The sequence below is a fragment of the Tumebacillus flagellatus genome (assembly GCF_000714935.1).
Lineage (GTDB): Bacteria > Bacillota > Bacilli > Tumebacillales > Tumebacillaceae > Tumebacillus > Tumebacillus flagellatus.
Window position 1 is genome coordinate 1 of record NZ_JMIR01000005.1, and the last position, 57,671, is coordinate 57,671.

53 protein-coding genes and 1 pseudogene (1 of these 54 running past the window's edge) are annotated in these 57,671 nt (G+C 57.6%); 45 read left to right on the forward strand and 9 right to left on the reverse strand.

The genetic code is table 11. The features are described 5' to 3' along the window. Positions 1 to 177 precede the first annotated feature (177 nt). A complete protein-coding gene (locus EL26_RS04945; RefSeq protein WP_038085220.1) occupies positions 178 to 969 on the reverse strand; it encodes a hypothetical protein in 792 nt (263 codons plus the stop codon). Positions 970 to 1,070: 101 nt separating this feature from the next. Then, positions 1,071 to 1,307, reverse strand: a complete 237-nt coding sequence (locus tag EL26_RS04950) for a hypothetical protein (protein ID WP_038085222.1) — start codon at positions 1,305 to 1,307, stop codon at positions 1,071 to 1,073. 112 nt (positions 1,308 to 1,419) lie between these two features. Here EL26_RS04950 and EL26_RS23465 point away from each other — a divergent pair, with 112 nt between their 5' ends. The 18 genes from EL26_RS23465 (at position 1,420) to EL26_RS05040 (ending at position 23,230) form a co-directional block, all read left to right on the forward strand. Continuing rightward, positions 1,420 to 3,549: a YceI family protein gene (locus tag EL26_RS23465; RefSeq protein ID WP_052036011.1), complete on the forward strand. Its 2,130-nt coding sequence runs from the start codon at positions 1,420 to 1,422 to the stop codon at positions 3,547 to 3,549. After that, on the forward strand, positions 3,546 to 4,472 hold the full coding sequence (locus tag EL26_RS04960) for an ABC transporter permease subunit (protein ID WP_038085223.1): 927 nt from the start codon (positions 3,546 to 3,548) through the stop codon (positions 4,470 to 4,472). The genes EL26_RS23465 and EL26_RS04960 overlap by 4 nt, the downstream gene beginning before the upstream one ends. Before the next feature lie 19 nt (positions 4,473 to 4,491). Further along, positions 4,492 to 5,544 (forward strand): NAD(P)H-dependent flavin oxidoreductase, encoded by a 1,053-nt coding sequence (locus tag EL26_RS04965; RefSeq protein WP_038085224.1) that lies wholly within the window; start codon positions 4,492 to 4,494, stop codon positions 5,542 to 5,544. Positions 5,545 to 5,716: 172 nt separating this feature from the next. Beyond that, positions 5,717 to 8,131 (forward strand): M4 family metallopeptidase, encoded by a 2,415-nt coding sequence (locus EL26_RS04970; RefSeq protein WP_052036012.1) that lies wholly within the window; start codon positions 5,717 to 5,719, stop codon positions 8,129 to 8,131. Positions 8,132 to 8,271: 140 nt separating this feature from the next. Further along, positions 8,272 to 9,678 carry an amino acid permease gene (locus EL26_RS04975; protein ID WP_081856984.1) on the forward strand — a complete coding sequence of 469 codons (1,407 nt, stop codon included), beginning with the start codon at positions 8,272 to 8,274 and terminating at the stop codon, positions 9,676 to 9,678. 129 nt (positions 9,679 to 9,807) lie between these two features. Then, a complete protein-coding gene (locus tag EL26_RS04980) occupies positions 9,808 to 11,475 on the forward strand; it encodes a ribonuclease J (RefSeq protein WP_038085225.1) in 1,668 nt (555 codons plus the stop codon). A 148-nt stretch (positions 11,476 to 11,623) separates the two neighbouring features. Beyond that, positions 11,624 to 12,388: a ClpP family protease gene (locus EL26_RS04985; protein ID WP_420802054.1), complete on the forward strand. Its 765-nt coding sequence runs from the start codon at positions 11,624 to 11,626 to the stop codon at positions 12,386 to 12,388. Beyond that, a complete protein-coding gene (locus EL26_RS04990) occupies positions 12,388 to 12,606 on the forward strand; it encodes a YlzJ-like family protein (RefSeq protein ID WP_038085234.1) in 219 nt (72 codons plus the stop codon). The genes EL26_RS04985 and EL26_RS04990 overlap by 1 nt, the downstream gene beginning before the upstream one ends. 45 nt (positions 12,607 to 12,651) lie before the next feature. Beyond that, a complete protein-coding gene (locus EL26_RS04995) occupies positions 12,652 to 12,867 on the forward strand; it encodes a hypothetical protein (protein WP_038085236.1) in 216 nt (71 codons plus the stop codon). Between the two features lie 180 nt (positions 12,868 to 13,047). Further along, entirely contained in the window at positions 13,048 to 15,690 is a 2,643-nt protein-coding gene (locus tag EL26_RS05000; protein WP_081856985.1) for an FtsK/SpoIIIE family DNA translocase, read from the forward strand. Between the two features lie 155 nt (positions 15,691 to 15,845). Beyond that, the gene (locus tag EL26_RS05005; RefSeq protein WP_038085238.1) at positions 15,846 to 16,568 is read left to right on the forward strand and encodes a GntR family transcriptional regulator; all 723 of its coding nucleotides are present in this window, start codon (positions 15,846 to 15,848) and stop codon (positions 16,566 to 16,568) included. A gap of 140 nt (positions 16,569 to 16,708) precedes the next feature. Further along, the gene (locus EL26_RS05010; protein ID WP_038085240.1) at positions 16,709 to 17,767 is read left to right on the forward strand and encodes a BMP family lipoprotein; all 1,059 of its coding nucleotides are present in this window, start codon (positions 16,709 to 16,711) and stop codon (positions 17,765 to 17,767) included. A gap of 82 nt (positions 17,768 to 17,849) precedes the next feature. Continuing rightward, the gene (locus EL26_RS05015) at positions 17,850 to 19,373 is read left to right on the forward strand and encodes an ABC transporter ATP-binding protein (protein WP_173424606.1); all 1,524 of its coding nucleotides are present in this window, start codon (positions 17,850 to 17,852) and stop codon (positions 19,371 to 19,373) included. A 14-nt stretch (positions 19,374 to 19,387) separates the two neighbouring features. Beyond that, the gene (locus EL26_RS05020) at positions 19,388 to 20,446 is read left to right on the forward strand and encodes an ABC transporter permease (RefSeq protein WP_038085483.1); all 1,059 of its coding nucleotides are present in this window, start codon (positions 19,388 to 19,390) and stop codon (positions 20,444 to 20,446) included. After that, entirely contained in the window at positions 20,443 to 21,411 is a 969-nt protein-coding gene (locus EL26_RS05025) for an ABC transporter permease (RefSeq protein WP_038085241.1), read from the forward strand. The genes EL26_RS05020 and EL26_RS05025 overlap by 4 nt, the downstream gene beginning before the upstream one ends. A 160-nt stretch (positions 21,412 to 21,571) precedes the next feature. Beyond that, the gene (locus EL26_RS05030) at positions 21,572 to 22,660 is read left to right on the forward strand and encodes an HD-GYP domain-containing protein (RefSeq protein WP_038085243.1); all 1,089 of its coding nucleotides are present in this window, start codon (positions 21,572 to 21,574) and stop codon (positions 22,658 to 22,660) included. A gap of 72 nt (positions 22,661 to 22,732) precedes the next feature. After that, positions 22,733 to 22,936: a helix-turn-helix domain-containing protein gene (locus tag EL26_RS05035; protein ID WP_038085245.1), complete on the forward strand. Its 204-nt coding sequence runs from the start codon at positions 22,733 to 22,735 to the stop codon at positions 22,934 to 22,936. Between the two features lie 108 nt (positions 22,937 to 23,044). Beyond that, entirely contained in the window at positions 23,045 to 23,230 is a 186-nt protein-coding gene (locus EL26_RS05040; RefSeq protein WP_038085248.1) for a hypothetical protein, read from the forward strand. 179 nt (positions 23,231 to 23,409) lie between these two features. On the opposite strand, the gene EL26_RS05045 is transcribed toward EL26_RS05040, so the two are convergent. Next, positions 23,410 to 23,760: a hypothetical protein gene (locus EL26_RS05045; RefSeq protein ID WP_052036013.1), complete on the reverse strand. Its 351-nt coding sequence runs from the start codon at positions 23,758 to 23,760 to the stop codon at positions 23,410 to 23,412. A 397-nt stretch (positions 23,761 to 24,157) separates the two neighbouring features. On the opposite strand from EL26_RS05045, the gene EL26_RS05050 reads away from it, so the two are divergent. Then, the gene (locus tag EL26_RS05050; protein WP_052036014.1) at positions 24,158 to 26,338 is read left to right on the forward strand and encodes a S53 family peptidase; all 2,181 of its coding nucleotides are present in this window, start codon (positions 24,158 to 24,160) and stop codon (positions 26,336 to 26,338) included. Between the two features lie 58 nt (positions 26,339 to 26,396). Here EL26_RS05050 and EL26_RS26575 read toward each other — a convergent pair whose 3' ends face one another. After that, entirely contained in the window at positions 26,397 to 27,374 is a 978-nt protein-coding gene (locus EL26_RS26575) for a peptidylprolyl isomerase (RefSeq protein WP_081856986.1), read from the reverse strand. Positions 27,375 to 27,628: 254 nt separating this feature from the next. Further along, positions 27,629 to 28,864, reverse strand: coding sequence for an MFS transporter (locus EL26_RS05060; RefSeq protein ID WP_052036015.1), 1,236 nt, complete (start codon positions 28,862 to 28,864; stop codon positions 27,629 to 27,631). Positions 28,865 to 29,029: 165 nt separating this feature from the next. Here EL26_RS05060 and EL26_RS05065 point away from each other — a divergent pair, with 165 nt between their 5' ends. The 3 genes from EL26_RS05065 to EL26_RS05075 are packed head-to-tail and all read left to right on the forward strand — an operon-like array spanning position 29,030 to position 31,708. Then, the gene (locus EL26_RS05065; RefSeq protein WP_038085251.1) at positions 29,030 to 30,043 is read left to right on the forward strand and encodes a type 1 periplasmic-binding domain-containing protein; all 1,014 of its coding nucleotides are present in this window, start codon (positions 29,030 to 29,032) and stop codon (positions 30,041 to 30,043) included. Positions 30,044 to 30,066: 23 nt separating this feature from the next. After that, positions 30,067 to 30,843, forward strand: a complete 777-nt coding sequence (locus EL26_RS05070) for a DUF3388 domain-containing protein (RefSeq protein WP_238546055.1) — start codon at positions 30,067 to 30,069, stop codon at positions 30,841 to 30,843. A gap of 37 nt (positions 30,844 to 30,880) precedes the next feature. Further along, complete coding sequence (locus tag EL26_RS05075; RefSeq protein ID WP_038085256.1) at positions 30,881 to 31,708, forward strand: helix-turn-helix domain-containing protein; 828 nt, start codon at positions 30,881 to 30,883, stop codon at positions 31,706 to 31,708. A 15-nt stretch (positions 31,709 to 31,723) separates the two neighbouring features. On the opposite strand, the gene EL26_RS05080 is transcribed toward EL26_RS05075, so the two are convergent. Together EL26_RS05080 and EL26_RS05085 are read right to left on the reverse strand one after the other, a co-directional pair. Further along, positions 31,724 to 32,101, reverse strand: a complete 378-nt coding sequence (locus tag EL26_RS05080; protein WP_038085258.1) for a hypothetical protein — start codon at positions 32,099 to 32,101, stop codon at positions 31,724 to 31,726. Beyond that, a complete protein-coding gene (locus EL26_RS05085; protein ID WP_038085259.1) occupies positions 32,098 to 32,454 on the reverse strand; it encodes a YhjD family protein in 357 nt (118 codons plus the stop codon). Before EL26_RS05085 ends, EL26_RS05080 begins: the two co-directional genes overlap by 4 nt. A 189-nt stretch (positions 32,455 to 32,643) precedes the next feature. Here EL26_RS05085 and EL26_RS05090 point away from each other — a divergent pair, with 189 nt between their 5' ends. The 18 genes and pseudogenes from EL26_RS05090 to EL26_RS05175 all read left to right on the forward strand — a co-directional run bounded on the left by EL26_RS05090 (position 32,644) and on the right by EL26_RS05175 (position 50,308). Beyond that, positions 32,644 to 33,135, forward strand: coding sequence for a YajQ family cyclic di-GMP-binding protein (locus tag EL26_RS05090; RefSeq protein ID WP_038085261.1), 492 nt, complete (start codon positions 32,644 to 32,646; stop codon positions 33,133 to 33,135). A gap of 136 nt (positions 33,136 to 33,271) precedes the next feature. Then, positions 33,272 to 34,618 carry a 30S ribosomal protein S12 methylthiotransferase RimO gene (gene rimO, locus EL26_RS05095; RefSeq protein ID WP_038085262.1) on the forward strand — a complete coding sequence of 449 codons (1,347 nt, stop codon included), beginning with the start codon at positions 33,272 to 33,274 and terminating at the stop codon, positions 34,616 to 34,618. Between the two features lies 1 nt (position 34,619). Continuing rightward, complete coding sequence (gene pgsA / locus EL26_RS05100) at positions 34,620 to 35,201, forward strand: CDP-diacylglycerol--glycerol-3-phosphate 3-phosphatidyltransferase (RefSeq protein ID WP_038085264.1); 582 nt, start codon at positions 34,620 to 34,622, stop codon at positions 35,199 to 35,201. Between the two features lie 66 nt (positions 35,202 to 35,267). Next, positions 35,268 to 36,521: a competence/damage-inducible protein A gene (locus EL26_RS05105; protein WP_238546056.1), complete on the forward strand. Its 1,254-nt coding sequence runs from the start codon at positions 35,268 to 35,270 to the stop codon at positions 36,519 to 36,521. A gap of 10 nt (positions 36,522 to 36,531) precedes the next feature. Beyond that, entirely contained in the window at positions 36,532 to 38,115 is a 1,584-nt protein-coding gene (locus EL26_RS05110) for a DEAD/DEAH box helicase (protein WP_038085265.1), read from the forward strand. 99 nt (positions 38,116 to 38,214) lie between these two features. Then, on the forward strand, positions 38,215 to 38,937 hold the full coding sequence (locus tag EL26_RS05115) for a metallophosphoesterase family protein (protein WP_038085267.1): 723 nt from the start codon (positions 38,215 to 38,217) through the stop codon (positions 38,935 to 38,937). Positions 38,938 to 38,991: 54 nt separating this feature from the next. Beyond that, on the forward strand, positions 38,992 to 40,005 hold the full coding sequence (locus EL26_RS05120) for a hypothetical protein (protein ID WP_038085269.1): 1,014 nt from the start codon (positions 38,992 to 38,994) through the stop codon (positions 40,003 to 40,005). Positions 40,006 to 40,192: 187 nt separating this feature from the next. Then, the gene (recA, locus tag EL26_RS05125; protein ID WP_038085494.1) at positions 40,193 to 41,233 is read left to right on the forward strand and encodes a recombinase RecA; all 1,041 of its coding nucleotides are present in this window, start codon (positions 40,193 to 40,195) and stop codon (positions 41,231 to 41,233) included. A 30-nt stretch (positions 41,234 to 41,263) separates the two neighbouring features. Beyond that, entirely contained in the window at positions 41,264 to 42,205 is a 942-nt protein-coding gene (locus EL26_RS05130; protein ID WP_038085270.1) for a regulatory protein RecX, read from the forward strand. 130 nt (positions 42,206 to 42,335) lie between these two features. Next, positions 42,336 to 43,877 carry a ribonuclease Y gene (rny, locus tag EL26_RS05135; RefSeq protein WP_038085273.1) on the forward strand — a complete coding sequence of 514 codons (1,542 nt, stop codon included), beginning with the start codon at positions 42,336 to 42,338 and terminating at the stop codon, positions 43,875 to 43,877. A gap of 120 nt (positions 43,878 to 43,997) precedes the next feature. Continuing rightward, on the forward strand, positions 43,998 to 44,504 hold the full coding sequence (locus tag EL26_RS05140; RefSeq protein WP_038085274.1) for a hypothetical protein: 507 nt from the start codon (positions 43,998 to 44,000) through the stop codon (positions 44,502 to 44,504). 18 nt (positions 44,505 to 44,522) lie between these two features. Further along, positions 44,523 to 45,317: a TIGR00282 family metallophosphoesterase gene (locus EL26_RS05145; protein ID WP_038085275.1), complete on the forward strand. Its 795-nt coding sequence runs from the start codon at positions 44,523 to 44,525 to the stop codon at positions 45,315 to 45,317. A 171-nt stretch (positions 45,318 to 45,488) separates the two neighbouring features. Next, positions 45,489 to 45,749 carry a stage V sporulation protein SpoVS gene (gene spoVS / locus EL26_RS05150; protein WP_015758542.1) on the forward strand — a complete coding sequence of 87 codons (261 nt, stop codon included), beginning with the start codon at positions 45,489 to 45,491 and terminating at the stop codon, positions 45,747 to 45,749. A gap of 124 nt (positions 45,750 to 45,873) precedes the next feature. Beyond that, a complete protein-coding gene (locus EL26_RS05155; protein ID WP_038085280.1) occupies positions 45,874 to 46,815 on the forward strand; it encodes a dipeptidase in 942 nt (313 codons plus the stop codon). A gap of 6 nt (positions 46,816 to 46,821) precedes the next feature. Beyond that, positions 46,822 to 47,658 carry a PHP domain-containing protein gene (locus tag EL26_RS05160; protein WP_038085282.1) on the forward strand — a complete coding sequence of 279 codons (837 nt, stop codon included), beginning with the start codon at positions 46,822 to 46,824 and terminating at the stop codon, positions 47,656 to 47,658. Between the two features lie 104 nt (positions 47,659 to 47,762). Beyond that, positions 47,763 to 48,323: pseudogene (pduL, locus tag EL26_RS05165) on the forward strand (phosphate propanoyltransferase); the annotation flags it as partial. Positions 48,324 to 48,446: 123 nt separating this feature from the next. Beyond that, complete coding sequence (gene mnmH, locus EL26_RS05170; RefSeq protein ID WP_052036016.1) at positions 48,447 to 49,568, forward strand: tRNA 2-selenouridine(34) synthase MnmH; 1,122 nt, start codon at positions 48,447 to 48,449, stop codon at positions 49,566 to 49,568. Further along, on the forward strand, positions 49,565 to 50,308 hold the full coding sequence (locus tag EL26_RS05175) for an MBL fold metallo-hydrolase (RefSeq protein WP_038085284.1): 744 nt from the start codon (positions 49,565 to 49,567) through the stop codon (positions 50,306 to 50,308). Before mnmH ends, EL26_RS05175 begins: the two co-directional genes overlap by 4 nt. A gap of 84 nt (positions 50,309 to 50,392) precedes the next feature. On the opposite strand, the gene EL26_RS05180 is transcribed toward EL26_RS05175, so the two are convergent. Further along, positions 50,393 to 50,581 (reverse strand): hypothetical protein, encoded by a 189-nt coding sequence (locus tag EL26_RS05180; RefSeq protein ID WP_038085286.1) that lies wholly within the window; start codon positions 50,579 to 50,581, stop codon positions 50,393 to 50,395. A gap of 142 nt (positions 50,582 to 50,723) precedes the next feature. Between EL26_RS05180 and EL26_RS05185 the strand changes: the two genes are divergently transcribed. The 5 genes from EL26_RS05185 (at position 50,724) to EL26_RS05205 (ending at position 57,539) form a co-directional block, all read left to right on the forward strand. Continuing rightward, complete coding sequence (locus EL26_RS05185) at positions 50,724 to 51,596, forward strand: GNAT family N-acetyltransferase (protein WP_038085289.1); 873 nt, start codon at positions 50,724 to 50,726, stop codon at positions 51,594 to 51,596. Between the two features lie 62 nt (positions 51,597 to 51,658). Further along, entirely contained in the window at positions 51,659 to 52,627 is a 969-nt protein-coding gene (locus EL26_RS05190) for an ABC transporter substrate-binding protein (RefSeq protein ID WP_161780659.1), read from the forward strand. Between the two features lie 198 nt (positions 52,628 to 52,825). Beyond that, entirely contained in the window at positions 52,826 to 54,772 is a 1,947-nt protein-coding gene (locus tag EL26_RS05195; protein WP_152559177.1) for an IucA/IucC family protein, read from the forward strand. A gap of 31 nt (positions 54,773 to 54,803) precedes the next feature. Further along, positions 54,804 to 56,819, forward strand: coding sequence for an IucA/IucC family protein (locus EL26_RS05200; RefSeq protein ID WP_052036017.1), 2,016 nt, complete (start codon positions 54,804 to 54,806; stop codon positions 56,817 to 56,819). Positions 56,820 to 56,915: 96 nt separating this feature from the next. Further along, positions 56,916 to 57,539 carry an NUDIX hydrolase gene (locus EL26_RS05205; protein ID WP_038085296.1) on the forward strand — a complete coding sequence of 208 codons (624 nt, stop codon included), beginning with the start codon at positions 56,916 to 56,918 and terminating at the stop codon, positions 57,537 to 57,539. Between the two features lie 97 nt (positions 57,540 to 57,636). On the opposite strand, the gene EL26_RS05210 is transcribed toward EL26_RS05205, so the two are convergent. Next, positions 57,637 to 57,671 carry the 3' portion of a CobW family GTP-binding protein gene (locus EL26_RS05210; RefSeq protein WP_038085299.1) on the reverse strand. The gene runs 1,015 nt beyond the window's last position, so only the last 35 of its 1,050 coding nucleotides appear in the window; its start codon lies beyond the right edge, outside the window; it ends in the stop codon at positions 57,637 to 57,639.

The following is a 57,671-nucleotide window of genomic DNA, read 5'->3' on the forward strand; positions in this document are numbered from 1 at the left end:
CTTGGTAGCGCGCACGCTTCGGGAGCGTGAGGTCCAGGGTTCGAATCCCTGCATTCCGACCAACTGAAACAGCATCACACAGCGAAAGCCTGATCTCTTCGGAGATCAGGCTTTTTTCGTTTTTCCATATCGAACTGAAAAGCAACCGATCAGACAACTTTCAAAAAAACGCCTCTGTCAGCGAACGGGCTGCAAGACGCCGCCGGTCTGGTAGGAATAACGAAGGGGAGCGGTTTGGCCCGCGAACACCGCTTCGAAGTTCTTGGTTTTCGGGTCGAAGGAAACGGAGGCCGCTTGCAGCTGCTGGTTGAGGTTGGCTTCTTGGAAGCCCCCGCCTGCGTACTTGTAGACGAAGGTGACTTGCGGAATGTCGGAGGAGGCGATCAACTCCGGCACCCCGTCGTTGTCGAGGTCGGCAGTCACGACGTGTCCTTGTGCCACCAGCAATGCCACGGGCTTTTGGTCGACCCGATAGAAATAATGCGTCTCCTGCGGGTTCGCCCCGCACACGCCCTTGATTCGCAAGAGCGGGCTGTGGTCCTTGAAGAGCGACTCCACTTTGACTTCCTCCAAGTTCGAAGACGCGAGGCTGCCGCTGGGACCGAGGGAGTAGAGGCTGTTTTTATCCTTGGAGATGAAAGCGGCGTAGAGGGTTTCGGAGTCCTTCCTTGTGCTGTACAGGAAAACCGTTCCGAGCGAGGTCGGAGTGGCTTTGATCAACTTTTTGGAGGCGGGGAGCAAGCGCATCGCTTTCTCCGGCGTCAAGGGAACGGCGGTGGAAGCAACGGCGATCTGTTGGATGTCGCGACCCACTACCGCCGGAGAGAAAGTCAACGCCACAGGCTTTGCTACCGCTTCTTGGGGCGGCGGTGTCGCCGAAGGGGAAGACCAAGCGGCGGCGGTGTATGCAGGGCCTCCCAAGAGACCCAGGCAGAGAACCGAGTGCAGGAGCAGGGTTGTTTTTTTCATTAGCAGGGCACCTCCTAGGGATGACAACAGGAGTATCCCACAGCGCTTCCCGCTTATGCGCGCCAAAAACAGGGTTCGACTCCCGAAGGAATCGAACCCCGTTACATAGAACGAAATTGTTTGACGGTCGTCCAGAGGATCGAGCCGACGAAGACCAGCAAGGAAAACCACGCATACAGGCGGTACCACTTCTTCACCTGTCCGCCGTGTTTGGCGGTGCGAAATCCGGCGACGGCGTCGGCGTGCGCCAACACGCTGTTGAACGGACTGCGGCTCTCTTCTTCCGGCAAGGGCTCCACGTACAGCTCCGACTCGTGCAATTTGCCGCGAGGGTGCATAAAAGGGCACCTCCTTTTACTTGTAGTATACCAAAAATTCTGTCTACAGTGAAACCTTGACTGTCAAATTGTGTCTAATCAAAAGCAAGGGGAAAGGGGGCGTTCTACCGATATGATCTTGTTCAAACGAATCTTTGGCATCTTCGCGCGCAACCTCTTCGGGTTGGCGGTGATGCTTGCGTTTATCATTCTGATTGCGTTTTTGCCGACGGCGTTCTCCGTGCGCGTGCCGGAACCGGCAAACGCGTCCGGCGGGTTGCGCGTGCAAGCGGTGCAACTCGACAAGCACTGGACGATCAGCGAAGGATCGGCGGCGTACATGACGATCAAAAGCGGAGGCGAGTCGGTCAACTTCAAATTCCCGGACGTCAGTGGATTTTGGGACGTTGATGTGGCCAAGCCTGCCAATATGAAGGGGGCGGCGGCCGTCGCGGTCGCGGGCGTCGACTCCGGCAACGCCCTGCGCGATCATCGGCTGCAAAGCGCCGAAGTGCTCGACGCCGCGCAATTTCCGCAAGCCAAATTCGAACTGCTTTCCGCGGGCTCTTGGCCGACACAGTGGGAAGCGAAAAAACTGCAACGCTTCCTCCTCAAGGGCAATCTCACGCTGCACGGCATCACCAAGCCGGTCGAACTCGACACGGAAGCCAAGTTTGTCGACGGCAAGATTCTGATGCAAGCGAAAGCGCCGCTGCACCTGCCGGACTTCGGGGTGCAGGACGTGGGCAGCGGATGGTTCAGCGCCGAAGCGGACGGACAAGTACAACTCCAGTTGATCTTGGAAGATCGGGGCGACAGCGCCCGGCCGGACGCGGCGCCGAACCCGCGTGCCGACATGACCACGATGTACAAAGCCAACGTCAGCATCGATCCCGGCTTGCAGACGGTCAGCGGCACCGTGGAGATTCAGACCCGAAACGACACGGGCACCCCGCAAGACGCGCTCTACTTTCATCTCTACCCCAATCAATTCGAACATACCGAAGACCTCAAAACTCCCGCGTGGAGTCGAATGCTGGGCGACCAATACAATCTGCCCGGCTGGATCGACATCTCCCGCGTGGAGGTCAACGGGCAGGAAGTTCCCGTCCACGTCCAGAAGACGTTGTTGGAAGTTCCGCTGTCGCACTGGCAACCGAACGCCGAAGCGGACATCAAACTGAACTTCCACTTGATCGTTCCGCGCAACTCCGGGCGCTTGGCGTACAACGAACACGAAATCTGGCTTGGCAACTGGCTGCCGATTCGCGCCGTGTATGAACAATCGGCGTGGCGGCTCGACCCGTACTACCCGATCGGCGACCCGTTTTACAGCGAGGCCGCCAACTATGAAGTCAACGTGACCGTCCCGAACTCCTACCGCATCGCCAGCACCGGGTCGGACACCGAGATCAGCGACGACGGCAAGTTGCGCCGCTATCGGATCACCGCACCGCAAGTCCGCGACTTTGCGCTGGTCGCGCTCGATGACACCTACACGTCGACCCAGCAGCAGATCGGCAACGTCCTCGTCAAAACGTGGTCGCGCAAAATGGACAACGCGTATGACGTGCAGCTCTTGCACGACACGGGTACGAAAGCGATCGAGTATTTCAGCAAGCACTACGGCACCTATCCGTTCCCGGAGTACGACATCGTGCCGGTCGGATTTTTCAGCGGCATGGAGTACCCGGGGTTGGTGTTCATCAACGGAGACTATTTCAACACGCCAGACCCCAAAGGCATGTTCACCGTCCTCCATGAAACGGGGCACCAATGGTGGTACAGCGCGGTCGGCTCCGATCAAATTCGCGAGTCGTGGCTGGATGAAGGATTGAACGACTACACCAACATCCGCTACCTGTTGGAAAACGACCCGATGAGAGCGAAGGGCATGATCGACGCGCGCGAACAGAACTTGAAAACCATTCAAGAATACGAAAAAAACGGCGAGCTCATGACCAACTCGCTCAACATGTTCTCCGGATGGGATACCTACGGCGGGCTGGCGTATCAAAAAGGCTCGCTGATGTTCTACCATCTCGACCAAGCGGTGGGGCAGGAGACGATGGACCGCGTGCTGCAGAAATACTACGCGACGTACCGTTACAAAAACGCGCACGGCGAAGACTTGATCTCGCTGTTTGAGCAAGAGCTCGGCCCGGACGTGCGCGCGTACTTTACCACCTGGCTGCACGGCGGCGTCGCCGAATTCACTCCGCGGGCGCAGCAGACCTCAACGGAAGGAGCGAAGCATCCATGACCAAGAGACGAATCACGGCGGCGGCCCTCGCGTTTGCCCTGTTGCTGCTCGGTTTTTTGTTCCTCGATTGGTACCGGGGCAACCACGTGGACGTGCAGACGGTTTACAACCTCGTCGAACCGGATCACATTCAGTTTTCCACGGACTCCTACACCACAAACGTGAAGAGCTTCCTCCACGACCTCGGGCAAGGAAATCTCGGATCTCTGAGCACGAGGGTACGCGGGGCGTACACCTCCACCGACATTCTGAAACTGCTCGCCCAGATGACGTGGCGCTCCGCCAAAGTGCTCGTGCCGGGCTTGCTGATCGGAACGGCGCTCGGGATGCTGTTCGGGTGTTTGACGTTTTTCTTGCCGGAGCGGTTGCGCAAACTGATCATCGGGTGGCATAATGTCCTGACGTCGATCCCGGATCTGCTCTTGATCCTCTTGCTGCAGATGCTGGCGATCAAGATCGACCAATGGACGGGCACGTACTTGATCGGCGTCGTGGAAGTCTACAACAAGCCGGTCAACTTCCTGCCGATCACGACGATCGTGCTGCCGATCTCTGCGTACCTGTTCCTCTACACGGTCAACGCGTGCCGGGAAGCGTTGCACCAAGACTACATCCGCACGTTGCGCGGCAAGGGCTTGCCGTTTGGGTACGTGTTTGTCAAACATGTGCTGCGACCGGCGGCCGACTCCGTGCTGACGGTGCTGCCCAAGATGGCGGCGTTTGCCGCTTCCGGGCTGGTCGTCGTCGAAAAACTGTTTAACTTGCCCGGCGTGACGTGGTTTTTTCAAGGCATCGCCGCGTTCTCCCCGATCATGGCGAAGTTGCTGGCGGTGATGCTGATGGTGTTGGCCATTTACTTTTTTGCGATCAAGATTGTGACGCAGTTGCTTCGCCTGTGGGTGAATCCGCTGCTCAGACGTTGACCGAGGAGGATGTTGGCGCATGACGAGAATCACAGAGCGACTGGGCATCGAACTTCCGCTGATCCAAGCGGGCATGGCGGGCGGTTCCACCACCCCGCAATTGGTGGCGGCGGTGTCCAATGCAGGCGGACTCGGAACTCTGGGGGCTGGATACATGACAGCCGACCAGATCCGCAGCGCGATCCGCGAAATTCGCGCGCTCACCCCGCATCCGTTTGCCGTCAACCTGCTGTTGACCGAACCGGTCGTGCCCGACCCGGAGCAGATCTCCGCAATGCAGGAAAAAATGAAACCGTTCCGCACGGAACTCGGCCTCCCGGACCCCGCGCCCGTTACAAAATTCGCAGAGCCGTTCGACGAGCAGATGGCGGTCGTGCTGGAAGAGCGCGTTCCGGTGTTCTCGTTTGCGTTCGGGCTTTTGCCCGCCCGCTGGGTGGAAGCCTGCAAACAGGCGGGCATCCTGATCTGCGGCACCGCCACGACCGTTCGTGAAGCGCTGTTGCTGGAAGCAAGCGGCGTCGACCTGATCGTGGGGCAGGGGATGGAAGCGGGCGGACATCGCGGGACGTTTGCCGGGCCGTGGCAGCAGGGCATGATCGGCACGATGGCGCTGATTCCGCAAATCGTCGACGCCGTCCGAATTCCGGTGATCGCAGCGGGCGGCATCATGGACGCGCGCGGGGTGGCGGCCGCGCTGGTGCTGGGAGCGGAGGCCGCTCAATTGGGCACGGCGTTTCTCACCTGCGTGGAGAGCGGCGCACATCCGCACTACCAGCAAGCGATCCTCGAAAGCACGGAGGAGCAGATCACGACGATCCGCGAATTCTCCGGCAAACCGGCGCGCGGGTTGACCAACGCCTTTCATGAACAGCTGGAACGGCACGCCGGCGACCTTCCGCCGTATCCGATCCAAAACGCGCTCACCCGCGACATCCGCCAAGCGGCGGCGAGGCAGAACCGCACCGAATTCATGTCCATGTGGGCCGGACAGGGGACGCGTCTCTCCCGCCGCGAATCCGCAGGAGAACTCGTGAAACGCATCGCCGAAGACTTGGCAAAATTTCATTTTTAAAAAACAGTCCCGTTCACGTAAATTGGTGAACGGGTTGTTTTTTTTGAGAAATTCCCAAGTTGTAATAAAAATTTTCGAAAAATACTTTACAACTCATTTGGGTTGTCATATATTTATAACCAATCGAAACAATTTTTTAAAACGTTTTCTAAAAAACAAGGGAGGAACATTCATGAACAACAAACGTTGGACTGCGTTGGCGGTTGTTTCGGCACTGGTATTTGCAGTGGCGACCACCGGTGCCGGCTCCACTTCGGCTTCGGCTGCCGGTGTGGGCAAAGACAAAGCGATCGACATGAAATTCAAACAAGGGAGCGCGGTGGCGAAAGTCGCGGCCGACTCCAAAGGCAAAGAGAAAGTGCTTTGGAACGACAAGAAAGGCGTGCCGAACTTCGTCTCCGGCAAAGTCTCGGCCAAGAAACTGAACAACGCGAGCGACGCTTCGCAAATCATGGAAGAGAACAAAGACCTGTTTGACATGTCTTCCGTTGCCGACGAGTTGAAACTCGACGTGCAATCGACCGACAACTTGAACACCAAGATGTTCAAGTACCAACAAGTCTACAAAGGCATTCCGGTCTTCGGCAACCAACTGATCCTGCACGCCGACAAAAACGGCGACGCAACCACGATCAACGGGTACTACGACCCGGAAGTGAAAGTCAAAGGCTTGAACACCAAAGCCAAACTTTCTTCCACCCAAGCGCTCCAAGCAGCGAAAAAAGACACCGGCCTGACCGATGTGCAACACTTCGACATCGAGAAAGCCGATCTCAACATCTACCAAGCGCAAGACAACTCGTACCACCTCGTCTACCTCGTCGAACTCTCGACGCTGGAAAACGACTCCCCGGCGTACTGGGACGTGTTTGTCGACGCGCATGACGGCTCCATCGTAAACAAAATCGACAAAGTCGAATTTGCGGCGGCCGTGGGTTCCGGCAAAGGCGTTCTCGGCGACACCAAGTCCTTGAACACCGAATCGACCGGCACCACCTACAACATGCGCGACATCACCAAGCCGATGTACTCAACCGGCGGCAAAATCGAAACCTACACCGCGAAAAACGGCACGACCTTGCCGGGCACGCTGTTGACCAGCAACGACAACACCTGGAACGACCCGGCTGCGGTTGACGCGCACTACTACGCGGGCGTCGTCTACGATTACTACTACAACAAACTCGGCCGCAACTCGTTTGACAACGCGGGCGGCACGATGAAACAAACGGTTCATTACAGCACCAAGTACAACAACGCGTTCTGGAACGGCACGCAAATGGTCTACGGCGACGGCGACGGCACCACGTTCATCGCTTTCTCCGGCGGCCTCGACGTTGTCGGTCACGAAATTTCGCACGGCGTCACCGAGCGCACGGCGAACTTGACCTATTCGTACCAATCCGGCGCGCTCAACGAGTCCTGGTCGGACGTCATGGGCAACCTGATCGAGAACAAGCCGGACGATCTCTGGTTGGTCGGTGAAGACATCTACACCCCGAACACCCCGGGCGACGCGTTGCGTTCGATGTCCAACCCGACCGCGTACGGCGATCCGGACAACATGGCGAACTATGTGAACACTTCGTCCGACAACGGCGGCGTGCACACCAACTCCGGCATCCCGAACAAAGCGTTCTACAACTTCGTCACCACGCCGGGCGTCACCCGTGACAACGCGGGGAAAGTCTGGTACCGCGCGCTGACCCAATATATGACCGCATCCTCGCAATTCTCCGATGCTCGTCAAGCGACGATTCAAGCGGCGACCGACCTGTTTGGCGCGAACTCCACCGAAGTGACCGCAGTTACCAACGCGTGGAACAACGTCGGCGTCGGGGCTCCGGTTCCGCCTCCGAACGACCCTTACGAGCCGAACGACACCCAAGCGACGGCATACGGTCCGATCACGTCCGGCACCGCTTATAACGGGTACATCTCTTCGAGCTCCGACGTCGACTGGTTCAAATTCACGACGGCTGATTCCGGCACCATCAACGCCTCGCTGACCAACTTGCCGAAAGACTACGACTTGTATCTGTACGATGCGGCGGGCACGCAGCTTTCGAAGTCGATCAACGGCGGCACGACCTCCGAGTCGATCGCCTACAGCGCATCGGCACCCGGCACGTACTACGTGAAAGTCATCGGCTACAGCGGCGCAAACAGCACCTCGGCGTACTCGCTGACCGTGAACTATCCGACCGTGGCTCCTGTTGGCACGTGGTACTACGAGACCAAAGCGTTCGACACTCCGCACCCGTACACCAACTCGTACACCGGTCCGGTGCACTCTTACACCAAAACCGGCGCAACCAAAGTCGGCCTGCACTTCTCGCGCTTTGAAACCGAATCCGGCTACGACTTTGTCAAAATCAAAGACAAAGCAGGCACTGTGAAATACTCCTACAGCGGCACGCAAGCTGCGTTCTGGGTCTATGTCGACGGCGACACGATCTCGTCGCAACTCACGTCCGACGCCTCCGTCACCGCATGGGGCTACTCGATCGACCAGGTGGCGTACTTCTCGGCGACTCCGCTGGTGACCGGCACCGTCTCCCCGGTCTACCCGATCCAAGGTCTGTAAGTTCAAAATCGATCAATCGAAAAGCCGCTCCCGCTTCCGTTTGGAAGTCGAGAGCGGCTTTTTTGATTGCGTTTTTTCTATATAAAGATACTTTGTCGGACATAGTAAATCAAACAACATCTTGCGTGAGGAGGGATGGCATGGAGAAAACTCGAAAGCCGCCCGTCAAATCCCCGCTTGACGGCAGCGGTGCCAATGTCCGCGGGTCGGCGGACGTCAAGGGATTGAACGCGGTTTCTCTTGCCGGAATCGGGATTGGCGGCATCATCGGAGCGGGGTTTTTTCTCGGTTCCGGACTCGCCGTTCACGAAGCGGGCCCGTCGGTGACGCTCGCGTTTGTGCTGGGCGGCCTGATCATGATGCAAGTGCTCGGCGCGATGACGACCATCAACGTCAACCGTTTGGCGCACGGTTCGTTTCGCGTCTATGCGGAACAGCTGCTCGGTCCGTTTTTCGGCTATCTGATCGGCTGGGTCGTTTTTGCATCGGGGGTATTGGGCTTGGGCTCGGAAGCGCTGGCGATGGGCGTGTTTGCACACTTGTGGTTGCCGCACGTTCCCACGCCGCTGCTCTCCTTGCTCTTCACGCTGGCGGTGGTGGGCTTGAATGCGCTCGGCGTGCAGAATTTCGGGCGCATCGAGACGGTGCTCGGCGCGGTCAAAGTGTTGGCGTTGTTGGGGTTTATCGCGCTGGGAACGTACGCGATCGTCCGCCAAGGGGCGTTGGTGTCGCCGACGCCGTTCTCCGGGACGGGGGCGTTTTTTCCAACCGGGGTTTCCGGGTTGCTGCAGTCGATGCTGGTCGTCTTGTTTTGCTTCTCCGGCATCGGAGCGGTCGCGATGGCGTCCTCCGAAGCGCAGCACCCCAAGCGGGACATTCCCCGCGCCGCCGTCTATTTGACGGTTGGCATCATCGCGCTGTACGCCGTCTCGATGCTGGTGCTGGTGTCGTTGACGCATTGGAGCTCCGTCTACACGGACAAATCTCCATTTGTGCAAGCGTTGACGGCAGGAGGGCACGGAGTGGCGGCAAGCGTGATGAACGCCGTCATCCTCGTCGCCGCGTTTTCGGTGATGGCGGCGACGTTTTACTCCACCATGCAGATGCTCGTGTCCCTTGCCGAAGGACAGAAAGCGCCTCATGCGTTCCAAAACCGCACAGGCGGCGGGCTGTACCGCAACGCGTGGCTGGTGGTCGGGGGAGCGGCGCTCGTTGTGGTCGGCAGTTCGTACGTGATGCCGTCGAGTCTGTTCAACTATCTCGTGTCGGCTTCGTCGTACTTCACGTTCCTCAATTGGAGTTTGAACTTGACCACTTATCTCGCCTGGCGGAAAAAGAAGCGCGCCGACGAAACGTTCCACTCCAACTTGATCTGGGGGAAGGCCGGGGCGTTTGTGACGATGTTCGCCATCGTCGTGCTGGCGGCGATGTCGCTTTGGGTGCCGGACTTCCGGATGGGCGCGTACTTTGCCGCCGGAATCATCGCCGTCGTTTGTTTGTCGTACTTGGGGTGGAGTAGTAAGGGGCGCACGGCGCGGAAATACTAGCGGTAAGGTTCTCTTGTAACGACAAGGGTGTTCATGTATAATATTTACCAAGTGACTGGTACGGGTTTCTGGTGACACGAACTAGGACAAGGTTTGGAATACGGCTTTTTTTATAATGGAGGTGTAGATTTGAGCAAGACGAACAACAAATTGTCGATCATCCCGTTGGGCGGCGTTGGGGAAATCGGCAAGAATATGACGGCTTACGTATTTGGCAATGACATCATCGTGGTGGACACGGGTCTCAAGTTTCCGGAAGAGGAGATGCTCGGCATTGACATCGTCATCCCGGACATCACCTACTTGATCGAGAACAAGAACAAAATCCGCGGTGTCTTCCTCACGCACGGTCACGAAGACCATATCGGGGGACTCCCGTACTTTCTGAAGCACATCAACGTTCCTGTGTACGCCACCCGACTGACTCTGGGGTTGGTTGAGGGCAAGCTGCGGGAGCACAATCTCCTCGATGTCACCAAGCTCATCACCATCTCCCCGCGCGTGGGCATCAAAGCGGGCGTCTTCACCGTCACTCCGTTCCTGAACAACCACTCCATCCCGGACACGGTCGGGTTTGCGATCGACACGCCGGAAGGGATCATCGTGCACACCGGCGACTTCAAATTCGACTTCACGCCGGTTGACGGGCAGCATGCCGACATGTACATGCTGGCGGCTCTCGGGGAGAAGGGCGTCCTCGCGATGCTGTCCGACTCCACCAACGCAGAGCGCCCGGGCTTCACGATGTCCGAGCGAGTGGTCGGTCAAACGATCGACGACGCGTTCCGCCAAGCGGACCGCCGCATCATCCTCGCGACGTTCGCGTCCAACTTGCACCGGATTCAACAAGTTTTCGAATCCGCTGAGAAGTTCGGCCGCAAAGTGGCTGTCGTCGGCCGCTCGATGGTCAACAACATCAACGTGGCGATTGAACTGGGCTACTTGAACGTTGCCAAGGGCACGCTGATCGACGCAGACGACATCAACAAACTCCCGGCTGACAAAGTCGTCATCCTCTCGACCGGTTCGCAAGGCGAAGCGATGTCCGCGCTGACCCGCATGGCGCGCGCGACGCACCGCAAAGTCGAGATCATGCCGGGTGACACCGTCATCATCGCGTCTTCCCCGATCCCTGGCAACGAAAAATACGTCTCGCGCACGATCGACCAACTGTTCCGCATCGGCGCGAAAGTCATCTACCAATCGGTTTCCGGCGTTCACGTCTCCGGTCACGCTTCCCAAGAAGAGCTGAAGTTGATGCTCTCGCTGGTGCGTCCGAAGTACTTCATCCCGGTCCACGGCGAGTACCGCATGCTCAAGAAGCACATCGAACTCGCAGTCGGCACCGGCGTCGACCCGGACAACTGCTTCATCGTGGACATCGGCGACCAGATCGAACTGCAAAACGGCAAAGCCCGCATCGGCGCGAAAGTTCCGTCCGGCACCGTTTTGATCGACGGTCTCGGCGTCGGCGACGTCGGCAACATCGTCCTGCGCGACCGCAAACTGCTCTCGCAAGACGGCATCCTCGTCGTCGTGGTCACGCTCTCCAAAACGGACGGCACGATTCTTTCCGGTCCGGACATCATCTCGCGCGGCTTCGTCTACGTCCGCGAGTCCGAGCAACTGCTGGAAGAAGCGAACAAGATCGTCACGAACACCTTGCAGCGCATGGTGTCCGAAAACGTCAGCGAATGGTCTTCGCTCAAGACCGGCGTGCGCGACGCGCTCAGCCGTTTCCTCTACGAGCAGACCCGCCGCCGTCCGATGATCCTGCCGATCATCATGGAAGTCTAATCAAACAATTGCGTAAAGTCCTGATCCTCTCCGGAGGGTCGGGACTTTTTTGCAGGGTACGATTTCGCATAGACAGGGGGGAGGTGGTCATACTACGGAGGAGAACGATGAGGAGAGTGGTCACATGCAAGAATGGTTGAATGGGAAGATGGACATGCCGCCGGGCATTCCTCCGGTTGCGCCGCAATCCCCGCCGCCGGGCATGCCGCCGATGGACCTTCCGATCGGCAAAGGACCGGCTGACAACATTGAAGCGCTCGGCACCCCGTCCGTTCCGGACACAGGGGCTTCGAACATCTATTGCATCTCGGTGATCGGGCAAGTGGAGGGGCACGTCGTGCTTCCGCCGCAGAACAAAACCACCAAGTACGAACACATCATTCCGCAACTGGTCGCTGCGGAACAAGATAAAAAAATCGAAGGCGTTCTGATCATCTTGAACACCGTCGGCGGCGATGTCGAGGCCGGGCTGGCGTTGGCGGAGATGATCTCGTCGTTGAGCAAACCGACCGTCACGTTGGTGCTGGGCGGCGGGCACTCCATCGGGGTGCCGATCGCCACCGCGTCGGACTACTCGTTTATCGCCGATACCGCGACGATGACGATTCACCCGATTCGCTTGACCGGACTCGTGATCGGCGTTCCGCAATCGTTTGAGTACATGGAAAAAATGCAAGAGCGCGTGATTCGCTTCGTCACCACTCATTCGAACGTGACGGAAGACCAGTTCCGTGAACTGATGCTCAAAACCGGCGAGTTGGCGCGTGACATCGGCACGACGGTCGTAGGGCGAGATGCCGTCAAGTACGGGCTGATCAACGAAATCGGCGGCATCGGGCAAGCACTCAAGAAGCTCAACGAAATGATCGGGAATTACCGTGAAGGCATCTACAAAAAAGAGGTGATCCAGTGATGTTGATCTGGTCCATCGTGCCGGAGGAATTCGTTTTTGAAGGCATGGATACGGTTCAATACAACTGGGTGGAACGAGACGTGCAAGGCGTGAAGATGGTGGTCGAGCCGCTCGCCGACAAACCGGGCCAAGGCAGGATCGTCCGCTTGCTGTGCCCGAAACCGGATTCGTACTTGAACCCGGCGTTTCAACCGGGGCAGATTGTCAACCTGATCTAGTCAACTTGATCCAGTCAACCTGATCCAGCGAAGGGAGGGACAGAGATGTCGACAGAATCGAAACTGCGGGAAGTGCTGGACAGCGGGCAAACGGTGAACATCACGCTCTCCAACAACAAACCGCACCTCGCGGAATCGGAAGGTCTGCAAACGGTCACGGGGCGCATCGTCTCCACGAACACGCCGGACGTGGTGCAAGTGCAGCCTCTTGACGGAGCACCCGTGCCGGTGCCGGTTTCCCGAATTTTGGTCATCGAATAATACTGAATCGAACTTTCTGCGAAGAACCCTTGTCGATGCGGACAAGGGTTTTTTACTGTATCACTTCCTTAATTAATAGAGTTCAGTTTGGGAGGGGTGTTTTTTTCATACGAAGGGAAGGAAATCGGAGGAAATCGGAGAAACTTTTAGATGGTAAGTTTCTAAGAACGGAGCGAAACTATGGCAAGAGCAAAACCGAAACCCAAACCGAAAGACCAAGGCGCGAGCAAGATCGACCAGGCCAAAAACTTCCTCAAGTACGAAATCATCGGCCTCTCCCTGATCGCGGCGGCGATCTTAGGGTTGGCGGCATCCGGCTGGGTGGGACGCACGATCGACTATGTGTTCATCTTGCTGGGCGGCAATTTCGACTGGTTGCTGGAGTGGTACATGATCTACTCGGCGCTCTATCTGATGATCTACCGCAAGCGGTTGAAGATGAACGCGCGGCAATGGGGGATCGCGCTGTTTTTGGTCGTGATCTTGACGTGGTCGCATCTGAATCTGTATGACGATTTGAACAAAGCGCATTTTAAGGAACCGCCGAACATGTGGAGCGTCACGCTGGACCGCATCAACAAACAGGCGGAGTTTAACACTTCTGTGCCGGTCGGACAGACGGGGAAAGTCATGCCCAAACCTTCCGCCGGCGGCGGTCTGACCGGCTACGTCGTGTTCATGTCCACGCATTGGCTGTTCGACACGGCGGGCACTCTGTTCGTGTTGCTCGTCGGCGGTTTGATCTCGATCTTGCTGTTCACCAAGCGCTCGCTCGTCGTGACGCTTGGAAACGGCAAAAACAAAGCGGCGAAGCGCATGGCGGGAACGTGGGAAGCTCTGCGCGAGTGGCCGAGCCTGTTGCGGGAGAAGAAAGAAGCCCGCCGCGAGGAGAAAGCGGAGCGCGCCGCGGAGCAAGCCCGTTCCGACAAGTCCGATCCAAAAGCGAAAGCAAAAGCGCCGGGCAACGTCGTCTCGCTGTTTGACACCCCGCCTTGGGACGAGCACGAAGACGAACACGCTGTCGAGGCACAAACCGGTGCGAAGGAAGCGGTGTTTGCATCGGCAACGCCTGCCGAGCCGCAAGCGGGAAGCGACGACCTCGGCTTCACCGTGCGCAGCTTTGCCGACCAACTGATCCGCGAGCAAGAGTGGGAGACAAGCGAACCGGCAGGCGCAGAAGGCTCGCCGTCGATCGAACTGCCGCGCTTCGTCCAAGTGCCGGACTCGCCGCAGATCAAAGTGCAGTTCCCAAGCGAGCCGTTCGCCAAGCCGAAGGAAGCGCCCGCATCGACTCCCTCCATGCCGTCCGTCAAGCCGGTGCGCGGAGTGCCGGGCGAAGCACAGCCGGAGGACGTGAAGATCGACTTCACCCCGGCGGTGGAAGATCACTACGAGATCCCGCCGCTCTCTCTGCTCGATTTGCCCAAAAACGGGCCTGCCCGCGTCGGGATCAAAGCCGTGAAGTCGAACGCCCTCAAACTGGAGCAGACGTTTGAGAGCTTCGGCGTGCAAGTCAAAGTCGTCAATGCGCAGATCGGCCCGACCGTCACGCAGTACGAAGTGCAACCGGCGACCGGCGTTAAAGTGTCCAAGATCGTCAACCTCGCGGACGACATCGCGCTGGCGCTCGCCGCCAAGGACATTCGGATTGAAGCGCCGATCCCCGGCAAGTCGGCAGTCGGCATCGAAGTGCCGAACTCGGAAGTCGCCGTCGTCACCCTGCGCGAAGTGTTGGAGACGCCGGAGTTTTTGCAAAGCGACAACAAACTGAGCGTCGTGCTCGGCCGCGACATCTCCGGGCAGCCGATCGTCGGCAACCTCGCCAAGATGCCGCACGTGTTGGTCGCGGGGGCGACCGGCTCCGGGAAATCGGTTTGCGTCAACGGGATCATCACGTCGATTCTGTACAAAGCCAAGCCCTCGGAAGTCAAATTCATCATGGTCGATCCGAAGATGGTCGAGTTGAACGTCTACAACGGCATTCCGCACCTGATGGCTCCGGTCGTCACCGACCCGCGCCGGGCGGCGTACGCGCTCAAAAAAGTCGTCGCGGAGATGGAACACCGCTACGAGCTGTTCTCCAAGACCGGCATGCGCAACATGGACGGCTACAACGCGATGATGATCGAGAAGGGCGCCCAACCGCTCCCGTACATCGTCGTCATCGTCGACGAGTTGGCCGACCTGATGATGGTCGCGCCGGGGGACGTGGAAGACGCGATTTGCCGCTTGGCGCAGATGGCGCGCGCCGCCGGCATCCATATGATCATCGCGACACAGCGCCCGTCGGTCGACGTCATCACCGGCGTCATCAAAGCGAACATCCCGTCGCGTATCGCGTTCGCCGTTTCCTCGCAAGTGGACTCGCGCACGATTCTCGACGGCTCCGGAGCCGAAAAACTGCTCGGGCGCGGCGACATGCTTTATCTGCCGGTCGGTGCGTCCAAACCGGTTCGCGTGCAAGGGGCGTTCCTCTCCGACGCGGAAGTCGAACGGGTCGTCTCCTACGCCAAAGCACAGGGCGAAGCGAACTACACCGTTGACCTCAGCGGGCCGAGCAACGACGACGAGAAGGGCGGGGGCGACGAAGATCTGGACGATCTGTTCTACGACGCGGTCACGCTGATCGTCGAGACGCAGCAAGCGTCCGTTTCCTTGCTCCAACGCAAGCTCAAAGTCGGCTATGCCCGCGCCGCGCGGCTGGTCGACCAAATGGAAGACCGCGGGTTTGTCGGGCCGTTTGAAGGCAGCAAACCGCGCGAAGTGCGCGTCACCCGCGACCAATGGGCGATGATGCAACAACATGGTGCGACTTCCGAATGAATCGGAAGTCGCTTTTTTTGCGAGAATATCACTCAGGTGGTAAAGATTGTGTTTTCAGCATTGAGATTTTGTAAATGTGCCAAAAAGTTCTGGCGTGAACGGGTCGAAACTTGTAGAATAGGTATGGTGTCAGACATCTGACCAAGGAGGTTCATGTGAATATTCGTCAGGACACTCGTCCTCTGTACATGCTGGTTATCGATCGCGTGAAGGAACTGATGAGCAACGGGGAATGGACACCCGGCACCCGATTGCCCTCCGAATTTGAACTCGCCAAGCAATTCGGCGTCTCGCGGGCCACGCTTCGCGAAGCCCTGCGCGTGTTGGAGGAAGAAGGCGTGGTCGTGCGCCGTCACGGCGTCGGCACGTTCCTGGCAGACCGTTCTGTCGTGCGGGCGGGCATCGAGCAACTGTTCAGTGTGACCGAGTGGATCGAACGGGCCAACCGAGTGCCGGGAACCATCGAGAAGCAGGTCCGGGAGATGCTGCCCTCGGAGGAGGATCGCGACCGGCTCAGCCTCAGCGAACGCGAACAGATTTACTTCATGACGCGCATCCGCACCGCTGACGGTGATCCTGTCGTCTATTGCGAAGACCGCATCCCAACCCGGATGCTTCGTCAGGGGTGGAAGGGATTCAGCGGTTCCCTGTTCGAGTTGTTGGAAGCATCGGGTCATCCGATCGCGTATGCGCAGACGGAAATCAAACCTGTCGCGCATCATGACAGCGTTTTCGCGTTACTCGGCGTGCGTCCGGGAGAAGCGCTGCTCTTGCTGGAGCAGTTGCACTTTGACGTTCACGATCAACCTGTGCTGCTGTCATCCAACTACTTCCGTACGGATACGTTCCATTTCCATGTGTTGCGCCGTCGTCCGTAGCGCGGACTCATCGAACTCATGCAAGAAACTTTACGCAAGAAATCGGCAAGCAATGGGAAACCTACTTTCAGTACATACCTTGCATCGGGAATCCGATGAGATGTTCTGACCAAAAACACCCAAAGTGAGGGACAAATAGGATGAATGCGAAAAAAGTAATGGGTCTCGCTGTAACTTCCGTGATGGCTGCTTCTTTGGTGGCCGGCTGCGGCACTTCCAACAACAAGGCTGACAACAACACGCAAGGTGGCACCACCGGCGGCAAGAAGATGACCATCGCGATGGTTACCGACGTTGGCGGCATCCACGACAACTCTTTCAACCAATCGGCCAACGAAGGTCTCGACCGTGCGTCCAAAGACCTCGGGATTGAAAAGAAAGTCGCAGAATCCAAGCGTGCGGAAGACTACACGCCGAACCTGAACTCGTTCGTCAAGGGCGGCAACACCGACCTGACCTGGGGCATCGGCTTCCTGATGGCGGACGACATCAAGAAAGTTGCACTTGCCAACCCGAACTCCAAACTGGCGATCATCGACTCCGACCTCAGCGGCGACATCCCGAAAAACGTCGAAGCTGTCACCTTCAACGAAAACGAAGGTTCCTTCCTGATGGGCGTACTCGCGGCGAAGATGTCCAAAACCCACAAAGTCGGCTTCGTCGGCGGCGTGAAGTTCGCGCTGATCGAGAAGTTCGAATACGGTTTCAAAGCGGGCGTCAAAGCGGTTGACCCGACCGCACAAGTCACCGCGGTCTACGCAGACGCGTTCGACAAGCCGGACAAAGGGAAGCTCCTCGCGTCCCAGCTCTACCAACAAGGCGATGACATCATCTTCCACGCAGCGGGCGCAACCGGCGACGGCGTCTTCGCAGAAGCGAAAGAACGCGGCGCAGGCTACTGGGTCATCGGGGTTGACCGCGACCAATACGACCTCGCTCCGAAAAACACCCTGTCTTCGATGGTTAAGCGCGTTGACAACGCGGTATACGATGTAGCGAAAGACCTGCAAGCCGGCAAGTTCGAAGGCGGCACCGTCCGCACCTTCTCGCTGAAGGACGGCGGCGTCGACTACGCTCCGACCACCAAAAACAACACGCCGCAAGACGTGATCACGTTGATGGACGACTACAAGAAGAAAATCATCGACGGCTCGATCAAAGTCCCGGCAACCGCAGACGAGTTCAACAACTTCAAGTAAGTTCGTAACCCAAACAAGGCTGGTGAGCAACCACTAGCCTTGTTTTTGGGTAGTAGACCCGGAATTGCAGGGAGGGAATGCTGTGCCGGCTGTCGTTGAAATGCTGGGGATCACCAAGCGATTTAATGGTTTTACAGCAAATGACAACATCAACTTAATCGTACAAAAAGGTGAAATTCACGCCCTGCTTGGGGAAAACGGAGCAGGGAAGTCCACGCTCATGAATACGTTGTTCGGGCTCTACCAACCGGATGAAGGCGAGATTCGCATCCGGGGAGAACGGGTGAACATCACCGACCCGAACATGGCGAACCGCTTGGGCATCGGCATGGTGCATCAGCACTTCATGCTGGTCGAGCCTTTTACCGTCACCGAGAACATCATCCTCGGCATGGAACCCAAATTGGGTGCCAAGATTGACATTCGCAAGGCGGAGCGCCAAGTCCAGGAACTCTCCGACCGCTACGGGTTGCGCGTCGATCCGAAAGCGAAAATCCGCGACATCTCCGTCGGGATGCAGCAGCGCGTGGAAATTCTCAAAACGCTGTATCGCGGAGCCGAGATTCTGATCTTCGACGAGCCGACGGCGGTGTTGACCCCGCAAGAGATCGGCGAGTTGATGCAGATTATGAAAAACCTCGTCTCCGAGGGCAAGACGATCATCTTCATCACGCACAAACTCAAGGAAATCATGGCGGTTTGCGACACTTGCACGATCATACGCAAGGGCCAGTACATCGGTTCGGTCGCGATCCAGGACACCAACGTCGACGACCTCGCGTCGAAGATGGTCGGCCGCCACGTCACGTTTGAAGTGGACAAAACCCCCGCTCAACCGAAAGGCCCGGTGCTGCAAGTCCAAAACCTCGTCGTCGAAGGCAACCGGGGAGCGGACGCACTGCGCGGTTTAAGCTTGGAAGTTCGGGCGGGTGAAATCCTCGGCATCGCCGGGATTGAAGGCAACGGCCAGTCGGAGTTGATCGAAGCGATCACCGGTCTGCGCAAGATCAAGTCCGGGTCGGTCCTCTTGAACAACAAGCCGATCGAGAACAAAAAAACGCGCCAGATCGTGGAAGCGGGCGTCGGGCACATCCCGGAAGACCGGCACAAGCACGGTCTCGTCCTCGACTATACCATCGGTGAGAACATGGTGCTCCAAACCTATTACCAATCTCCGTTTGCCAAGCGCGGCGTCCTGCGCTACAACGCGATCTACGAGTACGCCCGCAAACTGATCAAGCAGTTTGACGTGCGCACGCCGAGCGAATTCACTCCGGCCCGCGCGCTCTCCGGCGGGAACCAGCAGAAGGGGATCATCGCCCGCGAAGTGGACCGCAACCCGGACCTCTTGATCGCGGCGCAACCGACGCGCGGTCTGGACGTCGGGGCGATCGAGTTCATTCACAAAAAACTCGTCGAGCAGCGCGACGCAGGCAAAGCGGTTCTGTTGATCTCGCTGGAACTCGACGAGATTCTGAACGTGAGCGACCGCATCGCCGTCATCTACGAAGGCCAAATCGTCGGCATCGTCCAACCGGAAGAAACCGACCATGATCAACTGGGTCTGATGATGGCCGGCGGCGGCAAAGGCAAAGGGGGGAAATAGCCATGATCAGTTCGATGCAAACCTCGCGTTGGAACGCGATTCTCATCCCGGTGTTGGCGGTCATTTTGGGCCTCATCGTCGGCGGGTTGCTGATGCTGCTCATGGGTTATAACCCGATTGTCGGCTACAGCTCCGTTTTCCAAGGGATTTTTGGCAACATGTACTTCATGGGCGAGACGTTGCGCGCTGTGACGCCGCTGATTTTTGCGGGTCTCGCGGTCGCTTTCGCGTTTCGCACCGGCTTGTTCAACATCGGTGTCGAAGGCCAGTTTATCATCGGCCAGTTGGCTGCCGCTTGGGTCGGCGCGTTTTGGACACTTCCGACCGGGCTGCACGCGGCGGTCGCCATCCTCGTGGCGATGATCGCCAGCGGCCTGTACGGCGGATTCGCCGGTTGGCTGAAAGCGCGCCTCGGCGTGCACGAAGTCATCACGACGATCATGTTGAACTACGTCGCGCTGTTTGCGGCAAACTGGACGATCCGCACGTACCTGATCGGTGCGTCGGAACGCTCCAAAGACATTCTTCCTTCGGCTTCGTTGCAAGCGCAGTGGCTGTCCGACCTGTTTGAAGGGGCGCGGATCAACTGGGGCCTGCTCTTGGCGCTCATCTTCGCGCTGGTGTGTTACTGGTTGCTCATGAAGACGACAACCGGCTATGAACTTCGCGCCGTCGGTTTCAACCCGCACGCGGCGGAGTACGCCGGCATGAACGTCTCCAAGAACATTTTCCTCTCGATGCTGATCTCCGGCGCACTGGCCGGCATCGGCGGCGCGACCGACGTTTTGGGCGTCAACGGCAACATGGCGATCTCGGCCGGATTTACCGGGATCGGGTTTGACGGCATCGCCGTCGCGCTGATCGGCAACAACAACCCGTTTGGCGTTATTTTCGGCGCTTTGCTGTTCGGCGGCCTGTCGTTCGGGGCTGACAACATGCAACGGGTGGAAGGCATTCCGACCGAATCGATTCAAATCGTCATCTCGATGGTCATCTACTTCGTCGCAGCAGCGTCAGTCGTCAACTGGCTGCTCGGGAAGTTCCGTCGTCGTCAGGGGGTTTCGCAAAAATGAATTTCGCAGATATGCTGATTACCATCCTCAACGGCACGATCATTTTCTCGACGCCGTTGATCCTGGCGGCGCTCGGCGGTGTCATCAACGAACGATCCGGCGTCGTCAACATCGGTTTGGAGGGTTTGATGACCGTCGGGGCGTTTGCCGCTGCCGTCATCACGATCTGGACAGGCGAAACGCTGGGCCTGCCGGGGTGGCTGGCTCCGTATCTCGGCATCATCGCCGCGATGATCGTCGGGATGATCTTCGCCGTTCCTCATGCCGTCGCTTCGATCGACCTCAAAGCCGATCAAGTGGTCTCGGGTGTCGCGTTGAACATCTTCGCTGCCGGCGTGGCGATGTTTTTGGTCAAGAAGCTGTTCGAAGGCGCAGGTCAAACCACGACCGTGCAAAACGTATTCACCAAAGTCAACATCCCGTTCTTGAGCGACATCCCGATCATCGGGCCGGGTCTGCTCAAGATCTACCCGACCTCGTACTTGGCGTTTATCTTGGTTGCGGTGATTTACTGGATGCTCTTCAAAACTCCGTTCGGCCTGCGTCTGCGCGCCGTCGGGGAACATCCGCGAGCAGCCGACACCCTCGGAGTTTCGGTGCGCAAAGTCCGCTACATCGCCGTGATCCTCTCCGGCGGCTTGGCGGGCATCGGCGGCGGTACGCTGTCGATTGCCATCTCGTCGAACTTCCAGCACTCGACCGTCTCCGGTCACGGCTTCATGGCGTTGGCGGCGATGATCTTCGGCAAATGGCATCCGGTCGGCGCGATGGGCGCTGCGCTGTTCTTCGGCCTCGCGACCGCTCTCGCCGTCTCCGGGCAAGTGCTCGGTCTGACGCAATACGTGCCGAGTGAGTTCTTAAACGCACTCCCGTACCTGCTGACCATCCTTGCGCTCGCCGGCGTTGTCGGCCGCGCCGAGGCGCCGGCTGCTTCGGGCAAGCCGTATGAAAAAGGCAGCCGCTAGTTCGTAATCCAATCTTTCAACAACGTAAGGAGCCCCTTAACGGGGCTCCTTTTCGTTAATTCGCATTAAGTATCTGACTATACACTTTTTAGGGGCGATGGTATAATTTTCAGTGACAGCGTGTCAATCGGAGAATTTCGGGGTTGGGGAGAGGAGAACCATGATGATTCAAGAGAGAAAAGTCTATGTCACCCGCCTGCAAGAAGGGGCGGTCCTGTCGCGGGACGTGCTCAATGATCGGGGACAGCTGGTGTTGCCAAACGCAACGCATTTGACCCCTTCCCTGATCGTGCGGTTGAAGCAGATGGGAATCATTGAAGTTTGGGTCGCCGAAGCGATGATCGGCCCGGCCGCTCCGTTGCAAGAGGAGAGCCCGGCGGAACCGACACACGTCAGCTCCCAGCCCAAACCTACGATCTTTGACCATAACAGCTCTATGATCGAGTGCATGGAAGACTTGTTCCGGGAAGCACAGGCGAACGGGCGTGTGGAATTGGGGACCACGAAACGCCTGCTGCGCGATTTTGCCGAGAGCTGTTCGCAAGAGCGGAACTTCTTGCATTTGGTGATCAACTTGCGCACGTTTGACGAGTACACGTTCCAACATTCTGTAGGAGTCGGGATGTTGAGCCGGCAAATCGGTGAGTGGATGGGACTCGATGAGAAGGAATGTGAGGAATTGCTGTTGGCGGGCACCCTGCACGACATCGGGAAGTGTCGGATTGACCCCGCGATTTTGCAAAAACCCTCCCGTTTGACGGAAGAGGAGTATGAGATCGTCAAGCATCACGCCCACTACGGCTACGAGATTTTGCGCAATTCAGGCGTCAATCCCCGCGTTGCAGCCGCCGCGCACGAGCACCACGAACGCTGCGACGGGAGCGGATACCCCCGCGGGTTGCAACACGAACAAATCGCGCCGATCGCCCGTATCGTGGCGGTGGCGGACGTGTTTAACGCCATGACGTCCCGCCGGGTGTACAAGGACGCCCTGAGCTATTACAGCGTCCTCGACGAATTGCAACAGGACGCGTTCGGCGCGCTCGACCCGGAGGTGGTGCAGAAGTTTGTGCGCAAGATGACCTCGTTCTTCGTCGGCAACGAAGTCGTGCTTAACGACGGCACCGTGGGAACCGTCGTGCTCGTCCCGCCGGACCGCCCCACGCGCCCGCTGTTGCGCACAGATGGCGGATTTGTGGATCTGTTGCAACGATCGGACTTATACATTGAAATCGTGAGAGCGATCTAGGGTCGCTCTCTTTTTTCTGGAATTTTTATGGTATACTGTGAGGAAGGCAACGAAGAGGAGGACCTCATCTAGATGGCATCCCAGAACGCGCTGGAGCGCTTGTTCAAAGAGCAGCGGTTGACTGTGCAGAAAGTTTCCGAACTGACCGGTGTTTCGCCGCTTGCGCTCGAATACATGATCGAGCAAAATTCGCAACCGAAGCCGCACATCGCCCAGAAAGTGGCGAAAGTGCTGAACGTTCCGGTTGATCAAATCTGGCCGAAAATCGGCAAGTAAGAACGGATCAAGCACGCTACTGCGTGTTTGGTCTTTTTTTGCGCGTAAAAACCGCACGGCACGCTCATGCTAATCAGGAAGCCACCATCCATCAAGGGAGGTGTTCCGGTGCGGTCGGAAAGTCAGAAGATGATCAACCTGTACGAGATACCTCTCTCGGAAGTCAAACAGCTCGTGGATGTGCTGAGCAACGACTTGAAAGAATATGAGCAACTCGACGCCGATTTCGGTCCCGGCACAGAAGCGGCGATCAAGAGGTTTGTTGAAGAGTTGTCCCGACATCTGGATTCCTAGGAAAGGGGGGGTCCGCGGTGCCGCCTTCCCTGTGGTTTACGGCGCACTGGATCTGGATAGCCACCATCGTGGTTGCTGTCGGGATGCTCGCTTATTTGGCGACGTACCGCCGGCAAAAGCGGAAGTAAAAAAAGCCACCGAGGCCGACTCGGTGGCTTTTTTCACATGAAGGCGCGAAGTTACGGCTTGCGCTTGTTGATCCGACCAATCATCGCTTGATAGTACCCGATGCCATACTCGCGGGTTTCGCGGAGCAGGGCACGCACGATCGGCTCGTGACCGCCGCGCATCAACGTTTCGATCACCGACTGGGTGGTGAACGGCTCGTTCATGCTCTCTTGCACATCGGGGTCATGTTCCAGATCTTCCAGCCATTCGTCACTGTAGTGCGGGCCGAGTCGCTCTTGGTATGCTTTGCGGTACAGGTCTTTGACCGTGAAGGGGACCTCCAAAGCTTTCAAGTAGAAGTCCAACTGATACAGGGCTTGATCCGGCGTGTATTCGTAACGTTTTCGATGGTTCTGAGCCATTCGACTACACTCCCTTCATGGCCAGCGTCTATGGATATACATATTCAAAGGTGGCGGCACACTTGCGTCTAATTCCATCTTCGCCTCGCTTCTGAAAATCTCCTGCCGGTTTAGAGCGGCGTTTAGAACTCTGAAATCTGCTTGTATCGAAAAGAGAGCCGATTTTTACGTACATACAGCCGCTGGAACGAGGAAACGCACTTGGATGGGAATCTATGTAAAAAGATAAACTGCTAGTTCAAAAAAATCGCATTGTGAGAGAATTCATTCCTATATACAATAAATCCAACGAGTTCTTGTTAAAGCTGATTACCACGAAAATTCGTTTGTTCATGGTAAGGAAGTCACAGGGACTTAAGACTTAGAACTCCACACAGAGAAAGGGAGGACACACAGCATGGCAAAGCGTTTTAAGAAAGCAATGATCCCGACCGCACTGGCTGTGCTGAGTCTCGCGCTGCTGCCTGTACAAGGCACGATGGCACAAGGTCTTGACAAAGTCAAGATGAAAGGCCAAGAAGCGAACTCGGCGAAACACGGCACACTGCTCGGTCACAAAGCAGGGAACGAGAAGGTTCAACTCACCCTGTCGCTCAAGTTGCAACATGCAGACCAAATCGACAGCTTCATCGCGGATCTCTACGATCCGGCATCTCCGAACTACAAAAAGTTCCTGACTACGGATCAATGGGCAAGCAAATTCGGCCCGGCGCAATCCGACGTCGACAGTGTGCTTTCCTACGTGAAAAGCAACGGTCTGACCGTCACGGAAATCTCGAAAGACCAACAATTTGTCACCGTTGAAGGCAAGGCTTCACAAATCGAATCCGCTTTCGGCGTGACCCTGAACAACTACAAAAACGCGAAGGGCGAATCCTACTTCGCGAACAGCGATGCTCCGGTGGTTCCATCGGCGATTGCCAACGTGGTGACCGGCGTATACGGTCTGTCCAGCGAAGCGGTTGCACACCGCAACGCAAAACCGGCTTCTCCGTATGTGGCAGGCAAACCGAACAACCTGCAACCGAATGTAGGCTCCGGTCCGACCGGCGGTTACACCCCGACCGAACTGCGCAACGCGTATGACATCGCCCCGGCGATCTCCGCAGGCTACAACGGCACCGGTCAAACGGTCGCTCTGTTCGAATTGGACGGCTACGTGCAATCGAACATCACCACCTACGTAAACAACTACAGCCTCGGCTCTCCGACCCCGACCAAAGTGCTCGTTGACGGGTACAGCGGCGCAGCGGGCTCCGGTCAAGGCGAAGTTGAGCTCGACATCGAAGTCGTGAACGCGATCGCTCCGAAAGCGAACACCATCGTCTACGAAGGTCCGAACACCGACGCGGGCGTGCTCGACACCTACAAGAAGATCGCAAACGACAACAAAGCGCAAGTCGTCTCCATCTCTTGGGGTCTGTGCGAACCGAACAACTCCGCGTCTTCGATGAGCTCCCTGCACACCGTGTTCCAACAAATGGCGACCCAAGGTCAATCCGTATTCGCAGCAGCAGGCGACGACGGCGCATACGATTGCGGCGATACCAAGCTGTCTGTTGACAACCCGGCGGACGATACGTACGTAACCGGCGTAGGCGGCACCAACCTGACCCTGTCCGGCTCCTCCTACGGTTCCGAAAAAGTTTGGGGCACCTCCTCGAACAAATCGGGCGGCGGCGGCGGTCTTTCCACCGTCTACTCCAAACCGTCTTGGCAAACCGGCCCGGGCGTAACCAACTCCTACTCCAACGGCATGCGCCAAGTTCCGGACGTATCGGCAGTTGCTGACCCGGCAACCGGCTACTCCATCTACTCGGCAGGCTCTTGGGTGGTCTACGGCGGTACCTCTTGCGCGGCTCCGCTGTGGGCTGGGATTGCAGCGCTGAACAACAACTACGCAGCATCGAACGGCAAGTCCAATCTGGGCCAAGCCAACCCGACGCTGTACGCAATGTTCAACACCACGCAAACCTACAACGCGTACCATGACGTAACGTCCGGCACCAACTTGTACTACCCGGCAACTTCCGGTTACGACCTCGCAACCGGCATCGGCACCCCGGATGCATGGAACTTGATCCGTGACATCAACAGCGGCACCACCCCGCCGCCGCCGAGCAGCGAACTGATCACCAACGGCGGTTTCGAATCCGGCTCCACCGGCTGGACCGAATCTTCCTCCGGAGCTTATGAACTCGTCGACACGTCCAAACCGCATGCAGGCACCCACAGCGCGTATCTCTGCGGCTACAACAACTGCACCGACTCGATCTACCAAACGGTAACCATCCCGGCGACCGCTGCCAGCGCGACGCTGTCGATGTACACCTACGTTTCCACCACGGAAACTTCGCACGCGTACGACTACCTGAAAATCCAACTGCGCAACACCAGCAACACCGTATTGTCGACGCTGCAAACGCTGTCCGACGCAACAGCATCCGGTTGGGTAAAACAAACGTTTGACGTTTCCAGCTACAAAGGTCAAACCATCCGTGTGTACCTGCTGGGCACCAACGACTCTTCCAACGCGACTTCCTTCTACGTGGACGACGTCTCCCTGCAGTACAACTAATAGGTAAACAGAGACAAGAAAGGAACCGGGCGAATTCGCCCGGTTTTTTCTGTGTAACTTATTTCTCCTCGATGGTGATCGTGTTGATCACGACGTCCTCTGTTGGAGAGGAGAGTTCACCGTAGGGGGATTCCGCCACCGGAGTTGCGGCGATCGCTTCCACGACATCCATCCCGTCCGACACTTCGCCAAACACTGTGTAGTACGGGGCTTGGTCCAAATTTTCCACCGCATCGCCTGTGCCGATGAAAAACTGGCTGCCGTTGGTGTTCGGGCCTGCGTTGGCCATGGCGACAACACCCGGCGCGTAGTGGGTCTTCGGCCGCAGTTCGTCTTGGAATCGATAGCCGGGGCCGCCGCTTCCAGTGCCCGTCGGGTCGCCGGTTTGGATCATGAAGCTCTGGATGATCCGGTGGAACTTGACATGATCGTAGTAATGATCACGGGCGAGAAAAACAAAATTGTTCACCGTCAGCGGCGCGTCTTGCAGATCGAGATGAATCTTGAACGTGCCTTTGTTGGTGTCGACGACAGCCGTGTAGTCCTTGGACGTGTCCAGCTTCATCGCGGGCGGGGCGTCATAGTGTTTGGCGACGCCCGGCGTGCGCACATCGACAGTTTGCGTGTCTTCGTGCCAGTAGACGCGGGCGCCGAGCGCTTCGCTTACAAACCGAACCGGAATCAACGAGCGGTCGTTTTGTACTTGCGCCGGGACGTCTAGCGGCAGCGCTTCGCCGTTTCGATAGGCGGTCGCAGCGCCGATTTGGAGCTTGATCGTGGCAGTGCCCTTGACGGCGGTCACCGTCTGCGTGCTCTCGTCCCAAGAGACGCGGGCGCCCAACGCTTCAAAAATCGCGCGCAACGGCACCAGCGCGCGGTCATGGACGATGATCGGCGGTTGGTCGAACGTTTGGGCGAATCCGTCGATCTCGACAGTGATCGGTGAAGCAGTTTGAGCCGAAGCGGGGTTCGGAGCAAGCAACGCGCAGGAAAGCAAGATCCCGGACAGGAATCTGGAAGCAGTTTTGGTGAACATCGGATTTCCTCCCTTCTTCTACTAATAAATAATAGACCGTTTCCGGAGGAAGGAAAAGTGGTACAATAGGAGCAATTCAGTTTCATTTGTATAAAGGAGGTACAGCTCGCGTGGGAATGGACTTTTTTATGGCTCTCATGTTCATCACGGTGATGGTGATCGCGTTCGTGGTGGCTGTGGTCATGTCGAATAGAAAGAAGAAAAAAGAGAAGATGCAAGAGGAGTAAGGAACTTCGAGAATCGAAGTTCCTTTTTTAACACTTGGTTTTCAAGAACGTGGAGATAAATTCGCGGGAGGAGCGGCGGAAGAGGATCAGGCCGAAGAGCGGGGAGAGCCCGACGATCAAAAAAGCGATGCGGTTGGACAGGGCATCCGGCAACCAGAGTTCGCACGCGATCAAAGCGCCCAGCGATAGGCAACGTCCGGAGTTGATCGCCACTTCGCGCACGACGAGGTACTCGACTTTGCGATGCACCGCGTCCGGCAGCCGACCCATGACGTCATAGGAGTGACAGGAGTAGGGGATCAGCAACAACGGGCTGAACAGGGAATTAAGCAACCCGAAGACGAACAGCGAGAACGTGTTCACCTGAAACAACAACAGGAGAACGGACGCCGCCAGCATCAGTCCGGACACCGTCACGAAAAGCAGCCGCCGATCAAACGTCAGGAAGCGTTTGACGATGTAATACGCGACCAGAGAAGCGATCGAAGTCATCAACAGGTAGCGCGAAGCGGTGAGTTCGTTGCCGGTCACCAAGAACACGAGCAAGAACGGGAGGAAGATCAGCACGCCCTCGCGGAATCCGAGGAAGAACGAAACCAAGAGTTTGCGCCGCCACAGCGGACCGTGTGACGCTGGGCTGAACCCCAAGCGCAAGTTGTAGTCCGGCGGGGAAGTGCGGTGTTCCAGCCGCCACGTGCAGAGGACGGAAGCGGTGAACATGGCAAACGAGAGCATGAACAACATGCGGTATCCGCTTTCCGGAAGCGCCGTCAGCAATTTTCCGGCGAGCAGGGGAGCCGCACCGCTGGCGACGGCGACGAGAAACCCGTTCACACCGTTGAAAGAATCGCGCGTTTCCGGCTCTGTGACCTCGAAGACCAGTACCTGCATCGACAGCCAATAGAAGCCGGCTCCGGCTCCTTGCAAGCAGCCCAGCCACGGATACGTCTCGGCGACGCGAGGACCGAGCACGAGAATCAGCACGTAGAAGACCGCCAGAAACGAGACGCCCAAACGTAACGTATAGAGACGGTCTGTCCGTTTGGCCAGCCATCCGGCACCCACGTACCCAAGAGCTGTGAAGAGAAAGATCAAGAAGTTGTACAGCGCAATCTGTTCCAGACCCCGAACCAGTTTCCAGAGGTAGATGTTCAAAAATGTGTTTGAAAGGGCGCTCGCACCCGCAAAAAGCGCGTTGACCGCGAGCAACCACCTCCCGCTGGGCGGCAGGGTTTCATGCGGTGTCTCTGCGTTGCGATTCATGGACTCCTCCTCATGCAGGGGTAGATGATACAAGCGTTCCCGGTTTGAGAGACGGTTAGGAATGGAAAATTTCTCATCCCGAACTGTTGAGGGCTGTGTTATACTAATTTTGAATGTGTTTTTGCAATTAACGCATTATACAGGCAGGAGTGTACGTAATTTGTTATGAAATTCAATCGACGTTTCGCGGCTTTCGCAGCCGCAGTCGCTGCATCGGCTGTCCTGATCTCCGGTTGTCATCAGCCGGAATTTGAACAACTCAAACCTACGAAAGTCAAGTGGGCCCTCTCCGTGATCGCCGTATCACCCGGCGATGCGCAGAAAACTGCCATCCAAGGCATGGTGAGCCAACTTGCCGCCACCCAAGCGATGGCCACCAACGTCACGTGGCTGGAGAAGCCGGCAGATGCCGCCGCCGCGTTGGACAAAGCGGCCGCTTCGCCGGGCGTGGATCTCATCTTGCTGGGGAATGCGTCGGACAACCTGCAAGCAGTGGCGCAGAAACACCCGGAGAAGCGCTTTGCCGTGCTGGGAGATGAGAACGTTCCTCATCTGTCGAACGTTCGCTCCTTGACCGCCGTTCACAAAAACGTGCTGTTTCTCGCTGGATTTCTGGCCGCAGAAGCGAACAAGGAATCAAGCGCTCCGTTTAGCGTATATGTAGACAAGACCCGTCCTTCCAGCGACCCGGATTGGCAAACGGTGCTCGCGGGCGTGCGCTTCGCAGGGCGCAAGGACGCTCCGATCCAAGTATCGAAGGACGCCATTCTTCCGCCGCCGCCGTCGAATACCGGAAAAGCAGCATCGAACGTTACCAATCAGAAAGCGACGCTCAGCGGACGCTCGCTTTTGCTTCTCGACGAGATGCCGGACGATGTCTGGGCGAAGATCCGCGATCGGGGTATGAAATGCATTCGTACGGATCAAAGTACGAAGGGGCTGGCATATCAATCCAATTGTGTGGCGCAACCCGCGACGTTGTTGCAGGAAGCGGTGGGTGAAGAAAGCCAATTGCTGCAAGCCGGTAAGTGGGCGGCGGGGCAAAGCGTGGAATTGCAGGCGAAACAGGTCTTCAATTTGACGCAGCCGGAGCTGTTCCTCGACAAAGACTTGGCCACGCGCTTGGATTTGATTCAAGAGCAGCTCGCGTCCGGTGCGCTCAAACCGGAAACCTGGTAGAGAGAGAAAAGGGGTTGTATACGTTGGAAGAACAATGGTATCTGGAATATCACATTCACAAGGACCGTCCGGGTTTGCTCGGCGACATCGCATCGTTGCTCGGGATGCTCTCCATCAACATCCACACCGTCAGCGGCGTCGATGAATTCAACCGGGGGTTCCTGTTGACCACCAACGACCGGCAGAAGATCTCCGCGCTTCGATCCATGCTGCGGAAAGTCGAGAACATCACGGTCACAGCCTTGCGTCAACCGACGTTGCTCGACCGCTTGGCTCTGCGTCACGGCGTGTTCATCCAACGGGAATCTTCGGAGAACACCAAGACGTATAAATTTACGAGGAACCAACTTGGAATTCTTGTCGATTTTTTGGGGGAATTACTAAAAAAGGAAGGAAATCAGGTTATTGGAATCCGAGGGATGCCGCGCGTCGGGAAGACGGAGTCGATTGTCGCCGCGTCTGTGTACGCGAACAAGCGGTGGTCGTTCGTCTCGTCAACACTGTTGCGTCAAACGGTCCGAACGCGTCTGGACGAAGACGAAATGTTTGCTGAAAACATGGTGTTCATCTTGGATGGTATCGTGTCCACGCACAGAGCCAACGATCAGCACCGTTCCCTCGTTCGCGAGATCATGCGACTGGAAGCACCGAAAGTGATTGAGCATCCGGATATCTTCGTCCGCGAGACGGAATTTGGATGGGAGCACTTCGACCGCATCATCGAGTTGCGCAACGAACCCGATGAAGAGATCTCGTACCAGATGATTCAAACCGGATTCTCATCCTTCGATATCAGTTAAGATCGACAGCAGAGACTCTCGAAGGAGGTATTGCAACGTGCAGGAACTCGGAACAGAAATCAAACAAGCGCGTGAGCAGAAAGGCTTGACGCTCGAACAAGTGCAGGCGGACACCAAGATTCGCACCCGTTATCTGGAAGCGATCGAACAGGGTGATCTGTCCGCGCTGCCGGGTCTCGTGTATGCGCGCGGCTTTATCAAGAGCTATGCCGAATACCTCGGGATGAACGGACACGAACTGCTGGAGCGTCACGATCTGATTCAGCCGGCGGCTGAGACCGCTCCGGTGGAGTCGTTGCGCCGTTCCATCAAAAAACCGTCCAGTGTCGATGTGTCGAAGTCGTCCATCGGCAATTCGCGCCTGTTGCCGCAGATCGTCGCGGGCGTCGGGGTGTTGGCCGTGCTGGTGGCGGCGTATGTGCTGCTGGTGAGAAGCGAAGACTCGAAAGACAAGGGTCCGGCTCAAACGCAAGCGACGGCAAACGCGCAAGACATGACGCCGTCCGTGCAGACTGCTCCGGCCCCGACCCCGGCTCCTCAGCCGCAACCGGAACCGCCGAAACCGGCAGTTACCGTCACGCAATCGGCGAAGGAAGCCAACCGCACGCTGTACTCGGTCGCAAACGCCGACAACTTGTCGCTGGTGCTCACCGCACAAGACAATTGCTGGGTGCAAGTGACGGCAGACGGCAAAGTTGTCGAGACAGGCATTGTGAAAAACGGCGAATCCCGCACGTGGACGGCAACGAAAGACATTGCCGTGCTGACCGGCAAATCAAAATTCATCACCCTCAAGATGAACGATCTCCCGGTGTCGTTTGAACCGCAATTGCGCGGTTATACCTACGCGTTTCAAAAGCAATAGAGCCGAAGCGGCAGGTCAGGACTCAGGCTCGTCCGGGTCGCGGGGCCGGCTGCGGTGACGGTAGTAATTGGCGTAGAAACCTGGCGAGGGCACGAAGACGTGGACACCGAGCCGCGCGGTCTCTTCTTCAAGGGTTGAGAGGAGCAGACCGAGTCCAGCCTCGTCCATCGTCTGCAAGATGGTCTTCAGCGTGTGGAACTCCTCCAGACCGGCGGTCACGTACGCGTCTTGGTCGAGATGGTTCAGCCAAAGCGCGCCGGGCATCTCTTGCCACTGCTCACCGTACGTCAATTGATACAGCTCTTGCAGCGTCAGAGGGATTTGGATCGATTCAAAGTAGATTCTCAGTTGATACAGGGCTCGTGCGAGCCTCAGTTCTTCTTTGCCGTTCATGCTGTGCCTCCTTCGAGCAGGGTGTTGAAGAGAATTTCAGCTTCTGCTTGCAACGTTGCCATCAAGAAACAGTGCTGGACCCGATAGCCGCGCTCCACGTAGGCGATCGTGAAGTCCAGGCTGTTTTTTTGTTGTTCGGTGACGCGGACGCTGTGGCGCCGCAACAGCCGTTTCTGTTCGGCGATGCGGGTTAAGAGCAAACCGTGCAGATCCTGAAGCCGTCGGATCAGACAGTCGGACAAATTCAGAGAAGCGGCCGTCAGCAACGTGAGATCCTCTTCGATCTGTTGGCGCAGCAGGTGCATGACCAGCACGCTCTTGATTGAAACGAGCGATTGAAAGGATTCCGCCATCCTGCTTTCCTCCCGAAAAAAAACTCCGCCCGCAAAGGAACGAACGTTCTTGCGAACAATTGTTCCCTAGTACGTATGTTCGTATTCTAAACCCGAACGCAGATTCGTGTAAAGGGCGTTTTTTGCAGGAAAGAGATGGCACTGGTATAATGAAATCGATACATACGCAAGAGACAGGAGGCGATAGCGATGGCGAAGGACCCGTCTTTTGACATCGTCAGCGAGATCAACATGCAGGAGATGGACAACGCGGTGAACCAAGCGGTCAAGGAGATGACCGGCCGCTTTGACTTTAAGAACAGCAAGAGCTCCATCGAGCTCGGAGAGAAAGACATCACGCTCGCCAGCGACGACGAGTTCAAATTGAAGTCGGTCATCGATATTTTGGAGAGCAAGATGATCAAGCGCGGCATCTCGCTTAAATCGCTTGATTTCGGCAAAGTGGAACCGGCGTCCGGCGGCACGGTTCGCCAAGTGGCGAAACTCAAGCAGGGCCTTGATCAAGACAACGCCAAGAAGATCGTCAAGATCATCAAGGACTCCAAAATCAAAGTGCAAGCGTCCGTGCAAGGCGATCAAGTGCGCGTTACCGGCAAGAGCCGCGACGACCTGCAAGCGGTGATCCAATTGGTTAAGAACAGCGATTTGCCGATCGATTTGCAATTTACCAACTACCGATAGAGACGCGCGCAAACAGGGCCTCTGCAACACAGAGACCCTGTTCGTTTTTTGACACCTTTTCTTACATGGTTTATACTATTGGCAGCATGTCTTTATAGGTCAGCGCCTGTAGGCGATAGATGGAGGATACAGCACTGTGACGCAAAAAACTGCACAAAAAGTCCACTTCGTAACACTCGGTTGTGAAAAAAATCTCGTAGATTCTGAAGTCATGATGGGGATTGTCCAAGGCAAGGAATACACGATTGTCGACAACGCGGAAGACGCGGACGTCGTCGTCGTCAACACTTGCGGTTTTATCGACGACGCCAAAGCGGAGTCGGTCGAAACGATTCTGCAAATGGCCAACCTCAAAGAAACGGCGAACGTGAAATCCGTGCTCGTCGCCGGTTGCATGGCGCAGCGCTACAAGGACGAACTCATGCAAGAAATTCCGGAGATCGACGGCATCGTCGGCACGCAGGACTTCATTCAGATCACCGATCTGATCGAGGAATCGCTGACAGGCTCCCGTCCGCAGTTCTTCTCGGCGGGCAACCCGATCTACCTCTATGACGAGAACACCCCGCGCGTGCACACGTCCGGCAACATCTCGGCGTATATCAAAATAGCGGAAGGGTGCAACCATGCCTGCACGTTCTGCATCATCCCGACGATGCGCGGCAAACTGCGTTCGCGTCCGATCGAATCGATCGTGTCCGAAGCAGAGCAGTTGGTGGAGCAAGGCGTGAAGGAAGTCATCTTGATCGCGCAAGACACCACCGACTACGGCATCGACATTTACAAACAACGCCGCCTCGCCGATTTGCTCGAAGCGCTCAACAACGTGGAAGGTCTGCACTGGATTCGTTTGCATTACGCGTACCCGGGCTTCTTCACCGATGAAGTGATCGATGCGATCGCCCGTTGCGAGAAAGTGGCGAAGTACATCGACATGCCGCTGCAGCACTCCGAAGACCGCATCTTGAAATCGATGCAGCGTCCGGGCCACCAAGCGGGCGTGCGCAAACTGGTCAAGAAGATCCGCGAGCGCGTGCCGAACGTGGCGTTGCGCACTTCGATTATCGTCGGGTTCCCGGGCGAAACGGACGAAGACTTCGAGAACCTCTGCAACTTCGTGCGCGAGCTTGAATTCGACCATATCGGCGTGTTCACCTACTCGCCGGAAGAAGGCACTCCGTCTGCGGAATTTGCGTCTCAAGTCCCGGACGAAGTCAAAGAGCGCCGCTCGAACATTTTGATGGAAGTCGCGCGTGAAGTCGCAGCGGCTCGCCAAGCCCGCCATGTCGGCCAAGTGCTCGATGTGCTCGTGGAGAAGTTCGATGAAGAAGATCCGTCCGTTCGCGTCGGCCGTACCCAATTCGACGCCCGCGACATCGACGGTCTCGTGTTTGTGGCAAATTCCGACGCGCAAGTCGGCGATATGATCAAAGTTCGCGTCACGCACGCGTTCGATTTTGACCTCTCGGGGGAGGCTGTCTAAGGTGAAGTTCAATCTGGCTAACCGCATTACTTTAGCCAGGATCTCCTTGGTACCCATCGTGATGTTTTTCTTGTTGGTGCGCTTGAATCTCGGGAAGTTTAGCTTCCTCGGGCATCAAACGTCCGTCTCGGATCTGATTGCCGCGTTGATTTTTATCATCGCGGCGGTTACGGACGGTCTGGACGGCTATATTGCGCGCAGTCGGAAAATGGTGACCAACTTCGGGAAGTTCCTGGACCCATTGGCAGATAAATTGTTGATCTCCGCCGTTCTGATCTCGTTGGTTGAGATGGGGCGTCTGGACGCTTGGATTGCCATCGTGATCATCTCGCGCGAATTTGCCGTCACCGGTCTGCGCCTCGTCGCAGCGGCCAACGGCACGGTGATCGCAGCTTCCAATCTGGCGAAGTGGAAAACCACGTTCCAAATCATTGCCGTGGTCTCGCTGATTCTCGACAATTTTCCGTTTTACATCTTCAACTTCCGCTTCGACCTGTTGATGGTCTACGTCATGGTGATCATCACCGCTTGGTCGGGTGTGGATTACTTCGTCAAAAACAAATCAGCGATTCAAGAAGCCTGATGACAGCAGAAGGTAGCCGGCGGATTCACTCCGACTGGCTACTCTTTTTCTAAGGAGGAGAGTCGAATGATGAACGCGGAATTGATCGCCGTCGGCACGGAGTTGCTGATGGGGCAAATCAGCAACACCAACGCGCAATACCTCTCGCAACGGATGGCGGAGATCGGCATCGCCGTATACCACCACGCGGTCGTGGGCGACAATTTGGAGAGAGCGCAAAAAGTCCTGGGGATTGCCAAGCAGCGGGGGGCCGACGTGATCATTCTCTGCGGCGGTTTGGGTCCGACGGAAGATGACTTAACTCGCCAAGTTGTGGCGTCGTTTCTCGGGAAAAACCTGATTTTGTCAGACGAGATTGTTGAACATATTCGGAGCTTTTATACATATCGTGGCAGAGAGATGCCTGAAAACAACAAGCAGCAAGCGTTGGTGATCGAGGGAGCTACCGTCCTTGACAATCCGCGAGGCACCGCTCCCGGTCAGTACATCGAGGCGGACGGCGTGCACTACTTCCTGCTGCCGGGACCTCCGGCCGAACTTAAGGGCATGTACCAAGAGCAAGTGCTCCCGATTTTGCAACGCGTGCAGGGGGAAGCCAAGCAAGTGTTTGCTTCCCGCTACCTGCATACGTTCAACATCGGGGAATCGGCACTGGTGCTCAAGATCAAGGACATCATCGATGCCCAGTCCAATCCGACTGTCGCGCCGTATGCGTCGGAGGCGGGCTGCACGATCCGGTTGACGGCGAGCAGCGCGAACGAAGCAGAAGCGCGGGCGTTGATCGCTCCGGTGGAGAGCGCGATACGCGAGCGGATCGGGCATTACGTGTACGGAGTGGACGACGAGACGTTGCCGGTAAAACCGGGGCTGTTGCTCCGCGAACGGGGCGAGCGCATGGTGACGGCCGAGAGCTGCACCGGCGGCCTGATCGGACAATTGCTGACCGACATTCCGAACTGTTCGGACTACTTCTACGGCAGCATCGTCGCCTATGACAACACGATCAAGGAGAAGGTGCTCGGCGTCGACTCGCAAGTGCTCCGCGAGCACGGGGCGGTCAGCGCACAAACAGCCAAGCAGATGGCGGAAGGCGCCCGCAAAGTCATGGGCGTGGAGTGGGCAATTTCGGTGACCGGCATTGCAGGACCCGGCGGAGGGACTGCCGAGAAACCGGTCGGGCTTGTCTACATCGGCGTTGCAGGACCCGGCGGCACGACGGTCGGGGAGCACCGTTTGTTTGGCGACCGCAGTCAAGTGCGCCTGCGTGCGGCCCGCACCGCCCTGCACAGCTTGATCGAACGCATCCAAAACGAAAGGTGATTTTTGCTATATGACGACTTTCTCTGAATTAAATCTGAACAAAAAGGTCTACCAAGCCATCAGCGACATGGGGTTTGAAGAACCGTCTCCGATTCAAGTGCAGTGCATTCCGAAAGTCTTGGAGGGGCTGGACGTGATCGGGCAAGCGCAGACCGGGACCGGCAAGACGGCGGCATTCGGGATTCCGCTCGTCGAGATGGTGTCGACCGCCAAGCCCGTACAAGCGCTGATTTTGACGCCGACCCGCGAACTGGCGATCCAAGTGGCGGGCGAGATGCGCAAGATCGCCAAGTACAAGCGCGTGAAAACCCTGCCGATCTACGGCGGACAGTCGATCGGCTCCCAGATTCGCGCGCTTCAACAAGGCGTGCAAGTCGTCATCGGGACGCCGGGCCGCGTGCTGGATCACTTGCGCCGCGGCACGCTCAAACTCGACAAGCTGCGCGTCGCCGTGCTTGACGAAGCGGATGAAATGCTCGACATGGGCTTTATCGAGGACATCGAAGCGATTCTGCGCGAAACGCCGTCCGATCGTCAGACGCTGCTGTTCTCGGCGACGATGCCGCCGGAAGTCAAGCGCCTGTCTGTGCGCTACATGAAAGACCCGGTCAACGTCACGATCAACCGCGGGGAGGTGACCGTCCCGCTGATCGAGCAGGTGTATTACAAAGTCTTGGAGCGCACCAAATTGGAAAGTTTGTGCCGTATCGTCGACAGCGAAGAAGTGGAACTCGGCATCATCTTCTGCCGCACGAAGCGCGGCGTTGACGAGTTGAGCGATGCGCTGATGTCCCGCGGCTACCTCGCGGACGGCTTGCACGGCGACCTCTCGCAGGCGCAGCGCGACCGCGTCATGCGCAAGTTCCGCACCAACGACATCCAGCTGCTGATCGCCACCGACGTTGCGGCGCGCGGGATCGACGTGGAAAACGTCACCCACGTCGTCAACTACGATGTCCCGCAAGACCCGGAATCGTATGTGCACCGCATCGGACGAACCGGCCGCGCCGGGAAAAAGGGCCTTGCCATCACGATGGTCACGCCGGCCGAATTCAAGATGCTCAAGCTCATCGAGAAGGAAACCAAGGGCAAGCTCGTCGCCCGCGAAGTTCCGACGCTGGCAGACGTAGCGGAACGCCAAGCGGAAGTTTGGCGCGACCGTCTCGTGCGCACGGTGCAAGACGGCAAATTGGCGACGTACCGCGCGATCCTCGCGGGCCTCGTCGACGAGTTTGACCCGCTTGACCTCGCATCTGCCGCTTTGAAGATCGCCAGCGGCGAAGATTTCGAAGAGCCGGAGACCGATTACAACTTCGGGGAGACGGGCGGTGCGCCGGGCATGGTGCGCTTCTTCGTCAACATCGGGCGCTCTGCCAAAATCGGACCGTCCGACCTCGTTCGCTTCATCTCCGAGGAAGCCGGAATTCCGGGCAACGCGGTCGGCAAGATCGACATCTTCGACAAGTTTACGTTTGTCGAGGTGCAGGAAGAGTCCGCGCCGTTTGTCTATGAAGCGTTGCGCAAGTCCCGCATGAACGGGGCTCGTGTCAATTTGGAGCCGGCGCGTCCGCGCGAACGCGCAGTTCGCAAGTAGATCATTTCGACAAATCACGATGGGCTGTTGACACTACTTTATACGTCAACAGCCCTTTTGTTGAACAATATTTGTTGAAATATGTAAGGAGTTGCAGGGATGATCCAAAACACATACAAAGTGATCAGCGACATCCACGGATGCCGCGAAGAATTTGAGGAATTGCTGCGCGTGGCGAAGTACAACCCGGACTCCGAGCGCTTGATCCTTTTGGGCGACTATGTCGACCGCGGACCGGATTCCCGAGGCGTTGTGGAGCGGGTGATGGAGCTGGTGCGGAACTATGGAGTCGTGGCGCTGGGCGGCAACCATGAGGAAGTGTTCTTGGAGTGGCTGGACGAAAGCGAACGCTCGGCGTTTTACTTGCGCGAATTCGTCGGCGGGCGGGAGACGATCGACAGCTACTGCCGGCCGTTTGGCGTCACGGGATATGAGGACGCTGCCCGCCGCTTGATTCGGGAGCGATATGCGGAGCAAATGGACTTTTTGCAGAAGTTGCCCGACTACCATGAAGCAGAAGGGTATATTTTTGTCCATGCGGGAATTGACCCGGCGGAGTCCGATTGGAAGCAGACGGAAAAATCGGCGTTTCGCTGGATTCGAGATGAATTCCATTTCACCCCGCATCAGGCGCCGGGGGTTGTCGTGTTCGGGCACACGCCGACGTCCCGCCTGCATGGTGACGAAAACTGCGGCGACATCTGGTTTGGAGAGAAGATCATCGGCGTCGACGGCGGTTGCGTGTTCGGGCAACAGCTGAATTGCTTGGAGATTGGCCCGGACGGCATTTCCGCGTACAGGGTGTCCCGTCGAAGTATGTAATTCCATCCGTTGTGTTATCTTACAGGAAAACACAATGGTAAGGAGCTACTTACGATGCGGAAACGATTCGGGTTGCAAGCGGCAGGCGTGTTGCTTGGCGCGCTTCTCTGCAGCGGGTTCGGGAATGCGCAGCCGAAGTTGTTGATCGCCTTCACGGACGGAGAAGAAGCGGTGCACCACTATCAAGTTCAATCGGAAGCCGGATCCGCCGATCTCTTGGACCTTGCCGAGCACGGCGGGGGACAAGTTGCCGTGCTCGCGGCCGACGGCAAGCGGCTCTATGAAGCCGGACGCGACACCGACCAGCAGTTGCAATTGGAGGAAGTCAACCTCGACAACAAGTCCCGCCGCCAATTGACCAAGGGGTTTGCGCGGATTGACAACCTGCGTTTGGACAAAAAACACGGCAAGCTGTTCTTGCGAGTGGTCCAAAAGGACCGCAAGAACGCCCAGATCGCCGCGTACGACTTGGAAAAAGACCAAACGGAAATCTGGAACCCCGACGAACGCGACGAGAGCGTGCAGAGTTTCGACGTCAACCCGCAGACGGGCGACCTGCTCGCGTGGGTGTATTCGCTTCGCGAAGAACAGGCGAAACTCGACGAAGGGCACAAACTGGAGATGCCCGCCGAGTCGCCGACGTACGACTTGGTTTTGTATCAGGCGGGAAATTCGCAGCAAGCCCGGCACGTCGGCGAGTCGGACAAGCAAGTGCTCGATGTCTCGCTGTCGTCCGACGGAGAGCACGCGCTCTATGCGGCGGTGCAGTGGCCGCATGAAGAGCGCATGCGCTATTCGATCCAGCACATCGATTTGACGACCGGCCACTCGCAATCCGTCTTGAAAGAGCAGGGCGGGATGGCGGAACTGAAACAGCCGCAGTACGCGCCGGACGGGCGGGGCTTCTTTTTCACGGCTGCTCTCGCCAACGAGCCGTATCACACCGACAAGTACGGCTACCAGACCCGGCTGCGCGCGCTGTTTCGCTATGATTTCAAAACCAAAGCCGCCCAAGTCGTGTGGAAGCGCGCCGGCGGTGTGCTCAACCAATACTTGTTGCAACGCTAAAAGCCCGGTGAAAATCGCCGGGTCTTTTTGCGAACAAACGTTTGCTTTTTCTTTTGAATCATTATATAATAAGGGCAGGACTTGGAGAAACCATCGCGAAATACTAGTTTGGGAATGGCTAGTGCTTCGTGAGTTAGGATAAAGGGGAGTGTAACCATTGGCAAACGATCGCAAAGCGGCGCTGGACATGGCTCTGCGCCAGATCGAAAAGCAATTCGGCAAAGGTTCCGTCATGAAACTCGGCGAGGCGGCAAACTCGATGAACGTCGAAGTCATCTCGTCAGGTTCCTTGGCGTTGGATATTGCGCTTGGCGTGGGCGGGTACCCGCGCGGGCGTATCATCGAAGTCTACGGTCCGGAATCCTCCGGTAAAACGACCGTCACCCTCCATGCGATTGCAGAAGTGCAGCGCGCAGGCGGTCAAGCGGCGTTCATCGACGCTGAACATGCGCTCGACCCGACCTATGCGGCGAAACTGGGCGTCAACATCGACGAACTGTTGATCGCGCAACCGGACACCGGGGAACAAGCGCTGGAGATCGCCGAAGCGCTCGTGCGCTCCGGTGCGGTCGACATCATCGTCGTCGACTCCGTAGCGGCACTGGTGCCGAAAGCGGAAATCGAGGGCGAGATGGGCGACTCTCACGTCGGTCTGCAAGCTCGTCTCATGTCGCAAGCGCTGCGCAAGCTCGCCGGCGCCATCAACAAATCCAAGACGATCGCTATCTTCATCAACCAAATTCGTGAAAAAGTCGGCGTCATGTTCGGCAACCCGGAAACCACCACGGGCGGCCGCGCGCTGAAATTCTACTCCACCGTGCGTCTGGACGTGCGCCGTGCCGAAGCGATCAAGCAAGGCAACGACACCGTCGGCAACCGCACCCGCATCAAGGTCGTCAAGAACAAAGTGGCACCGCCGTTCCGTCAAGCGGAAGTCGACATCGTGTTCGGCGAAGGCATCTCCCGCGAAGGAACCCTCGTGGACATGGGAACCGAGCTCGACATCGTAGCGAAGTCCGGCGCGTGGTATTCCTACGAAGACGAGCGCCTCGGGCAAGGCCGCGAGAACGCCAAGCAATTCCTCAAGGATCATCCGGAAGTCGCCTTCAGAATCGAGTCCAAGATCCGTGAGTACCACAACGTCGGCAAAGCAGCAGCTGCCACTTTCAAAGCGACGGCGGAAGAGCTGGCTGACCAAGAGATGGACGGCGAACTGCTGGAGTTCTAAGCAGGCGTCTGACTCCGCAGAACACCACGCATGAGTTGGAATCAAAAACGCAATCCACGCGGCAAAAACCGCTCTCCGAAGGGCTCCTGGGGTCATCCCGGGGGCTCTGATGATTTTGAGGAAGGCAACGACACCGGCGTTCCAGACGCCCAGGACTCTGAGAACGGGGAGGATGAGCGCACAAACCGCCTCGGGCGGTCGGGTCAAACCGGTCGCTCCAGTCGCTCCAGCAGCTATGGACGCAAGAGACATTCGGACAGCTCTGACGACTCCGCTCACTCTGAAGACTCCAGTCACTCCGGCCGCCGCATTCCGGAATTTCGCGACGGCACGATCACGTCTCTGTCCACGCAGGTCGGCAATCCGGATCGGGTCAGTTTGTTTCTGGACGACGACTTCCTGATGGGCATCAGGCGGGAAGTCGCGTATCGGCACGGGTTGAAAAAGGGCCTCGACGTCACCGCCGACTTTCTGCAGGAAGTCTGGCGGGACGAAGAGGGCTTTCGGGCCCGCGATCTGGCGGCGAAGTATCTCGGGATAAAGCCGCGCACGCGCAAGCAACTGCGCGACTACCTGCTGGGCAAGGAGTTTGACGAAGCGGTCGCCGAGCGCACGATCGAGTGGCTCGCCGGGTACGGCTACCTCGACGACGGAGAGTTTGCCCGCCAGTGGGTGGAGAACCGCACGCGGTTTCGACCGCGCGGCAAAGCGATGTTGCGCTGGGAACTCCAGCAGAAGGGCGTTGCCCGCGACGACATCGAAGAAGCGATCTCGACGGAATTTGAAGGCGACGTCGAAATCGAAGCCGCTGTGCAACTTTTGCAAAAGAAAGTCGGCCGCAAACCCCTCGATTTCTCCTATGAAGAAAAGCAAAAACTCGCGCAATACTTGGCGCGGCGAGGGTTTTCCGGGTCTGTGACGGCAGAGGCGGTTCGCCGTTTCCGTCAGCACGCCAATCTTGACAATGATTGACACAAAACATATAATTATAACTGCGTATAAACAGCTTGATTCGGTCTCACCATACCGTACACTTTCGCATACCGAGGACGCGCATCGCTGGCTCAGATCATAATAGACTGGCTAGGAGGCGTCACCCTCTATGGATTATGTATTAATGATCCTCTTGTCACTTATTTTCTTGTTCGTTGGCGGATTTATCGGCTATCTGGTGCGCCGCAACATCGCGGAAGGCAAGATCGCGACGGCTGAAGCCCAAGCGGTGCAGATCGTGGATAACGCGGCGAAGGAAGCCGAAGCCAAGAAGAAAGAAGCAGTGCTTGAAGCGAAAGAAGAAGTTCACCGTTTACGTTCCGAAGCTGAAAAGGACATCCGCGAACGTCGCAACGAAATCCAGCGCCTTGAGCGTCGCTTGCTCCAGAAGGAGGAGACGCTCGACCGCAAGACCGAAGCGATTGAGAAGCGCGGAGAAACCCTCTCCAATAAAGAACGTAGTATCGAAGAAATGAAGGAACGCGCGGAATCGCTCCTTCGTGAACAAGTGGCTGAACTTGAACGTATCTCCGGTCTCTCTCGTGAAGACGCTCGGCAATTGATTTTGACGAACGTGGAGAACGAGTGCCGTCATGAAGCAGCGATCATGATGAAGGAGATCGAGAATCAAGCGAAAGACGAAGCTGAGAAGAAGGCGAAGGAAATCATCGCCACGGCCATTCAGCGTTGCGCAGCCGACCATGTCGCCGAGACGACTGTCTCCGTCGTGGCTCTGCCGAACGACGAGATGAAGGGCCGCATCATCGGCCGCGAAGGCCGCAACATCCGCGCGCTGGAAACGCTGACAGGCATCGACCTGATCATCGACGACACGCCGGAAGCGGTCATCCTCTCCGGGTTCGACCCGGTACGCCGCGAAATCGCGCGCGTAGCCCTCGAGAAACTGGTCGCCGACGGCCGCATTCACCCCGCCCGCATCGAAGAGATGGTGGAGAAAGCTCGTCGCGAAATCGACGATCGCATCCGCGAAGAAGGCGAACAGGCAACATTCGAGACAGGGGTTCATGGCATCCACCCCGACTTGATCAAAGTGTTGGGACGACTCAAGTACCGTACTTCCTACGGGCAGAACGTCCTCAAGCATTCGATCGAAGTCTCGCATCTCGCCGGCCTCATGGCGGCGGAACTGGGGCTGGATGTGCAACTTGCCAAGCGTGCAGGTTTGCTGCATGACATCGGCAAGGCGATCACGCACGAAGTGGAAGGTTCGCATGTGGAGATCGGGGTCGACTTGGCCAAGAAGTACAAGGAACACCCGATTGTCATAAACGCGATTGGTGCGCATCATGGCGACATCGAATTTACGTCGCCGATCTCGATGCTGGTCGCAGCCGCAGACGCATTGTCCGCAGCTCGCCCGGGTGCGCGCCGTGAAACGCTTGATATCTACATCAAGCGTTTGGAGAAATTGGAAGAAATCGCCGAGTCGTTTGACGGCGTGGACAAGTCTTATGCGATCCAAGCAGGACGTGAAGTGCGTATCATCGTGAAGCCTGAGCAAATCGATGACGCAGAATCGGTACGCGTAGCACGCGAAATCTCCAAGAAGATCGAGAGTGAACTCGATTACCCTGGACAAATCAAAGTTACGGTCATCCGGGAGACCCGAGCCGTCGAATACGCAAAATAAAGTAGCCATCCGGCTGCTTTATTTTTTTGCAGAAGACCGCCTAGATTTACCTGCAGGATTTTATCTGTCAAGAGGCGAATAGGTGTCAAGACCGATTTTTTTCTTAAAGGTGTTGATTCTGTGGCAAAACTACGCTTGAAGGAAACGCCGGGCACGAACTTGCTGATCTCGTTTTTGATCCGCTACCCGGTACTTGCTTCCCTGCGCTACAACCAAGGGTCTCAGACACTGTCGTTTACCGTGTTGTTGAAGGACCAAGTGGACGCAGAGCGTCAAACGGAGTTTGTGGAGTTTCTCCAAGGATATTATGAAGCCTGCAAGGTCGTGGACCCGAAGTTCCCGCAGTTGGGGCGGGTGGAGCACGCGGCGCTCAACGGGGTGACGGTGCTGGGCTATGAGCAGCGGGTGGAAATCCTCACACTCGTGGAAGTTCGTTTGCTGATGCAGTTGTTTGTGGAGTTTTACGGCGATCTCATCGGGGCGGAGGCTCTCCCGTTGCAAGAGGAAGAGCTGTATGCGCAAGAAGAGATCATCGAGCAAATACTCGGCCAGAAAGAGACGTGGCGGTCGGAGAAGTCGATCGTCGCGTACCGAGAAGGCGGCCGCGTGTTTGTATACAATAAATAGTTCGGAGGAACGTACAGCGTGCGTATCTTGTTTTTAGGAGACATCGTCGGACATCCCGGCAAACAAATGGTGGAAGCGTGGATGCCGAAACTGTTTGACCACTACCAGCCTGATCTCGTCATCGCCAATGCGGAGAACATCGCGCCCAACGGCCGCGGGATCACCTCGCGTCTTGCAGAGGCGCTTTTTGACGTGCAAGTCGATATCTTGACGATGGGCAACCACGTCTGGGATCAAAAAGACTCGTTGTCTTACATCGATTCCGACCGCCGGATCGTCCGACCGGCAAACTACCCGGCCGGTACGCCGGGCCAACCGTACACGTTGTGCAAAGTCGGCAAGGAACAAGCGGCGATCATCAACGTGCTCGGCCGTTCGTTCATGGGCGACTATGACGATCCGTTCCGCACGATGGATCGGGTTTTGGATGAGATCGGCACGCAAGCGAAATATATTTTCGTCGACGTGCATGCGGAAGCGACGTCGGAGAAGTACGCGCTGGGGAATTATCTGGCGGGCCGCGTCTCGGCTGTCGTCGGCACGCATACGCATGTGCAGACGGCCGATGACCGCATCTTGCCGGGCGGCACGGCGTACTTGACCGATGCGGGCATGTGCGGACCGTATGATTCGATCATCGGGTTCACCAAGGAACCCGTGATTCAGAAGTTTCTCACCCAGATGCCGACCCGCTTTGAAGTGGCGCAAGGAGCGGGACAGCTGCACGGCGTGGTGATCGACTTGAACGACGCGGGCAAAGCGGTTCAGATGGAACGCATCTCGATCACGCCGGATCGTCCTTTCAAGGTGTAAACGAAAGTTTTCAGCGTCTGCCAAACTTCCATTACATCGTAACAAACTTTCAAGGGTTATATGGTCGAATTTTAAGAAAATTGCCTTCTTTAGAGAAGGAATAATTTTGAATAGGGCGAATATAGATAAAGTGTCCTATCGATCCAGACCCTTTTAAGGAGGTACGAACAAATGGATGTATTAAAAGTTTCAGCAAAATCCAATCCTAATTCTGTAGCCGGCGCACTTGCAGGAGTCCTTCGCGAGCGAGGGAATGCTGAGATCCAGGCGATCGGGGCGGGCGCACTGAACCAAGCAGTAAAAGCAGTAGCGATTGCACGAGGTTTCGTTGCACCGAGCGGCGTTGACTTGATCTGCATTCCGGCTTTTACCGATATCATGATCGACGGGGAAGAGCGCACGGCCATCAAACTGATCGTGGAGCCTCGATAAGCGTCGATACCCGATACGGCACTCATATTTCTCTTCCATGAGCAGAAGCCTGTTTATCAATTCTGATAAGCAGGTTTTTTTATTCGCAGAGCGAAAGGTTTTAGAGAGGAAGGGGAGAAGACAGATGGAAAAGCACTACTTGATTGACGGACATGCCGATATCCTCTACCGCATGGAGAAGGAAGGTCTTGATTTCCACGATCCGAACTCGGGGCTGCATCTGGGCTATGACCGACTGGCGAAGGCCGGCATTGATTTGCAGTTTTTTGTGTTGTTCTCGGGACCTCCGTACACCCCGGAAGAGCAATTGACAATGACGCTCGGCTACATTGATACGTTCCATGAAGTGATCTGCAAACACGGCATCCGTCCGGTGCTGTCGCGCGGCGATTTGCAAAAAAACCGCGAGCTCGGCGTCCGTTCCGGCCTGCTCTCGATTGAGGGCGGCGACCTCTTGCAAGGCGACATCCGCCTCTTGCGCATGATGTACCGCATGGGCGTGCGGGCGATGGGGCTGACGTGGAACAACGGCAACTGCATCGCAGACGGCGTCGGTGAACCGGAAGACCGCGGCTTGACCGAATTCGGCCGCGAAGTCGTCCGCGAGATGCACCGCCTCGGCATGGTGGTCGACGTGGCGCACTTGGCTCCGAAAGGCTTCTGGGACGTGATGGAGATGGCAGAAGCGCCGATCATCGCGTCGCACGCCAACGCCCGCGCCATCCATGACCACCGCCGCAATTTGACGGATGAGCAGCTGCAGGCGATCTTCAAAACCAACGGCGTCGTCGGCGTGACCTACGTGCCCGCTTTCATCTGCGAAGGCAAAGCGTCGATCGCAGCGCTGATGCGCCATATCGACCATATCTTGTCGCTTGGCGGCGAGAACCACTTGGGCTTTGGCTCCGACTTCGACGGCATCGAGACGACGATGATCGACATGGAGCACGGCGAGCACTACGATCGTTTGATCGAAGCGGTCAACAAAGCATACGGCGACGACGTCACGCGCAAGATATGTGGAGGCAACTTCAAGCGCGTGTTGGAAAGTATCCTGAAGGAGTAGGTGCGTATGGCGATTGCAGATTTGCACGCCCACACCACGGCGAGCGACGGTACGTTTACGCCGCGCCAACTGGTTGAACGGGCACATCAAAACGGCCTCGCAGCCGTCGCGGTCAGCGACCACGACACGACTGCCGGCGTGGCGGAGGCGCAGGCGGCAGGGCGTGAACTCGGCGTGGAAATCGTGCCGGGCATCGAACTGAGCACAGTGTTTGAGGGCAAGGAAGTTCACGTCCTCGGCTATTACTACGACCCGAACCACCCGGCGTTGGTGGAGTTGACGACCAAGATGCGCGAAGACCGCGTCAACCGCATGGAGAAGATGGTCGTCAAACTGCAAGAAGCGGGAATCGACATCACTCGCGAAGAGGTGCAAGCAGAAGCGCAGGGGGCCATCGGCCGCCCGCACTTCGCCCGCGTCCTGATGAAAAAAGGCTATGTCTCCTCCATGCCGGAAGCGTTTGACAAATACTTAGGATACGGGAAACCGGGTTATGTTTCCCGCATGAAAGTCACGCCCGTCGAAGGGGTCAACGTGATCCTCGAAGCGGGCGGTGTGCCCGTTGTGGCACATCCCGGACTGATCGGCAAAGACTATCTGTTCGACGAATTGGTTCCGCACGGCCTCGCGGGGTTGGAAGCGCTGCATCCCGACCACGATGACGAGCAGCGCAAGCACTACCTCGCCCTCGCCGAGCATCACGGCCTGATCGCCACGGGCGGCTCCGACTTCCACGGCGCCGGTGCCGAGCATCGCGGCGAACTCGGGTCTGTGAACGTGCCGCTCGATGTGGTGCGCCGTCTGCAGGAGAAATCGGCGTACCTGCGAAGCCAAAAGGGGTAAAATCTGTGACGACCGCCTGTTTCTAACAGGTGGTCTTTTTTGTTTTTGAGGAAAACTACTGCCAGATGGAATTGAAATCGCTATAATGTGAGGGGGAGAATTGGATGCAAATTCCGGTTGGCGTATCAGCCCGGCACGTTCATCTAAGCCAAGAGCACCTCACCGCGCTGTTCGGTGCAGGTGCCCGGTTGCACCCCAAAAAACCACTGTCGCAGCCCGGTCAGTTTGCGTCCGAAGAGAAGGTCGACGTGCGAGGCCCGCGCGGCACGATTCAAAACGTGCGCGTGCTGGGGCCGGTGCGGCCGGAAACGCAATTGGAAATCTCCAAGACCGACGCCTTGAAACTGGGCCTGCAACCGCCGGTGCGCGAGTCCGGTCGTCTGGAGCAGACGCCCGGTATCACCGTGATCGGGCCGCAGGGCCAAGTGACGCTTACACAGGGCGTGATCGTGGCGAAGCGCCACGTGCATTTTTCCCCGGAGGATGCTCGGCGCTACGGCGTGCGCGACGGACAGTCGCTGACCTTGCGCACGACCGGCGAGCGCGGGTTGATTTTTGAAAACGTGACCGCCCGAGTGTCCCCGAAATACAAATTGGATTTCCACCTCGACACCGACGAAGCGAACGCGGCCGGGTTGCAGTCCGGGGACGAAGCGGAAATGATCGAGCTGGAGGGCTTGAAGGCGCAACCGATGCCGCATTTCCACGGAAATGAGATCATTCGCGATGATTCGAGCCCGCAGCATGAAAAAACGACGGAATCTGTCGGTTGATGGAGCAGGATAACTATGGGATTTCATGAGATTGACGCCAAAGAACTGTACGATGTGCCGGAGCGAGTGCTGATCGACGTGCGCTCGCCCGGCGAATTTGCGGAAGGCACGATTCCAGGCGCTGTGAACGTGCCGCTGTTTACGAACGAAGAACGGGCGATGATCGGGACGGTGTACAAGCAGGAGAGCCCCGCCGCCGCGCGCCGCTTGGCGATGTTGACCGTTTCGCCGAAAATTCCCCAACTGGTCGAGCAGATGGAAGAGCTGATGAAGCAAGGCGAGTTGGTGATCTTCTGCTGGCGGGGCGGGATGCGCAGCTTTGCCGCCTGCACGTTTATGTCCTTGTTGAAATACAACGTCATGCGTCTGCGCGGCGGCTATCGCGCGTACCGCCAACTGGTGTTGGAGGGGCTTTCAACGTATGAAGGCTTGCCGAGCGCGCCGGTCGTGCTGCACGGCAACACCGGCGTCGGCAAGACGCGGATTCTGCTGATGCTCAAAGAGCGCGGCCACCAAGTGCTCGATCTCGAAGGCATGGCGAACCACAGAGGGTCGGTGTTCGGCGCCATCGGGCTTGGCAAACCGTCCAGCCAAAAAATCTTCGACTCCGAACTCTGGGAAGCGATCCGCGATCTCGACCCGGAGCGTCCGATCTTCATGGAGGCGGAAAGCCGCCGCATCGGGCACTCCGTGATGCCGGAGTGGTTGGAGCTAGATAAAATCCACGGCGTGCACGTGGTGATCGAGGCGTCGCTTGCGAACCGCGTGGAGCGCCTGATGGACGATTACTTGTCCAACGGCGACCCGGAGCAGCTCAAACAGGAGCTCGGCGATGCGCTCGGCCACATCCGCAAGCGCATGCCGCGCGATCAACTCGCCCAGTTGCAAGAGCTGTTGGAGAAGGGCGAGTACGCGCTGTTCACCGCGCAGTTGTTGGAGCTGTATTACGATCCGAAGTACACGCACAAATTGCACACCTATCAGTCGGAGATGCTCACCGTCAACGCAGACGACCTGAACCGGGCGGTTCTGCGTCTGGAAGAGTTGGCGGAGCAGGTGGACCGCGAGAAAAAACAAGAGCAGAACCGAGAGATGAACCGAGAGATGAACCGGAGCAAGGGAGAGATCATGTCATGACGATGAAACTGCGAATTTTGGGTGAGACGGGGCCGTTTCCGGCTCCAGGCGGTGCGACCACCGGCCTGTTGCTGTCCACGGAGGAAGGCAACGTGCTGATCGACTGCGGCAGCGGCGTGGTGTCCGAACTGCTGAAGCACGTCGAAGTCAAGGACATCGACGCGCTGATCGTCACGCACCACCATGCGGACCACACGGTCGACATTCCGGTGCTGCGCTATGCGGTGATGATCCACCGCCTGCACGGACACCGCGAACAACCGCTGACGATCTACGCGAACAAAGAACCGGAGAGCGATTTCGCCACCCTCCCGTTTGAAGACCATGTGCAAGCCGTGCCGCTTGACGCCCGGTCGGAAGTGATGCTGTGCGGCATGAAGTTCACGTTCACCAACACCGTGCACGCCGTGCCGTGCTTGGCGATTTCCGCGGAGTACCAAGGCAAGCGCTTCGTGTTCTCCGGCGACTCCGGCATGTCAGAGAACTTGGAAAAAATCGCCGAGGGCGCAGACTTTTTCCTCTGTGAAGCGTCTTGGCTGCACAAAGACAAAGGCCCTGACTTCATCGGCCACCTCACGTCCAAGGAAGTGGGCGAAATCGGCAAGCGCCGAAACGTCAAAACGCTGTGTTTGACGCACTTCTACCCGGACTACGACCGTTCGGAGCTCAAAGCGGAAGCGGAAGCCGAATTCGGGCGCGAAGTGCTGATCGCGAACAAAGGCGATGTCTTCGAAATCTGATTCGAAATCGAATTGATACTGGTAAAAAAACACCCCGCGCCTCCTCGGAGACGCGGGGTTCGCCATATGGGTGCCTCGCTGCGCTTACTGCCCGATTTTGTCGGAGAGTTTACGCTTCCTCGACTTGTGGGTCAAGCTGTGCGTCGGCTGTTGACCGGTCTGCGATTTGTGTTCGCGCGGACGCGGTCTCCCCGCAGGCTTGTACAGTTCGGTGGCGAACTCTTCACGGGCAAAGTCGACTTTGTTTCGGAAGATGTTCTTGTGGTTCGGCATGTGTGCATTCCCACCTTTCACCGGATTGGTCTGTACTCGCAGTGTAGAGTATCCATAAAACACAGGAGACATGCAATGAAAATTGTGCTAACGTTAAGGTGTGGAATTTTTGTAAGGATCTCGTCTTGGAGGGAAATGTTCCGTGATTCGCAAATACCGGGCGCGCGACTTGCCAGCGGTGCTGGACTGGGTCACCCGTTGCACGTCCATGCACCCGCAAGAAGCCACCGATGTGCTGGCAGACAGCATCGTCTACCTGTATGAGCAGAGAGGCGTCCTGCAGGGCGTGGCGGCCGTGAACGCGGTCGAGCGATCCTCGCTTGGCAAGACGGTGGAGCTGTACCTGCTCACAGACCCTGCCGCCCGCAACCGCGGCATCGGAGGCGCGCTGTGGGAGAGGGCGTGGCCCGCTGTGCTTGCCGCCGATCCCGACACGTTGACGGTGCAATACCGTCTGGAGGAGGAAGAGGGCGGTGCCCGTGATTTTTTTGCCAAGCGGGGGTTTGAACGCTGGCTGGGGCTGCACCTGATGCAGTATACGGGAGAGAAGTTTCCGGAGCCGGACTTGCCGGTTCGCGAGTATGAGGACCGGGACTTTGACCGCTATGTGCAGAGTTTGAGCGACGCGTTTTACGAGTTGCGCCGCGAGAACGATTGCCGCCCGTATGCGTTGACCGAGTCGGTGACGAAGCAATCCCGCGACCTTCTGTTGCAGCATCGCGAGTTCATCTATGTGTGCGCAGAAGAGGAAGCGAGAACGAAGATGATCGGCTCGTTTGCCGTGAAGGGTCCGACGGAGATCGACGATCTCTTCATCGCTCCGGAGTTTCAAGGCCAAGGATACGGCCGTCGACTTGCGCAATTCGCGGTCAACCGCATGCTGGAGCGCGGCGCGAACCCGGTCACGCTCTCTGTGGTGACCACCAACACAACCGCTTACGAGTTATACAACAGCTTGGGTTTCCAACGCGTGCAGACTTCTGAGATCAGCCGGATGACATTGAAAACACCGTGAGAGAGCCCCGAGGTTTATTTGGGGCTTTTTTTTGCAGACGAGGGATGGATGGAGGAACGATGATGAAGAAGCGAATGAGGTCGAGAGCGTCATTGTGGATGGCGGGGCTCTTGCTGATGACAACGATGATGAGCGGGTGCGGGTCGCAGCAGAAGGATTCGTTAACGAAACCGGCAGACCCCGTGAGCGCCGCCGCCCCGCAGGAAAAAATCATCCACAACATGTGGGGCGATGTGACGATCCAAGGCACGCCGAAAAAAATCGTCGCGCTCGATTTCTCGCTGACCGACGCGCTGATATCGCTTGGCATCCAGCCCGCAGGGGTGGCGGGAACGGGACAAACGCAGGTGCCGGAGTACATCCAAGACAAAGTCCAAGGGTACTCCTACGTGGGCGACCGCAACGAACCGAACTTGGATATGATTCGCCATATCAAGCCCGACTTGATCATCGCCGACCCGGACCGCAGCCAAAACGTCAAAGCGCAACTTCAAACGATTGCGCCGACTCTTGCGCTCAACGATACGTCGTACCAAGAGATGCTGGACAATGTGACCGTACTCGGCGACGTGCTCGATTGCAAGGAGCGAGCGGAGAAAGTAAAGCTTGACCTCCTGTCGAAGATCAACAACACCAAAGCGAAGATCCAAGACAAGCCGTCCGTTCTCGTCATCGGCGGATTCGGCGAAGAACTCACCGTCTGGATTTCCAATTCGTTTGTCGGCTCGCTGATGAAAGACCTGGGGCTGTCCTATGACATGGCTGCCCAGAAAGTGGACAATTTAGGGGGCAACGACGTTTCCGTTCTGAGTTTGCAGCAACTGGCCGATCTCGACCCGGACTATATATTTTTCTATGGCGAAACGCTCGGCTACCGAGACGACCCGTTGTTTCAAAACCTGAGCGCGGTCAAAAACCGCCATTTCCTCGAAGTCGACCGCAATTTATGGTCGCGCGGGCGCGGTCCGATCGCGGCGAGCAAGATCATTGACGACGCATTGCCGCTGTTGACGGCACAGGTATCGCATTAATTCGTACGCATCTGTTCGAGAGGCTGATCCAATATTTCAGCCTCTTTTTTTATTTTCATGACCCATATTTCATTTCATATAAGGAGCTGATTACAATTATGTAAGTTTATGCAAATGTATGCTTGACTTACGGCTTGATTACTCTTTATCCTAGGGGTGTCCGTTTTTATCAGTTTACGAACAACGAGGTGAGGCAGAGTGACGGATGCAGGGGTGTTGAGTGGAGTGTTGGACGCGGAGGAAGAGCGAATTTGGCAGGCTCTGAGCGCGGAGCAACCGGAATTGGCCGAGCGGTTTCGGCAGCAGATTCCATACGGACGGCGCGGGATTTTGCAGCGGTTGGTGCAAGCGGTTGTCCGCGAGAACATCGCCGGGCTTGGCGAGCGCAGCCTGTGGCAGGAATCGGGGCGCGTGTTGACCCTCGAACTGGCGGGAGGCAGTCGGTTGCGGGTTCCGGTATCGTGCCGCCATTCGCTCGGCCGCTTTGATTTGGGGGAAGGGGACTTGCAGGTGATTTCGCCAACCGGGGAATCCGCCGTGCTTGACCACCCCGCGCTGTTGGTCGATTTGCTGGAAGCGGAAGGGGTGCCGGCGGAGTTGCTCCTCCGATTCCGCCGCGAGATGCAAAACAGCGCCGCCAACCTCGCCCTCGCTCTCGCAGGAGCCGAGCGGCGCAGAGCGGACCTGATGCCGGACGCAGAGCGTCTGGGTTGTTCTACGGCGGTGGAATATGCAGAGAAGCGGGCGGCGGCGGAGGAGGCATTTTCGACGCTTGCGTTTTTTGAACAGTGGGTGGTGGAAGGGCATCCGCTGCATCCGGGCGCCAAGATCAAGATGGGGCTCGACCCGATGGACGTGCTGCGCGATTCGCCGGAGTGGGGAGCCATGCCGGAAGTCGTGCCGGTCGCGGTTCATAAGGACCATTGCCGCTGGATTTCGTACGCGAAGCAGAGCCCGAGCGACATCCTCTTCGCCGAACATCCGGGCTTGCGGGAGCGGGTGGCGGCGAGTTTGACCGCCAAGGGCCTCCAGCCCGACGACTATGAGCTGATCCCGGTGCATCCGTGGCAGTATGAGCATACGTTGCCCGCGCTGTTTCGACACGCCATCGAAGCGCAAGAAGTCGTGCCGCTTCCGGAGACCCGCATTCCGACATACGCTTTGATGTCGTTTCGCTCGCTCGCTCCCGTGCAGAAGCGGGGCGAAGGCAAACATCACATCAAGACCGCCGTCAACGTCCAAACCACCGGAGCGGTGCGCACCGTTTCGCCCAACTCCGCGCAGAACGGTCCGTTGCTCTCCCGCCTCTTTACCCTGATTCAAGACCGCGAACGGCACTTTGACGGTCGTTTTTGGATTCTGACAGAGGAAGCGGGCGTGTACTACCGCCCCTCGGGGCAAGAAGACGCCCTGCTTGGCAAACAGCTTGCGTCGATTCTGCGCGAGAACCCGGAGAATCACGTGCAGGACGGAGAGATTGCGATGCCGGGGTCCGCCCTGCTCGCCGCCTCGCCGATCAGCGGCACGAGCATCGCCCGCGAATTGATCGAGCGGTATGCGGCGCGAAACGGCATCGAGAATTTGCACGAGGCGGCGACGGCGTGGATGCGGGCGTACGCCGAAACGGCGCTGCCGGGGTTCTTGACGGTGATGAGCCGCTACGGCATCTCGCTGGAAGGGCATCTGCAAAACTCCGTCGCCGTGTTTCGGGACGGCGCGCCGGCGCGGATGATCGTGCGCGATTTCGGCGGCGTGCGCATCTTGCGGGAGCGAATCGCGCGCCAGGGTTTGCAGGCGGAATTTTTTCCCGGTTCGGCGACCGTGATCGACGATGTTCACGATATGCGGAATAAGATCTACTATCCGGTGTTTCAAAATCACTTTGGCGAGTTGATCACGAGCATCGTCCGCTCCCTTGACACAGGGGAAAAACCGCTCTGGCACGCGGTTGCAACCGTTTGCCGCCGCGTGTTTGCCGATTTGAAACAAGAGGGCGGCCCGTTCGGACAACAGGCGGCGGACGACGAAGCCGCGCTGTTTGCGCCGACGCTCGATTTGAAAGCGATGGCGACGATGCGCCTATTGGGCGATGTGACGTCCTACACGTTTGCGCGCGTGCCAAACCCGCTGGCCGACTCTTATTAAGCAGGAGAGGACACCTAAGATGACACCACAGATGACAGCCAGATTGCAGACAGAAGAGTTCAATTTGCTGTGTGAACGCCTGCGGGACGGGCGGCTTGATGAAGAAGAAGAACGGGTGATGGTGTTTTTGCTGTCGGAGCGCCCCGAGCTGACAGCCGCCTACCGGGCGCACTTGCCGCGAGCGCGGGCGTCGATTTTGCGGCGCTTGGCGGAATCGCTGTTGCGCGAAGATGTGCTGGGAATCTACTCGAGCAGCGTGACGGTGCTGGAGGGCGGGCAGACCTGGCTGCAAGTCACGCTCGACCCGGCGCTTGACGAATTCCTGCTGATCCCCGTCGGGCGCACGTACGCGTTTCGCCGCCTCGAAGTGGACGGTGAGATCCGCCACCGCTTCGGGGATAAGGTCAGACCTTTGACACACCCTGTCGAATTGTTGGAGTGTTTGGAGCAGAAGGAATGGGTCGAAGAAGGACTGCCGCAGCGGGAATGGCTGCAGTTGGCGCGGGAGTTGCAAAACGGCAGCGCCAACCTCGCGCTGGCGTTCGCGTACGCCGCGGAGCAACAAGTCCATTGGCAAGGGATTGCCGCGCAAGTGGAGGCGCGCACGTCGCTGCAACTGGCGGAATCTCTGCAAAAATTGCGCGCGGATTTCGACGCGTCGCTGTTCTTTGAGCAGATGTGCGTCGAAGGGCACAACTTGCATCCCGGCGCGAAGACGAAAATGGGCATGGAGCCGCGCGATGTGCTCGCCTACGCGCCGGAGTTTCAAGGGCGGCCGCGTTTGCGCTGGGTGGCGATCTCCCGCGAGCGGGCGGGCTGGTCGTACGAGCGGGGCGCGGGCGAGCCGAACGCCGCCCTGTTTGCCGAGTGGCCGGAAGTGGCGCAAGGCGTGCGGATGGAGATGGAGCGGCTCGGGCTTGACGAGCGCGATTATCTCGCCGTGCCGGTGCATCCGTGGCAGTATGAGCATGCGCTGCGCGACCTCTACCGCCGGGAGCTGACGCAGGGCATCGTGGTGCCGCTGCCGGGCGTGATGACGGCGGCGGGCGCGACGTCTTCGTTTCGCACGGTCATCTCCGATCAGGCGGGGAAAAAAGCGCGCCGTCTCGCCGTCAAAGTCGCCGTCAACTCCCAGATGACGTCGACCGTCCGTTCCATCTCGCGCCAGACCGCGTACAACGGGCCGCGAATCTCCGCGCTGATCCGTTCGATCATGGCGCGGGAGCCGCAGTTGGCCGGGACGTTCGTGCCGGTCTGCGAGATCGCCGGGTTTTATTTTCAACCGGGCGAGGAAGAGAACGATCCCGGCTTGCAGACGCTGAAAAGCCGCAACTTGACCGCCGTTTGGCGCGAAGACGTCTCCGAGCACGTGCAGCCGGGCGAATTGGCGATCGCAGGGATTGCCTACTACGCCGAATCTCCGGTCAGCGGGCGCACCGTGTTGGAAGAGTTGGTCGAGGCGTATGCGCAGACGGCGGGAGCGGAGAGTGCGGCGGACGCGGCGAGGGCGTTTTTCACAGAGTACGCCCAAATCGCCGTGCCGGGTTTCTTGACGCTCTTGGTCAAGTACGGCATCGGACTGGAAGGGCATCTGCAAAACAGCGTCGGCGTGTTTCGCGCCGGACGTCCGCAGCGGCTGTTGTTCCGCGACTGGGGCGGCGTGCGCATCTCCGAAGAGCGCTTGGCGAGACAGGGCTTGCAGGTGGAGTTGATGCCGGGCTCTGTCGTGTTGACGGAAGAGGTGCGCGAAATGCAAAACAAAGTGTTCTACACCGTCTACCAAAATCACCTCGCCGAGATCATCCTGCAGTTGTGCAAGAAGTACGACCTCTCGGAAGCGTCGCTTTGGCAAGAGATCCGCCGCATCAGCGACGAAGTGTTTGCCGAACTGCTCGCCGACCCGCAGATCGCCGAGGGAGCCCGTGCGGACCGTGACGCGCTGTATCACCGCGACGTGTTGCACAAAGCGCTGACCACCATGCGGCTCTCGTCCCGCGAGGACGGCTATTCGTACGCCACCGTCACCAACCCGCTTCTCTACAGCTGAAGAAAAAAGCAGTGCAAGGGGCGGGGCCTTGGCACTGCTTTTTTTGTGGAAGTGTGCTAGAATGCTGGAAACGGAAAATTCAGGGAGTTGAACGAATTGAACGAACCGAAATGGTTGGAGTGGGCGCAGCAGTTGCAAGCGATCGCCCAGACGGGGTTGACGTATGTGAAGGACGTGTACGACCGCGAGCGGTACGAAGAGCTCCGCAAGTTGAGCTGCGAGATCGTGCAGAGCTATACGAGCGAGCCGATGGCGCGCATCGAGACGCTGTTTGCGCAAGACGACGGGTACGCGACGCCGAAAGTGGACGTGCGGGCGGCGGTGTTTCGGGACGGAAAAATTCTCATGTCCCGCGAGAAGGAAGACGGCCGCTGGACGGTGCCCGGCGGATGGGCGGACATCGGGTTGTCGCCAAGCGAGGCGGCGGTGTTGGAAGTGAAGCAAGAGACGGGGTATGACGTGAAGCCCCTGCGCGTCATCGCCGTATTGGATAACAGAAAACAACCGCAACCGCCGCATCCGAACCACATCTACCGCCTGTTTTGGCTGTGCGAGCTGGTGGGGGGAGCAGCGGAGCAAGATACGTTGGAGACGCAGGGCGTCGGTTTTTTCAGTTTGGACGAGCTGCCGGAGCTCTCGACGGGACGGATTACGGAGAGCCAAGTGCGGTTGATGTTTGCACACTTTGAGAACCCGGAGCGGCCGGTGGATTTTGATTAGGACCTTTCAAAGTCTTTGTTAGGTCGGAGCCTGTAAGGCAAACGGGCAACCACCATATGGAAAAAAGCAACCCGGCCAGCGCGGCGGGTTGCTTTGTTTATTTATCCTGTTCGCAGGCTTTCAGTTGAGCCA

Excerpts from the sequence above, each read along its gene's own strand:
- EL26_RS04945 (WP_038085220.1), bottom strand. The coding sequence starts at position 969 with ATGAAAAAAACAACCCTGCTCCTGCACTCGGTTCTCTGCCTGGGTCTC.
- EL26_RS04950 (WP_038085222.1), bottom strand. The coding sequence starts at position 1,307 with ATGCACCCTCGCGGCAAATTGCACGAGTCGGAGCTGTACGTGGAGCCC.
- EL26_RS23465 (WP_052036011.1), top strand. The coding sequence starts at position 1,420 with ATGATCTTGTTCAAACGAATCTTTGGCATCTTCGCGCGCAACCTCTTC.
- EL26_RS04960 (WP_038085223.1), top strand. The coding sequence starts at position 3,546 with ATGACCAAGAGACGAATCACGGCGGCGGCCCTCGCGTTTGCCCTGTTG.
- EL26_RS04965 (WP_038085224.1), top strand. The coding sequence starts at position 4,492 with ATGACGAGAATCACAGAGCGACTGGGCATCGAACTTCCGCTGATCCAA.
- EL26_RS04970 (WP_052036012.1), top strand. The coding sequence starts at position 5,717 with ATGAACAACAAACGTTGGACTGCGTTGGCGGTTGTTTCGGCACTGGTA.
- EL26_RS04975 (WP_081856984.1), top strand. The coding sequence starts at position 8,272 with ATGGAGAAAACTCGAAAGCCGCCCGTCAAATCCCCGCTTGACGGCAGC.
- EL26_RS04985 (WP_420802054.1), top strand. The coding sequence starts at position 11,624 with ATGGACATGCCGCCGGGCATTCCTCCGGTTGCGCCGCAATCCCCGCCG.
- EL26_RS04990 (WP_038085234.1), top strand. The coding sequence starts at position 12,388 with ATGTTGATCTGGTCCATCGTGCCGGAGGAATTCGTTTTTGAAGGCATG.
- EL26_RS04995 (WP_038085236.1), top strand. The coding sequence starts at position 12,652 with ATGTCGACAGAATCGAAACTGCGGGAAGTGCTGGACAGCGGGCAAACG.
- EL26_RS05000 (WP_081856985.1), top strand. The coding sequence starts at position 13,048 with ATGGCAAGAGCAAAACCGAAACCCAAACCGAAAGACCAAGGCGCGAGC.
- EL26_RS05010 (WP_038085240.1), top strand. The coding sequence starts at position 16,709 with ATGAATGCGAAAAAAGTAATGGGTCTCGCTGTAACTTCCGTGATGGCT.
- EL26_RS05020 (WP_038085483.1), top strand. The coding sequence starts at position 19,388 with ATGCAAACCTCGCGTTGGAACGCGATTCTCATCCCGGTGTTGGCGGTC.
- EL26_RS05025 (WP_038085241.1), top strand. The coding sequence starts at position 20,443 with ATGAATTTCGCAGATATGCTGATTACCATCCTCAACGGCACGATCATT.
- EL26_RS05030 (WP_038085243.1), top strand. The coding sequence starts at position 21,572 with ATGATGATTCAAGAGAGAAAAGTCTATGTCACCCGCCTGCAAGAAGGG.
- EL26_RS05035 (WP_038085245.1), top strand. The coding sequence starts at position 22,733 with ATGGCATCCCAGAACGCGCTGGAGCGCTTGTTCAAAGAGCAGCGGTTG.
- EL26_RS05045 (WP_052036013.1), bottom strand. The coding sequence starts at position 23,760 with ATGGCTCAGAACCATCGAAAACGTTACGAATACACGCCGGATCAAGCC.
- EL26_RS05050 (WP_052036014.1), top strand. The coding sequence starts at position 24,158 with ATGGCAAAGCGTTTTAAGAAAGCAATGATCCCGACCGCACTGGCTGTG.
- EL26_RS26575 (WP_081856986.1), bottom strand. The coding sequence starts at position 27,374 with ATGTTCACCAAAACTGCTTCCAGATTCCTGTCCGGGATCTTGCTTTCC.
- EL26_RS05060 (WP_052036015.1), bottom strand. The coding sequence starts at position 28,864 with ATGAATCGCAACGCAGAGACACCGCATGAAACCCTGCCGCCCAGCGGG.
- EL26_RS05065 (WP_038085251.1), top strand. The coding sequence starts at position 29,030 with ATGAAATTCAATCGACGTTTCGCGGCTTTCGCAGCCGCAGTCGCTGCA.
- EL26_RS05080 (WP_038085258.1), bottom strand. The coding sequence starts at position 32,101 with ATGAACGGCAAAGAAGAACTGAGGCTCGCACGAGCCCTGTATCAACTG.
- EL26_RS05085 (WP_038085259.1), bottom strand. The coding sequence starts at position 32,454 with ATGGCGGAATCCTTTCAATCGCTCGTTTCAATCAAGAGCGTGCTGGTC.
- EL26_RS05090 (WP_038085261.1), top strand. The coding sequence starts at position 32,644 with ATGGCGAAGGACCCGTCTTTTGACATCGTCAGCGAGATCAACATGCAG.
- EL26_RS05105 (WP_238546056.1), top strand. The coding sequence starts at position 35,268 with ATGATGAACGCGGAATTGATCGCCGTCGGCACGGAGTTGCTGATGGGG.
- EL26_RS05110 (WP_038085265.1), top strand. The coding sequence starts at position 36,532 with ATGACGACTTTCTCTGAATTAAATCTGAACAAAAAGGTCTACCAAGCC.
- EL26_RS05115 (WP_038085267.1), top strand. The coding sequence starts at position 38,215 with ATGATCCAAAACACATACAAAGTGATCAGCGACATCCACGGATGCCGC.
- EL26_RS05120 (WP_038085269.1), top strand. The coding sequence starts at position 38,992 with ATGCGGAAACGATTCGGGTTGCAAGCGGCAGGCGTGTTGCTTGGCGCG.
- recA (WP_038085494.1), top strand. The coding sequence starts at position 40,193 with ATGGCTCTGCGCCAGATCGAAAAGCAATTCGGCAAAGGTTCCGTCATG.
- EL26_RS05130 (WP_038085270.1), top strand. The coding sequence starts at position 41,264 with ATGAGTTGGAATCAAAAACGCAATCCACGCGGCAAAAACCGCTCTCCG.
- rny (WP_038085273.1), top strand. The coding sequence starts at position 42,336 with ATGGATTATGTATTAATGATCCTCTTGTCACTTATTTTCTTGTTCGTT.
- spoVS (WP_015758542.1), top strand. The coding sequence starts at position 45,489 with ATGGATGTATTAAAAGTTTCAGCAAAATCCAATCCTAATTCTGTAGCC.
- EL26_RS05155 (WP_038085280.1), top strand. The coding sequence starts at position 45,874 with ATGGAAAAGCACTACTTGATTGACGGACATGCCGATATCCTCTACCGC.
- EL26_RS05160 (WP_038085282.1), top strand. The coding sequence starts at position 46,822 with ATGGCGATTGCAGATTTGCACGCCCACACCACGGCGAGCGACGGTACG.
- mnmH (WP_052036016.1), top strand. The coding sequence starts at position 48,447 with ATGGGATTTCATGAGATTGACGCCAAAGAACTGTACGATGTGCCGGAG.
- EL26_RS05175 (WP_038085284.1), top strand. The coding sequence starts at position 49,565 with ATGACGATGAAACTGCGAATTTTGGGTGAGACGGGGCCGTTTCCGGCT.
- EL26_RS05180 (WP_038085286.1), bottom strand. The coding sequence starts at position 50,581 with ATGCCGAACCACAAGAACATCTTCCGAAACAAAGTCGACTTTGCCCGT.
- EL26_RS05190 (WP_161780659.1), top strand. The coding sequence starts at position 51,659 with ATGAAGAAGCGAATGAGGTCGAGAGCGTCATTGTGGATGGCGGGGCTC.
- EL26_RS05200 (WP_052036017.1), top strand. The coding sequence starts at position 54,804 with ATGACAGCCAGATTGCAGACAGAAGAGTTCAATTTGCTGTGTGAACGC.